The sequence below is a fragment of the Streptomyces sp. BK340 genome, assembly GCF_007827595.1.
In the GTDB taxonomy this organism is placed as follows: domain Bacteria; phylum Actinomycetota; class Actinomycetes; order Streptomycetales; family Streptomycetaceae; genus Streptomyces.
In genome coordinates, this window is record NZ_VISR01000002.1 from 449,839 (window position 1) to 507,509 (window position 57,671).

Sequence of the window (57,671 nt, forward strand, 5' to 3'; positions counted from 1 at the left end):
CAGCAGCGCGGCCAGCAGTCCGAGCGCCACATCCCGGACACTGACCAGGAGATGAGGGACCGGCTCGACCAGGACTACGACGCCTAGTCGTCACCCTCGACTTCACCCCTGAGGCGGGGTGCCCGGTGATCGCCGGGCACCCCGCTTCGTCGTTCGTCAGGGCGTCGCCCGGGGCGGCAGCTCGGGCCTCGACCGGTCCGGTACGTCGCTGTAGTCCGGGGGCACCGCCGCGGGGTTGGTTTCCAGCAGCTCCACGGCGAGCTGTACGGCGTCGTCGAGCTGGGCGTGCCGGCCCTCGGCCCAGTCGAGCGGGGTGCGCAGGATCTCCAGGTCGGGGGCGACGCCGTGGTTCTCCACGGACCAGCCGTAGGCGTCGAACCAGGCGGCGTTCATCGGGACCGTGATCACCGTGCCGTCGCCGAGGCGGTGCCGGCCGGTCATGCCGACGACTCCGCCCCAGGTGCGCTGCCCCACGACCGGACCGAGGTTCAGGAGTTTGAAGGCGGCGGTGATCATGTCGCCGTCGGAGGAGGTCGCCTCGTCCGCCAGGGCCACCACCGGGCCCCGGGGCGCGTTCGAGGTGTACGACACCGGTTGCGCGTTCCGGGTCAGGTCCCAGCCCACGATCGTCCGGCTGAGCTTCTCGATGACGAGTTCGCTGATGTGCCCGCCGGCGTTGCCGCGCACGTCCACGATCAGCGCGGGCCGGGACACCTCCATGCGCAGGTCCCGGTTGAACTGGGCCCAGCCGGAGCCGCCCATGTCCGGGATGTGCAGGTAGCCGCACTTGCCGCCGCTCAGCTCCCGGACGACCTCCCGGCGCTTGGTGACCCAGTCCTGGTAGCGCAGCGGCCGTTCGTCGACGAGCGGGACGACGGCGACCCGCCGGGGCACGCCGGTCTCGCCCTCCGCCGGTGCGAAGGTCAGCTCCACGGTCGTGCCGCCCGAGCCCGCGAGCAGCGGATACGGTCCCGCCACCGGGTCGACCGGGCGGCCGTCCACATGGGTCAGGACGGCGCCCTCCTGGATGCCGGTCCCGGCCAGCGGCGAGCGGGCCTTGGAGTCGGACGATTCGCCGGGCAGGATCCGCTTGACCGTCCAGCCGCCGTCCCGGCGTACGAAGTTGGCGCCGAGCAGGCCCTGCCAGCGCTGGTAGTGCGGCGGGCCCTCGTTGCGCCGGGCGGCGGTCACATAGGCGTGCGACGTGCCCAGCTCGCCCAGGACCTCGCGCAGCAGGTCGGCGAACTCGTCGGGGGAGGCGACCCGTTCGACGAGCGGCCGGTACTGGGCGAGCACGGCGTCCCAGTCGATGCCGCTCATGCCCGGGTCCCAGAAGTAGGAGCGGATGAGACGGCCTGCCTCCTCGTAGGACTGGCGCCATTCGGCGGCCGGGTCGACCTCGTGCAGGATGCGGCGCAGGTCGATCCACACGGTCGTGTCGCTGTCGCCGGACTCGGTCGACGGCACCGCCCGCAGATCCCCCTCGTCGACCACCACGAGCCGGGTCCCGTCCCCGCTCACCGCGAACCAGTCCAGGTGGTCGACGAGTTCGGACTTCTTCGCCTTGGTGATGTTGAAGTACTCCAGCGTCGGCCGTCCGCTGATGTCGGCCGGGTTGACGAAGGTCTCGCCGAGCGCGCCGGAGATGGGCCAGCGCAGCCAGACCAGGCCGCCGCCCGCGACCGGGTGCAGCGCCGAGTACTTGGAGGCGATGACCGGGAACGGCGTCACCCGGTTCTCCAGGCCCTCCACCTCCACGGTCACCGTGCCGGCCTCGCCGGTCTCCTCGTCCTCGACGGGGTCGAGCCCGCCCGCCGCCGGCCGGCCCTCGGGGTTCAGGGCGAACGGGGACGGGGTCGCGGAGGACAGCGGGACCAGGTACGGGCGGCAGCCCAGCGGGAAGGACAGGTCTCCGGTGTGGACGTCGTACACCGGGTCGAAGCCGCGCCAGGAGAGGAAGGCGAGGTAGCGGCCGTCGCGGGTGAAGACGGGGTTCTCGTCCTCGAAGCGGCCGTTGGTGACGTCCACGATCAGCCGGTCCTTGATGCGGGCCAGCTTGATCTGCCGCAGTGAGCGGCCGATGCCCGGCTGCGACCAGGCGAGCCAGGATCCGTCCGGGGAGAAGGCGAGGTCGCGGACGGGCCCGTTGACGGACCGGATCAGCTCGGCGACCTGCCCGTCCGAGCCCTCGGCCACATCCCCGTCGGCCGCCTCCGCCCCTGCCGGCCCCTCTGTCCCCTCCGCCACGTCGATCAGCAGCAACCGCCCGTCGTGCGACGCGATCGCCAGCCGCTCGCCCAGCGGATCGGACGCCGTCTCCAGCACCCGGCCCAGCTCGCCCGAGGCCAGTCGGCGCGGGGCGCGGTCGCCGCTGGCGCGGGGGAGGTGGGCGATCTCGATGGCGTCCTCGCCCTCGGCGTCCGTCACGTACGCCACCTGCCCGGTCGAGCCGAGCATCTCCGGCAGCCGGACCCGCACGCCGGGCGTGTCCGTGATCGTGCGCGCGGGGCCGTCCCGGTGCGTCAGCCAGTGCAGGCTGCCGCGCACGACGACGGCGCTGGCCCGTCCGGTCTCGTCCACGGAGATGCCGTCCACGTGCTGGGCGGCCGGCACCTGGTACCTGCGGCGTCCCGCGCGCGGGCCGCTCAGCCGGATGTCGAGCTTGTGCGGTACGGCGTTCGGGGCGAGGTCGTCCACCAGCCAGAGGTCGCCCGCGCACTGGTAGACCACCCGGGTGCCGTCGCTGGCGGCGTTGCGGGCGTAGAAGGCGTCGTGGTCGGTGTGGCGGCGCAGGTCGGAGCCGTCGTAGGCACAGGAGTAGAGGTTGCCGACGCCCTCGTGGTCGGAGAGGAAGGCGATCCGGCCGGCGACGAACATGGGGGAGGCCAGATGCCCGCCGATCCCCTCCAGCAGCCGCTGCCCGTGCAGCCACAGCCGGCCCATGGCGCCGCCCCGGTACCGCTTCCAGGAGGCGGGTTCGTGCGGCGGGGTGCCGGTGAGCAGCAGGCTCATGTGCACGTCGTCGATGTCGGCGACCTGGATGTCGGCGACCGGGCCCCAGGGCAGCTTGCGGCCGGGGTCGCCGTCCGTGGGCACCTTGTAGGCCCAGGTGTAGTAGGAGAAGGGCTGGCCGTGGGAGGCGACGGCGAGGATGTCGCTGTGGCCGTCCGCGTCGGGCGGTGTCCAGCCGCAGACCTGGGTGTCGACGCTGCCCCAGTAGGTCAGCTGCCGCGCGGGTCCGCCCTCGGCGGCGACGAGATGGATCTCGGGCATGAGGCTGCGCCAGCTCGTGTAGGCGATCTGGCGGCCGTCGGGGGAGAAGCGGGGATGGCCGGTCTTGGTGCGGTCGACGGTGAGCCGCCAGGCTCGGCCGGGGGAGTCGAGGGGGGCCAGCCACAGGTCGTCCTCGGCCACGAAGCACAGCAGGTCGCCGCTGAGGTGGGGAAGGCGCAGATAGCTCACCTCCCCATGCTTTTCCGGGGGCGGTGGCCCAGCAACTTATGGAAAACCGACACGCGTGACCCAGCACACGTACGAAACCGTTTCGTTTCGCTTGCTGCTGCGGTACATTCGTCACGTACGAAACCGTGTCGTTCGGAGCGGGCGACCGCGTTGGGGAAGGTGAGGAGCATGACTGAGGTCGCCGCAGCGCGTCGCAGTCGGATCACGCCCGAACGCGAGGCCGAGTTGTACGAGGCCGTGCTCGAACTGCTCCGCGAAGTCGGCTACGACGCCCTCACCATGGACGCCGTGGCCGCTCGCACCCGGTCCAGCAAGGCGACGCTCTACCGCCAGTGGGGCGGCAAGGCCGAGCTGGTGGCCAAGGCGGTGCGGCACAACAAGCCGGGCGGCTTCGGTCTCGAGGAGATCGACACCGGGTCGCTCAAGGGCGACCTGCACGCCCTGACCATGCGTTCGGACGACTGCGAGATGGAACAGAACTCCGCGCTGATGCGGGGTCTGGCCATGGCGATCCATGGCAACCCGGACCTCCTGCGGGCGTTCCGGGACCATCTGATCGAGCCGGAGATGGCCCAGTTCCGCGATGTGCTGCAGCGGGCGGTCGACCGGGGCGAGGTCCGCGCGGACAACCCGGCGATCGAGTTCGTGATGCACATGATGATCGGCGGGTTCGCAGCCCGCACGATGATCGACGAGAAGCCGCCGACCCAGGCCTTCCTCATTTCGTACATCGACGCCGTGGTCCTCCCCGCCCTCGGCGCCACCGCCGGCTGAACCCGCCGGCCGAGCCCCTCGGCCGGACCCGCCGGCTGAACCCTCTCCCCAGCATGCCCACCACCTGACGTCACCGCTCACGTCGTCGGGCTGATCGCCCCTGCCCAGATGAACCCCACGACCTGACCGGGAGTACGCCCTCGTGGCCACGTTCCTCTACAGAATCGGCCGGCTCGCCTTCAGGCGACGGCACTTCGTCGCCCTCATATGGGTCGCGCTGCTCACCCTCGCCGGGGTGGGCGCCGCCTCCGCGCCGGCCGCCGGCAACTCCTCCTTCTCGATCCCCGGTACGGAGGCTCAGAAGGCCTTCGACCTGCTGGAACAGCGCTTCCCCGGGATGAGCGCCGACGGCGCGACCGCCCGGGTCGTCTTCAAGGCGCCGCACGGCGAGAAGATGACGGACGCCGACAACAAGGCGGCCGTCAAGAAGACGGTGAAGGAGCTGCGGAGCGGCTCCGAGGTCGTCTCCGTCGCCGACCCGTACGTCGGGCACGCCGTCAGCAAGGACGGCACGATCGCCTACGCCTCGGTGAAGTACAAGGTCTCCGGCATGGAGCTGGAGGACTCCTCGCGCGACGCGCTGAAGGAGGCCGCGCAGGACGCGCGGCACGCCGGGCTCACGGTCGAGATCGGCGGTGACGCGCTGCAGACGGCGCCCGAGACCGGTTCCAGCGAGGTCATCGGCCTCGCGGTCGCCGCGGTCGTCCTCGTCATCACCTTCGGCTCGCTGCTCGCCGCCGGATTCCCGCTGCTGACCGCGGTCATCGGCGTCGGCATCGGCGTCTCCACGATCACCGCGCTGGCGAACGCCCTGGACCTGGGCACGACCACCTCCACCCTGGCGTCGATGATCGGCCTCGCCGTCGGCATCGACTACGCCCTCTTCATCGTCTCCCGCTACCGCTCCGAACTGGCCGAGGGCCGCGAGCGCGAGGAGGCGGCCGGACGGGCCGTCGGCACGGCGGGCTCGGCGGTGGTCTTCGCCGGCCTGACCGTCGTCATCGCTCTGGTGGGCCTGTCCGTGGTCAACATCCCGATGCTGACCAAGATGGGTGTCGCGGCCGCCGGCACGGTCGCGATCGCGGTCCTCATCGCCCTCACGCTGATCCCGGCGCTGCTCGGCTACGCGGGCCGCTGGATCAAGCTGGCCGGTGAGAAGAGCAAGCTGCTCGGCGGCGGCCGTCGGCCCAAGCAGGCGGACCGCCCCAACATGGGCACCCGCTGGGCGAGCTTCGTCGTACGGCGCCCGGTCGCCGTCCTGCTGCTCGGTGTGATCGGCCTCGGCGCGGCGGCGGTCCCGGCCGCCTCCCTCGAACTCGGCCTGCCGGACGACGGCTCGCAGCCGGTCTCCACCACCCAGCGCCGCGCCTACGACCTCCTGTCCGACGGCTTCGGACCCGGCTTCAACGGCCCGCTGATGGTCGTGGTCGACGCCAAGGGCAGTGACGACCCGAAGGCGGCCTTCACCAAGGTCGGCGACGAGATCAAGGGCCTGAAGGACGTCGTCACGGTCACCCCGGCAGCGCCCAACAAGGCGGGCGACACCGCGACGATCACCGTCATCCCGGACTCCAAGCCGTCCTCGACCACCACCGAGGACCTGGTGCACGCCATCCGCGGCAAGGGCGCGGACATCACCTCGGCGACCGACGCGAAGGTGCTGGTCACCGGCTCCACGGCGATGAACATCGACGTCTCGCAGCGGCTGAACGACGCCCTGCTGCCGTATCTCGCCCTCGTGGTCGGCCTGGCCTTCCTGCTGCTGATCGTGGTCTTCCGCTCGATCCTCGTCCCGCTGAAGGCGGCCCTCGGCTTCCTGCTCAGCGTGATGGCGGCCCTCGGCGCCGTGGTCGCGGTCTTCCAGTGGGGCTGGCTGTCGGGCCTGATGAACGTCGAGGAGACCGGCCCGGTCATGTCGATGATGCCGATCTTCATGGTCGGTGTGGTCTTCGGTCTCGCCATGGACTACGAGGTGTTCCTCGTGACCCGCATGCGGGAGGCGTACGTCCACGGGGAGAAGCCCGCCCAGGCCGTCGTGACCGGCTTCAAGCACGGCGCACGGGTCGTCACGGCCGCCGCGGTCATCATGATCGCCGTCTTCTCCGGCTTCATCGGCTCCAGCGAGTCGATGGTCAAGATGATCGGCTTCGGACTCGCCGTCGCCGTCTTCTTCGACGCGTTCATCGTGCGCATGGCCATCGTCCCGGCGGTGCTCGCACTGCTCGGCAGGAAGGCCTGGTGGCTGCCGAAGTGGCTGGACCGCGCGCTGCCCAACGTCGATGTCGAGGGCGAGGGCCTGCGCACGGCAGAGGAGCGCCGGGACACCGACCCCGACGGGGAACGGGAGCTGGTACGCGTCTGACGTACGGCCGATGAAGGACCGCCGGTGAGGGATCCGTGGGGACGGGGCGCCCTCACCGGCTTCTTTCTGTGACTCAGACGGGGCGCGGGGGCGGATGAGTACCCGCTGAGTACCCGCGCCCATGCCGCACCGGCGGCTCCGGGCGGAAGATCGTGGTCGTCCGCACAGGCACGAAAGGAACCGCCGGTGAATCCCCAGACGTACGCGAACCTGTACGGCCCCGCCCAGCCGGCGCCGCGGCAGCGCCGGGGCGAGACCGCGGTGGGCCTGCTGGCCGTCCTGCTCTGGGTGCTCACCCTCGCCTCGGTCGGCTGGCTGACGTTCCTCGTGGGCATGGTGGCCGTGTGGGGCCTGGCGGACGGCGCGTCCTGGGCAGAGATCCGGGGCTTCGCCCTCCCGTACGCCCTGACCGTCGTCGGCGCGGCGGCGGCCCTGCTCGCACTGGCCTTCGCCCCCGGCGTCCGCCGCCTCGCCCCGCTCACCCGACTGCTCCTGCTGGGTGCCCTCGCCTTCCCGGTGCCGACGGCCCTGGCCCTGTGGACATGGGTCCGGGCCGGCTGACACGGCCGCACGGAAAACCCCGTGAGCGCGGCTCGGGCGATGTCGTAGCGTGCCCACCATGACGACGACAGCCGCCACTGACGCCGAAGAGTCCGGAGCCCACCCCCGGTTCGCCGAAGCCCTCCGCGCGCTCGGGCTGGAGGAACTCCTCGCCCGCACCCGCCGGTTCCCGGAGGCCACCCGCACCGCCGCCGAGGCCGCCCTCGGGTGCGAGCTGAGCCGGATCTGCAAGTCGCTGGTCTTCGCGGCGGACGGGGTGCCGGTGCTGGTGCTGATGGACGGGGCCTCGCGGGTGGACGTGGAGCGGGTGCGCGAGGTGCTGGGGGCCGGGAAGGTCACCCGGGCCGGCGCCGACGTCGTACGTGAGACCACGGGCTACGCCATCGGCGGTGTACCGCCGTTCGGCCACCGCACCCGCACCCGGGTCCTCGCCGACCGCTCGCTGCTCGCGCACGACGTGGTGTGGGCGGCGGCCGGGACCCCGCACACGGTCTTCCCGATCGAGCCGAAGGCACTCGTCGCGCACGCCGGTGCCGACCTGGTGGACGTCCGCGAGCACACCGCGTGACGCCGCTGGTCACCGCGGCGGTACTGCTCGCCGCGGTCACCCACGCCAGCTGGAACGCCATCGCGCACCGCATCACCGACAAACTGGTCGGCTTCACGCTGATCTCCGGCGGCGGCATGTTCATCGGGCTCGCGGCGGCGCCGTTCGTGGCGTTTCCGGCGGGGGCGGCCTGGCCGTACCTGCTCGCCTCCTCGTGCGTGCACATCGCCTACTACGCCCTGCTGATGACCTCGTTCCGGCTGGGCGACTTCGGGCAGACGTACCCCATCGCGCGCGGCAGCGCACCGCTGGTGGTGACCGTGCTGGCGGCGTTGTTCGCACACGAGGTGCCCGGCGCGTGGGCGGCGGCCGGCATCGTCGTGTCGTGCGTCGGGCTCACCGGCGTCAGTCTGTGGGGGCTGCGCGGCCACCGGCCCAACTGGGCGGCGATCGGAGCCGCCCTCGCGACCGGTCTGACCATCGCCGTGTACACGGTGATCGACGGCCTGGGCGTACGCGCCTCGCACGCGCCGCTCGGCTACATCGCCTGGCTGATGGCCGTTCAGGGTGTCTTCGTGCCCGCGTACATGTACGCACGCGTGCGCGGTGACACGGTCCGGCAGCTACGGCCGTACGCCTTCGTCGGCCTCCTCGGCGCCGCCCTGTCCGTCGCCGCGTACGCCCTCGTCCTGTGGGCCCAGACCCGTGCCGCCCTCGCCCCCGTCGCCGCGCTGCGCGAGTCCTCGATCATCGTGGGCGCGGCCATCGGCGCCCTGTTCTTCAAGGAGCGCTTCGGCGCGCCGCGGATGGCTGCGGCGGGTCTGCTGGTCGTGGGGATCGGGTTGATGCTGCACGCGGGGTAGCGAGCGCCCCGGCAGCCGGGACCGACCTGTTCCTTTCGGTAAGGGTGTGGTTTTTGGTCCGGGATTGCCGATTTCCGGCCGGAACAAAATCCAACCCTTTACATAAGCCCTCAGTAACGATCGACAATGTCCCGGAATCGGAAGGACCGGTTCATTCCCCGGTGCGGCTGAGCACTCCGCTGACGTTCAGGACCTCGTGGCACCCCTGTGCCTGACGGCCCGTGGCCGGTGTGCCCGGCTTCGCGCACGTCACGTTGATGGTCACGCTGTCGTTCGCGGGGATCTTGATGGGGGTCACCCAGTGGTAGTCCTGGTTCCGGAAGGTCTCCAGCGCGATCGTGGTGATCTTGCGCTCGCCGAACGTGATCGTCAGCACCCCCTCGTCGCCCTGGAAGTTGGCGACGACGATGTCCGTGACCCCGAAGACACTGTCCTCGGGCACCTTGTAGGTACCGGTCCTGGTCTGCCCGCCGGACGTCTTCAGGTCGATGGTCGCCGAGCTCTGCCGGCCGGCGCCGCCGGAGGTGCCGTCGCCGCCCGAGCCGCCGTCACCCCCACCACCGGTCTTGGACGGTGCCCCCGAGGCCTTGCCGCCGGGCTTGTTGTTCCCACCGGTGCCCGGGGAGTCCCCGGAACCCTGGTCCCCGGCGGTCGTGGGGCGGGGCTGGACCGCTTCGTGGGCCGCTTCCTTGGCGGCGCTGCGCACCGCCGGACGGACCAGTGTGAACCAGGCGAGCAACAGCGCGAGCAGCGCGGCGAGCAGCGCGAGCAGCCACTTCGGGAAGACGGGTATCTGGACGAACTCCGCGTCCAGCGGCGCCCGTACGGCGGGCTCGTCCCGCCCGGACTCCGCGGCCGCCTCCTGGTCCCCGGTCTCGGCGGTGTCCACGGTGAACGGCCACACCACGGGATTGCCGAACCACACCGGCTTGGCCGTGCGGACCCGCAGCACGACCTCCGTCGACTCACCGGGCTCCAGTTTCGGCTCCGCCGGGGCGAAGGCGAACCCCAGCTCCTCGCCGGCCTGGCCGGGAGTGAAACCCACCTGCACCGGGGTGTTGCCCTGGTTGCGCACGGCCAGCCGGTAGCGGCCGCGCAGCCAGCCGCGCCGGCGGCGCGGGGCCAGCTCGGTCTGCAGCTCGTGGAACTCCCCGACATGCACGGTGGTTTCGAGGACCCGCACCGACTCGGGGTGCTCGGTCGGCAGCACCCGCACGCCGAGCGGCTTGTCGCCGGCCCGGATCTCCGGGGAGCGCGGCGGCGCCAGACGGATCGTCACCGTCTCGGACGTACCGGGGTACAGCGAGACACGCGCGGGTTCCACCGTGGTCCAGGGGGCGCAGTCCCCGACGACCTCCAGGCTGTACGCCTCGACGATGTCACTGTCGTTGCGCACGGTCAGGGTGGTGGTGGCGATGTCACCCGGCGTCACCGTCACGGCCGGGATGTCGAGGCCGGGCGCACCGGGTCCGGAAGAGGCTGCGGAAGGCGTCACGCAAGCACGCTAGGAGAGCGCTCCCGAGCGCGGCGAGGAGCGCGAGGGCAACATCCGGGCAGTCGCGGTGCCCGTGAAGTCAAATCGAACGGCTTTGTGACAGCGGGTCGTTGATGTGGCGCGCCGCCTCCCGGGCGCCGCCCTCCCGTGGTCGCCTCAAGATGCACTTCCTACCCCCCATGAACTCATGAAGCAGGTACATCATGTCCCGTGTTGAGGAGAACGGCCCTGTTATGTCCGACCCCACGTCGCATGCTGCCGCTCGGATCGACTCGACCTACCGGACCTCCCGCCCGGATCGCCCGAACCGGGTGACGGTGGCCGTCTACGCCGCCGATCCCGTCCTGCGCACCGGCATCGTCCAGCAGCTGCGCCAGCGCCCCGAGATCGACCTGGTGGACGAGGCCGCCGCGGACCGGGCCCAGGTGTCACTGGTGGTCGTGGACAGCGTCGACGACGACGTCGCCGCCCTGCTCAACCGGCTGCGGCACAACAACGCCACGCACACGGGCCTCGTGGTCGGCACCCTCGGCGCCGGCGGACTGCAACGCGTCATCGAGTGCGGCGTCGCGGCGGTGCTGCGCCGCGCCGAGGCCGATCAGGACCAGCTCCTGCGCCTGGTCCTGGCGCTGGCCAACGGCGAGGGAGTGCTGCCCGGCGACCTGCTCGGCAAGCTGCTCTCCCACGTCGGCAGCCTGCAGCGCTCGGCGCTCGACCACGGGAGCCTGTCCCTGTCCACCCTGACGACGCGCGAGGCGGACATGCTGCGCCTGGTGTCGGAGGGCCTGGACACCGCGGAGATAGCCCGCAAGACCGCGTACTCCGAACGAACCGTCAAGAACGTCCTGCACGAGATCATCACCCGGCTGCAGCTGCGCAACCGGGCCCACGCGGTCGGTTATGCGCTGCGCAACGGGCTGATCTGAACGGGCTGATCCGACGGACGGCGCCGTCGGACCGGGCCGAGGACCGGCCGGCGGCCGGCCCGGTGACGGCAGGGAAGCCGGCACTGCCCGAAAGCGCACCGCGCGCTTCCCCCGGGTACGGCCCCGCCGCCCTGCCGCGCCGCGCGCGACCGGTGCACGGTGGCGGGGGCACATCCGGATGCCGCACCACACTGCGAAGGGGACCGCGATGGAAACCGCTGGCTCCGGCGGGCGGTACCGCCTGGGGAGACTCGGCTCGGCCTTGCTGCTGCTCGTCCCGCTGCTCGGGGTGGCCGCGGCCGCCGGGCCGGGCAGCGCCGAACCCCGGGCGGGGGCGGCCGACGCCGCGGCCACCCGGGTCGCGTACGCCGGTACCCGGCACCGCAGTCTCGGCCGGGTCGCCACCACCACCTCCAGCACACCGCTGTTCGGCGCGGGGCCGGCCCACAACGACGTCCAGCCGTCCGCCCTCGGCGACCAGATGGTCTTCGCCGGCCGCCGCGACGAGAAGAACCCGCAGATCTACCTGCGGTCCGCCGACGGTTCGGTCAGCCGGCTCACCAGGGGCATGGACGCGGCACACCCCCGGCTGACGCCGGACGGCCGGGCCGTGGTGTTCGACTCTGCCCAGTCCGGCGGCCCGGACGGCCGGACGCAGCGCGACCTGTGGCTGGTGCGCACCGACGGCACCGGCCTGACCCGGCTGACCGACACACCCGCCGACGAGGACTGCCCGACGGTGTCCCCGGACGGGCAGCGCCTGGCCTACTCCAGCGACAGCGACCCGGCGGCCGGCCGGCAGATCTACGTCCGGCCCCTGAACGGCGGCACCGCCACCCGGGTCACCGACCCGGCGAACGGCACGGCCACCGAACCGGCGTGGAACCCGGTGAACGACGACGACAACCGGAACTGGATCGCGTACACCGCCACGACCACCGTCGACGGGCGGTCCGTGCCCCGGCTGAGGGTGACGAACGCGGAAGGCACCGGTGACGAGCCGCTCCTCGGGGGCGCGCGGGCACAGTGGCGTGCCCATGGGGCAGCGTGGCTGCCCGACGGGGACGGGGTGCTGTTCCTGAGCCCGGAGATCACCTGCGAGTGCGAGGGCGACTGGGACCACGTGTTCCGGGCGAACGCCCACTCCGACCAGGTCCCCAAGCTGGAGCTCAACGAGAACCGCGAGGTCCTCTCACCCACCTGGCTCGGCCCGCTCGACGGTGGCGGCGTGGTAGTGGAGCGCACCTCGGCGGCCACCCCGCACACGGTGACCCTGCAGGACATCCGGATGGACGGGGCCGACCCCCGCGACCTGGGGCTGACGATCCTCGACGAGGACCCCGCGGCCGACACCAACACCGACCCCGCCAAGGACCCGCTGTTCCAGCCCGCGGCCGGACACGACCCGTGGACCGAGCGGCAGAACTACACGCCCGACGGCCGCCGGATCGTCGTCACCCGCTTCGAGAACAACTCCGACGGCCGGCGGATCGAGCGGATCTGGATGACGGACGCCGACGGCTCCAACGCCGCCCCCCTGCCGCTGGCGGGACGCGGGGCGAACGACTGGGACACCGACCCGACGTTCTCCCCGGACGGCAAGTACCTGGCCTTCACCCGGACTTCGCCGGGAGGAGCCGGACAGGCCGCCGGACCCAGCCGCATCCTGATCGCGGAGGCCGCCACCGGCGCGATCACCGGCGAGATCACCCCGCCGGCCGGGCAGCTCCAGGGCCAGGACGCCCAGCCCACCTGGTCCTCCGACGGCACCACCCTGGCCTTCACCCGCAACATGGAGATCAACGGGGGCGGCGGCGACAAGCACATCTGGACCGTGCCCGTGAACAACCTGACCCGGCAGCGCGACCTGAGCGCCAGGATCTGCCCGGGCAGCTGCGAGGTCATCGACGACAGCCCGGCGTTCTCCCCGGACGGTCTCCGTATCGCCTTCAACCGCAAGAACGGCGCCGGCCGGATCGACGAGCAGAACGGCATCCTCCTGACGTCGCTGTCGGGCGGCGACTGCCAGGTGCTGCTGCCCACCGCCGCCCGCGGCCTGCCCGGCGCCTGCGGCCGGGAACTGCCGGAGAACACCGGCCCGTTCCAGCCGCGGGACGCCGCCTGGACGGCCGACGGCAAGGGGCTGGTGATCAGCGCCCGCCCCAGCCGTCCGGTCAACACCCCCGAGAAACTCAAGCTCCTGGACATCGCGTCCGGCAGGCTCACGAAGCTCACGACCGAGCTGCCGGGCCGGCAGAAGGAACCCAGCGTCCAGCAGTCCGTGGACCTCGCCGTCAAGGCGCCCGGCACCGTCCCGGAGGTGACCGTCGGCGACTCCACCACGGTCCGCGTCGACGTCGTGAACAACGGCCCCGCCACCTCACCCGGCACCCGGCTGACCATCGCCCCGCCGTCCGGCGTGCGCATCACCCGGATCACCTGGTCCGGGGGCACCTGCGACGCCGCCTCCCTCCAGTGCGACGTCGGCGTGGTACCGCCCGGCACGACCGTTCCGGTGGACGTCACCCTCACCGGGGTCACCGCCGGCGACGCGCCCGTCGACTGGTCGGTCACCGGCACGGTCCTGGATCCGCGGCCCAGCGACAACGCGGGCCGGACCGTGGTGCCGGTGCGTGCGGCCACGCCGCCCCCGACCCCCACGCCGACCCCGACCCCGACGCCGAAGCCGCCGCCCCCCGTGCCGCCGAAGCCGCAGGAGCCCGAGGCCGGGCCCGGGGTGCGCGTCACGGCCCAGCCGAACCCCGGCTACGTCGGCGGGCGCGTGGTCGTGACGTACACGGTGCGCAACGGCCGCAACGCGCTGGCGACCGGTCTGCGGCTGCGCATCGGCCTGCCCAAGGGCATCCCGAACAGCGGGCCACCGGAGGGCTGCGACCGCTCCTGGGTGTGCGCGCTGCCGGACCTGACGCCGGGCGCGAGCACCGTCGTACGCGTCGTGCTCAGCCCTGACAAGGCACTGACCGGCCGCGTCACCGGCGTCCTCACCACCACCGGCACGGACGCCGACAAGAGCGACAACACCGCACGGCAGCGGCTGCGCATCCTGCAGCCGCGCATCATCGCGGTGCCGGACATCGGCAGGCCCGGCTTCGTCACCTCGGTGCGCGGCAAGGACTTCCCGCCGGGCGTGCCGGTGCGGTTCACCTGGAAGCCGGGGATCACGGCTGCGGCGGCGCCGACGGTTCCGAAGCCGGACGGCACGTTCATCGGACAGTTGCTCATCCTCGCCAAGGACCAGACGGGACCGCGCGTCATCACCGCCAAGGGCCCCGGGTTCTCCCCGGTGACCACCGACTTCCTGGTGGTCAGCGGCAGCGTGCAGCCGCCGGACGAGGTGACCCGCCGGTGATCCACGAGGTCGACGAGGGGCTGCGCCGCCTGCTCGGCGAGTCGGGCCTGGAGACATCGGGCGTCGACGTGGTCTTCGACTCCCCCACCCGGGACTGGGCGGCGCGCCGCAGCGCCCCGACGGTGTGCGTCTTCCTGTACCACATCCGCGAGGACGCGACCCGGCGCGGCAGCGGCGCCGGGGAGGTGTACGACGAGGACGGGTACCTCGTGGCGCGGCGCAGCCCGCCGCGCTGGTTCGAGCTGACGTACCTGGTCACGGCGTGGGCGAACCGCCCGCAGGACGAACACCGGCTGCTCTCGCAGGTGCTCACCTGTCTGGTCGCCAACGACACGCTTCCCGCGCGGCTGCTCACCGGCACGCTCGCCGAACTCGGCCTGACCGTGGGACTGGACACCGCCGGGGCCGCGCTCGACGCACCGGCCGCCTCCGACGTGTGGTCGGCGCTGGGCGGGGAGATGAAGGCCTCGCTCGCGGTGCGGGTACGGGCACCGCTCGCCGGCGTGACCGCGGCCGCCGCGCCCCCGGTCACCGAAGGCCTGGTCATCCGTTCCGCGGCCGGGCGCGAGGGCGAGGAAGTGACGCCCGGGCGCCGGCTGCGCTACACGGAGGCGGGCGATCCGGGCCCGGAGGGCTTCACCGGCCCGCGCGAACGGCCGCCCGCCCCCGCCCGACGCCGCCGCCGAGGAGACCGTCAGCCGTGACACACACCGCCGAAGACGTCGAGGACGCCCGAGCCGAGAGCGAAGCCGAAGTGGCCGGCCTCTCCGGTGCCGAGGCCGACGCGGCTGCCCGGAGCGCTGTCCGACCCGGCGCCGAGGCCGTCCGGGACGACGTGGAGCACACCGCCGAACCTGCGACGGCCGCCCGAACCGGCGTCCGCCCCGATGCCGATGCCGAAACGGTCTCCGCCGACGTGGACCACCTGTGGACGCGGCTTCGCGTGGTCGAGGAGCGTGTGCGGCACGCGGTGGCGGTTCGCCGGGCCGGCGACCCCGACCCCGACGACCCGTACCGGGGCCAGTACCTCACGCCCGAGGCGGCTGCTCGCATCCTGGACGAGCCGGGCGGTCTCGGCGTACCCGCGTACGAGCCGGGGCAGCCGCCCGCCGGGTCCGTCCTCGACGGCCTCGCCCGGCGGTTCGGGCTGTCCCCGCTCGACCTGGACCTGCTCCTGGTCGCGCTGGCACCCGACCTCGACGCACGCTTCGAGCGGCTCTACGGCTACCTCAACGACGACCTGACACGACGACGCCCCACGGTCGGGCTCGCCCTGGAACTGTGCGGGCTCGCCGGGGCGGCGTCCGCCCGGTTCCGGCTCGCTCCGGGCGCCCCGCTGATCGCGGGCGGTCTGATGGAGGTCACCGAGCCCGAACGGCCGCCACTGTCACGAGGGCTGGCGGTCTCCGACCGGGTCACCGGGCATCTGCTGGGCAGTGCCCGGCCCGACGCCCGGCTCGCCGGGATGCTCGGCGAGGCACGCGAGGACCCGACCGCCGAGGCGGCCGACGTCCACCGCACGGCGGCCGCGGCCGGCACCGGCGTCGGTCTCGTCCATCTGCGCAGCCGCGGCGGCGATGCGGCGGGTCTCGCCGTCGCCGCCCTGCGCACGGCCGGGCTGCAACCGCTCGTCCTGGACGCGGTGGCCCTCGCCCGGCGCCCGGCCGACGTACCGGAACTCGCCCGGATCACCGCCCTCGAAGTCCGCCTCACCGGCGCCGGAGTCGTCCTCGGCCCCCTGGAGGCGCTCCCCGGGGAACCCGCCGAACGGGCCGCCGCACTAAGGGTGTTGTGCGCGACGCTGCGGGGGATCCCCCTGATCACGCACGGCACGGTCGGCTGGGCCCCGGAGTGGGCGGCCGACACCCCCGTCGCCCTGACCGTGCCGGCGCCTTCGCCCGGACGGCAGGCCGCGCGCTGGCGGCACGCCCTCGAAGGGGCGGCCGGCAACATCTCGGGTGACGACCTCGCGACCGATGACGTGGAAGCGCTCGCCGAGGCCGTCGCCGCGCACCGCCTGGACTCCGGGCAGTTGCGCCGCGCCGCCGACGTGGCGGTGCGCACGGCCGCCCTCGCGGGGCGTCCGGTCCGCCCCGACGACCTGCGCACGGCCGCACGGGCCCAGAACGGCGCGGGGCTCGAGCGGCTCGCCCGCCGGGTGGAGCCGGGCGTCGGCTGGGACGACCTGGTGCTGCCGCCGGCCACCCACCGGCGGCTGCGCGAACTCGCGCTGCGCGCCCGCCACCGCGAGCAGGTGCTCGGGCAGTGGGGGATGCGGCCCGGCGGCGGCCGGGGACGCGGAGTGATCGCGCTCTTCGCGGGGGAGTCGGGCACCGGCAAGACCATGTCCGCCGAGGTCGTCGCCGCCGACCTGGGCATGGACCTGTACGTGGTGGACCTGTCCACGGTGGTGGACAAGTACGTCGGGGAGACCGAGAAGAACCTGGAGCGGATCTTCACCGAGGCGTCGGCGGTCAACGCGGTGCTGCTCTTCGACGAGGCCGACGCCATCTTCGGCAAGCGGTCGGAGGTGAAGGATGCACACGACCGGCACGCCAACATCGAGTCGGCGTACCTGCTCCAGCGCATGGAGTCCTTCGACGGGATCGCGGTGCTGACCACCAACCTGCGGGCCAACCTCGACGAGGCGTTCACCCGCCGCCTGGACGTCGTGGCGGACTTCCCGGTGCCCGATGCCGGCCAGCGCCTCGCCCTGTGGGAGCGCTGCCTGGGCGACCGGCTGCCCCGCGCCGAGGACCTGGACCTCGCCTTCTGCGCCGACCGCTTCGAACTCGCCGGCGGCTCCATCCGGGCCTGCGCGGTGACCGCGGCCTACCTCGCGGCCGAGTCCGGCAGCCCGCTCACCATGCGGCAACTGGTGACGGCGGTCGCGCAGGAGTACCGCAAGCTGGGACGGCTGGTCCTGGAGGGCGAGTTCGGGCCTTACCTGGCGGACGCCGTCGACGCCTGAGCCGCGGACTGCCGTCGGCGCCTGAGCCGCGGGTGGCGCGGTCCGCGGGCGGCGGAACCGCTTCCCCCGGGGCTCGACACGGAAGACCTCAGTCGGAGGCCTTCTTCCACTTGTCGCCCTGCGCTTTCTTCCACCGTTCGAGAGCGGGCGGGGAGAGTATCGCGCCTCCGTACTGCGTTTCGTGAAGGCGCTGCGCCTCCCTCAGCTTGTCCGCGACGGCCTCCCAGTCGACGGTGGCAGCGTTCGCCAGGCTCAGGGCGTCCTTCAGCTCGCTCGACCGTGGCGTCATCGCGCCCGAAGGCGTGTAGTTGAAGTCGGTCCCGGATCCCGGGTCGCCTATCCTCTTGTCACTCGCCGGTCCCATTTCCAGGTTGGCCGGCATGTTGTGCAGGGCTTTTTTGTTCCCCGCGGTCGAGTCGAGCACCGTCCGTATCTCGTCCAGGAACTCGAACAGCGGTTTCGCGTTCGCCCCGTCCTTCTCGGCCGAGGCGAGTACAGCGTCCAGCTCGCTCCGGGAGATCTTGTGGTGGAGGGTCGTCTTGTCGCCCCAGAACGGATAGTCCGCCCGCATCCCCGCGTGTGCCGAAGTGACCGCGCTCGCCGCCCAGTCACTGCTGCCGCCGCCCGGACCCGAGAACCCGGACGCGTGTTTCGCGGTTTCGAGCTCCGCGAGGAGAAGGGTCAGCATCGACTCGTCTTCTTTTACCTCGTCGAGCGTGAAAAGTTCGCTTCCGGGTTCGATCCCGATCTGCTCGAGGATGTACTCCTTCTCGTTCTGCTTCTTCGCTTTGAACTCTTCGCTGAGCCCCTCGAAGTGCTCCATGATTTCCTCGAACAGGGTCTTCGAGGAAGTGGCCGCTGCTGCGGGTTGGTTGCCCCCCGCCTGATTCTTCGTCGTCTTCTTCCTCGGCATGCGCTGCACCTCGGCCGCTGCCCCGGTCGTCCGGTGCGCGGCGTCGGCGGTGTGGTCCGCGACCGACCGCTGGACGTCCGCTCCGCCCCGCATCACCTGCTCGGCCTTGCGTTCGGCCGACCTCTCGAACCGGTCGGAGGGGTCGCTGATGCTCAGGCCCCTGCCGTCGTCGGTACCGGCCACGGCACCGGCACGCTGCTGGCGGACGTGCTCCAGTTCGTGCGCGAGGGTCTTCTTGTCGATCGTGCCGCGGAACACGATGTGACGGGTGCCGGTGGTGTACGCCTCGGCCCCGACCGCCTCGGCGGACCGCCGGGCAGCGGCGCCGGTGTGGACCGCGACGTCGGAGAAGTCCTCGCCCGAGAAACGGGCTTCCATCTCCCGCTGCAGCGAGGCGGGCAGTCGGCTGCCGGCGGACCGCACCACGGAGTTCACCGCGTCGGCGGCGCTCGGCTGCGCCGCGGCTTCCCGGTCGTGTTCCGCGCCGTGCCGATGGTTCGGGTGAGAGTCCTCCTGCACCCCGGCGTCCGGCTGCTCCTGGGCGGACGCGCGCCGGGCGATCATGGCGGTGACCGCGGCGTTGCCCGAGCCGCGCTGCGCCGCCCGGAGCGCGTCGGCGGTGAGTGGCGGCGGCACGGCGGCGCCGCCCGCGGACGTCTCCCGGCGGGCGGCGGCCGCGGCCGGGCCGCGCGTGGCCTGCCGGTTCTCGGTCTGCTCCGTGTGCGCCCCGGACGTCCGCAATTCGCTGCCTCCTAGTCGGCCGCACCCCTGCTGCGGTCCACCAGTGGACCGCCCGGGCGACCGGGACGTCCAGGCCCGTACGGGCAGAACGAGGGCAAGGCGGGGCGGCGGCCGGACCGTCCGAGCGGGCAGCCGAAGGCAGCGATCTTGCCCTCGGCCAGGTCCCCGCGTTCCTGTCGCCCCGGCGGGCCTGCCGCGCAGACTCGGCCTGGACACAGCTGACAGACCCGTAGGACGCGAAGGAGCGAGCATGCCGACGTACCTCACCCCGGGCGTGTACGTGGAGGAGGTGCAGTCCGGTGCCCGCCCGATCGAAGGGGTCGGCACCGCCGTCGCCGCGTTCGTGGGGTTCGCCGAGAGCGGCCCGTTCCACGCGCCGACGCTGGTCACCGGATGGGACCAGTACACCCAGCTGTTCGGTGGCTTCACCGAGGGCGCCTACCTGCCGCACGCGGTCTACGGCTACTTCGCCAACGGCGGCGGCGCCGCCTACATCGTGCGGATCGGCGGTTCCGCCGAGGACACCTCCGCCCCGGCGGCCCAGAGCCCCAGGCGGCAGGACACCAAGGCCGTGGAACCGGCGGAGCTCGGCGGCTTCCTGGTCGCGGCCAGGCCGGGCGTCCTCGGGTTGTCGGTGGAGGTCGCCGACGCGGACGGCGAGAACCCGCCCGAGGACCGCTTCAAGATCCTGGTCCGCCAGGGCGAGCAGGTGGCGGAGACGTACGAGGCGTCCGCCCGCAAGAACGTCAAGGGGTACCTGGTCAACCAGGCGCGTGCCTCCAAGCTGATCGAGGTCACCGAGCAGCGCGGTGCCACCCAGAGCAGGCCCGCCAACCAGACCGTGGCACTGGCCGACGCCCCGGCCGCGCCGGCCGTGCCCGGCGCCGGCGCGGTGTCCCGCCTCGACCCGGCCGAGTACGTCGGTGACGCCGGGGCCCGCACCGGGTTCGGTGGCCTGGAGACCATCGACGAGATCACCATGGTCGCGGTGCCGGACCTGATGAGCGCCTACCAGCGCGGCGACATCGACGCCGAGGGCGTGCGCACCGTGCAGCTCGCCGTGATCTCGCACTGCGAGCAGATGGGCGACCGGGTCGCCGTCCTGGACGCGCCGCCCGGGCTCTCCGCCCAGCAGGTGCGCACCTGGCGCAACGACGAGGCGGGCTACGACTCCCGCTACGCCACCCTCTACTACCCGTGGGTGCGGGTCTTCGACCCGGCCGCCGGACGCAACGCCCTCGTCCCGCCGAGCGGTCACGTCGCCGGTGTGTGGGCGCGCAGCGACGTCGAGCGCGGTGTGCACAAGGCGCCGGCCAACGAAGTGATCCGCGGCGCGGTCGACCTGGAACTCCGGCTCAGCAAGGGCGAGCAGGACCTGCTGAACCCGATCGGCGTGAACTGCATCCGGGCCTTCCCCGGCCGGGGCATCCGGATCTGGGGCGCGCGCACCCTCTCCTCCGACCCGGCCTGGCGCTACCTGAACGTGCGCCGCCTGTTCAACTACCTGGAGGAGTCGATCCTCCTGGGCACCCAGTGGGTGGTCTTCGAGCCGAACGACGACCGGCTGTGGTCGAGCATCCGGCGCAACGTCACGGCGTTCCTCAGCGAGGAGTGGCGCCGGGGCGCCCTGTTCGGCCGCACCGCCGAAGAGGCCTTCTACGTGAAGTGCGACCGCGACAACAACCCGCAGGAGTCCATCGACCAGGGCCGGGTCGTCTGTGAGATCGGCGTCTCGCCGGTCAAGCCGGCCGAGTTCGTGGTCTTCCGGCTGGCCCAGTTCTCCGACAGCACCAGCCTCATCGACGAGTGACCCGCGGGTCCGCAAGGAAAAGGTGACAGACAGTCATGGCAACGGGCGATGCTCTTTCCACCCACGTCTTCGGCGTGCAGCTGGGCGGCTACCTGGTCGAGTCGATCCAGGAGATCAGCGGGCTGACCGTCGAAGAAGAGGTCGTCGAGGTCAAGCAGGTCAGCGCGGACGGCAAGCAGATCATCCGCAAGCAGCCCGGCGCCCGGCAGGCCGGCGAGATCACGATCACCCGGGGACTCGACAAGAGCAGCGAGTTCACCAAGTGGATCAAGGAGACGCTGAACAAGGGCGCCGTCAACTCCGCGCGGCAGAACCTCACCATCGAGATCAAGGACTCCGAGGGCAGCACGGTCCGCCGTATCCAGCTGCTGCAGGGCTGGGCCTCCAAGTGGGAAGGCCCCTCCCTGAAGGCGGGCGAGTCGTCCCCGGCCACCGAGTCCGTCACGATCGTGTTCGAGGAGATCGTCGTCGAATGAGGCGCCGTACGGTGACGGCGGGCAACCTGGAGGAGATACTCCAGGTCACGGCACCCGCCGCGGCTCCGGAGCAGGCGGCGGCCCCGGCCGCCGCCCCGGCGCCGCCCCGGGAGGACCACGGTCTGCGCACCGAGTTCGAGTTCGAGCTGCCGCGCGGGTACGTCGACGAGGCGGGCACGGTGCATCGGCACGGCTCGATGCGCCTGGCCACCGCCCGGGACGAGCTGCGGCCCCAGATAGATCTGCGGGTCAAGGAGAACCCGGCGTACCTGAGCGTCGTGCTGCTGAGCCAGGTGATCACCCGGCTCGGGAACATCACCGACGTGCACGCCGGGGTCGTGGAACGGATGTACGCCACCGACGTCGCCTTCCTCCAGGACTTCTACCGCCGCGTCAACAGCGAGGGCCACACCCGTGCGGCGGTGACCTGCCCGCACTGCGGCGGCGGCTTCGAGGTCGACCTCTCGGGTGGGCGCCTGGGGGAATCGTGACGTACGCCCTTCCCCGCCTCCGGGAGGAGATCGCGTACATCGCCTACCACTTCCACTGGCAACGCGAGGAGATCCTCGATCTGACCCACGGCGAACGCCGGCAGTGGGTGGCCGAGATCGCTCGTATCAACACCCGCATGAACGAAGGCGGTTGAGCACATGGCATGGCGGGACAGGCTGCGCCGCCGGGCCGCCGGAGGACCGGACACCGTGGAGCGTTTGCGGCGTGCGGGGCGCACCGGCGCCCCGGCGGCCGGTCCGTCCGGCGAGGGTCCGGACCCGAGCGCGCCCGGCGGCCCGGGTTCCGCCGCGCCGGTTCCCTCCGCCCCGGTTCCCTCCGTGCCGCACGACTGGGACGGCGGCTGGCGCCGTACCGCCGCGCCCGAACTGACCCTCTCCCGCGCCCCGCTCGGCGTCAGCGACGGCCTCACCTTCCGCGCGGGCCTCGCCGCCTGGCAGAACCCGTCGTTCGACAACGGCCTCGGGCACGCCCTGCAGCCCACGGCCCCGACCGGACTCATGCGGGGTGTCACGCGCCCGGCCACCGCGCAGCCCACCCACACCGGCGGTGGGCCGCTGCTGCTTCGGGCACTGCGCCCCGAGGGAGCGGAGGGAGCGCAGGGCGACGGGACCACGGCCGGCACGGCTCGGACACTGGACGGCCGGACACCACAGCTCCGGCGCCGGGCGCGAACGGGGACGGGGACGGGGACGCGGGCGTCAGGCCCCGCGCCGTCCGCCTCGGAGCCGCGCGTCTCGACGGAGTCCGGTCCGCTCCCGTCCGGCCCGCTGCCCTCCGCCTCCGCCTCTGCCGTACGGCCCACCGCCGGCGGCTCGGGCGGTACGGGAGGGGCGCAAGCGAGTTCGGGCCCGCAGCCCGCGTCGGCGCGTCCCGGCGGCAACAGCGGCAACAACGGCGACGGCGTGGCGGGGGAGGGGCGTTCGAGTGGTGCTCCGCGGGCCCGTGGCCTCACGTCCGGTGATTCCCCGGCCGTGCTCTCCTCGTCACCTCCCTCCGTCCAACGCGTCGCGGTGCCGGGCACGGCCCCGGCCGTGACTCCCACCGACACCGGCCGCCCGCCGGCCGCTCGGGAGATTCCGCTGGTACGACGTGTGGCGGTGCTCCCGGGCGCAGCGGCCGACGCAGGTGTGTCCCGCTCAGCGGCCGACGGGTCCGCCCCGGCGAGACGGGCCGCCGCGCCCGAGCGGGACTCCGGGAGCGCGTCCCGGCCGGCGGCAGGTTCAGGAGGCCGTACGCCCTCCGGCCCCGCCACCCGGACGACGGGTTCTCCGTCCGCTCGGGGAGCCGGACAGCCGGAGGCATCCCGCGCCTCCGCCGCCGAGGCGTCCCAACCTGCCGTCCGACTCCGGTCGGTGGGGCCCCGGCTGACCGTCGCCCGGCGCCCGGCCGGAGCCGCGCGCCGCATCTCTGCCCTGCGGCCCGCCGGCACCCCCGTGACCGCGGGCGGCACCGCTCCTGACGCGCCCGGTCCCACCTCCGCCACGACCGGACCGGCCGGTACGGGCGTGTCCTCGACCGCCCCCGTACAGCGTGCCGTCACCCGTACGGCGAGCCGCGCGCCCCTCGGTGCCCCGCTGAGCGAGTTGCCCGCCACGGCCGCACCGCCGGCGCAGGCCGTCTCCGCCGCACAGCCCCCGCCCGGCACCGGATCCGTGCCCGGTCAGGCACTTCCCGTCGTCCAGCGGCATGCCGAAGGCACAGCGGAAGGCGCAGCCGGCGCCTCGCGCCCGGCCGACGGAGGTCCGAGCGGGTCGGAGAAGGGTGCCTCGCGGCCCACTGACGGCGGCGGGAGCGGGAGCAGGAGCGGGACGAGCCAAGGCTCCCCGCGCCCGAGCGGCGCACGTGCGCGAGGTGGTCTGGGCGCGCCGCTGCCCGCGTTGCCGCCGAGCGCAGACCTGACCGGTTCACCCGCGTCCGCCGCCCGCGCCGCTCGTACGGCACCCGGCCCGGACGTCCAGCGCGCCCCGGCCCACCGGGACAGGGGTGCTCCCGCCCACCAGGACAGGGGTGCCGGAGCCGCTCCGGCGCCGTCCGCGACGGATCGCGACCGGACTCCCGGCGAGGCCGCACCCCTCGGGCGAGGAGAGGGCGGAGCGGACGCGCCGCTGCTGGGGGCCGTCGACGTCCAGCGCAGTCTCGCCGCGGACCGGCCCACCACCGCGGGCAGCACGGCACCCCGCCCCGCGAGCCATGAAGACGGGCCGGCCACACCGCTGGTGACGCCGTCTCCGGTCGCAGTGCCGGAAGGCGTTGCGGGTACGGCAGGTTCGGCAGTCCCGGCAGTCCCGGCAGTCCCGGCAGGGAATGCGCCACGCTCCGGTGCGACCTCCGGCGGACCGGTCCCGGGCGGGCAACAGCCTCAGGACCCCGGCGCCCCGGCCCCGGTCCTCGTGTCCCGGGCCCTGGCCGAAACAGGCACCGAGCGCCCCGAACGCACCGAGCACCCCGAACGCACCGAGCGCCCGGAAGGCAGCCGGACCCCTGCCGCCGGATCGCCGTCGGCACCGGCGCTGCCCCGATCCCCCCGCCCCGCGGGCGACCGGCGCCGGCCCCGCGGCGCGGCCGCCCCGCGCGCTCTCACCGTGACCGGGTCCGCAGCGCACGCCGTCCCTGCGGCGTCCCGCTCCCTCCAGTTGCTCCACGCGCGCCCGCTCACCATGAACACCCGCGCTCCGGAAGGGGTGGCACAGCCCACCGCCTCCCGCACCGACAGCCGTCCCGTGGTGGCCGCGCGCTGGCCCGGCGCGGCTGCCGCCCCGCAGGGCGAGCCCGTGCCTCCCACCGGGGCGTCCGCGCGACCGCCCCGGAACGCGAGCCCGTCCGCACGCACCCCGGCGACGCGTCAGGTGCAGGGGGCCGCGACCGTGCACGGACCGGAGAACTCGGCGGTACGAAACACCAGTTCCCCGGTGACGCCCCAGGTGCAGCGGGCCGTGACTGCGTACGGGCACGGGCCGGACAGCTCGGTGGTGCGAAGCACCGGTTCTCCGGGGAACGTCCAGCGCGTGCCGGTCGTACGGCCTGCACCGCCGGGGCCGCAGACCTCCGGGGCGCTCGCCGGGGCCACCGCCGTACCGGGGCGGCCGCTGCCGGTGACCGCCCCGCAGGCGCCTCCCCTCCCGGACCGCCCGCAGGCCATGCCGGCACCGGCATCCGCGGGGACTGTTCCCGTGGTCCGGCCGAGGAACGTCGCGTCAGGCCCCCGATCGACGGCGGGAGGCCACGGGAACAGCCCGGTGGCTCCCGCGGTCCAGCGCGAGGTCCCCGGCGCAGGGAAGAGCGTGCCCAAGGACGTACCGGCCAAGGCGGCGCCGTCGCGCGGCAAGCAGCAGCCGCCCGGCACGTCCACCACGTCCTCGACGTCCACCGCCTCCTCCAGGCGCACGCCCCACCGCGCCGGGGCACCGCAGGACCCCGGCATCGACCTGGACGACCTGGCCCGCCGTCTGCTGGACCCGATGGCCCGGCTGCTGCGCACCGAACTGCGGCGCGGCCGGGAACGCACGGGCCGCCCCTACGACGGACGCCGCTGAGGGCACGGAACGGATCGGACGGATGACGGACGAATGACGGACAACATCTTCGCGACGAGCGTGTTCTTCCGGCTCGCGATCGGCGGCAACGACCTGGGCGCCTTCCACACCTGCTCCGGCATGGGCGCAGAGGTCGAGATGGAGAGCTACGCGGAGGGCGGCAACAACGACTTCACCTGGCAGCTCCCCGGCCGCGTGACCTGGTCGAACATCACGCTCACCCGGCCGGTCACCGCCGACACGGCGAAGATCGCCCGCTGGCTCGACGAGACCCTGCGGAGGGTGGAGCCCAAGGACGGCGAGATCGTGGCGCTGCGGCCCGACCTGACCCGGATCATCAGCTGGCAGGTGTTCGGGATCGTCCCGGTGCGCTGGCAGGGCCCGTCCTTCGACCCCAACAGCTCGCAGGCCGCGGTGGAGACCCTGGAGATCGCCCACGAGGGGCTTCGCCCGTCCTGACCCGCCTCAAGCACCGCCCCGCACCTCGGTTTTCGCCCTCCGTCCCGGAAAGGAAGTCCCGGCATGTCCCCAGCGTCCCGCTCCAGTCGGGCCAGGGCCCAGCTGACGCTGAAGGAGCCCCCGGCCTCCGTCGGCGCCAAGCCCGGCGGGACGATCGCGCGGCTGAACCTGCAGTTCAACCCCTCCACCCTGGAGCTGCGCAAGACCACCGAGTGGCGGCGCTCCCCGTCCCGGATGGCGGGGCAGTCGGCGCTGCCCGAGTTCGTCGGCAGCGGCCCGCGCGAGCTCAGCCTCGAGGTGTTCCTGGACGCCACCGCCACCCACGACAACTCCGTGGAACTGGCGGTGGAGAAGCTGATGAAGGCGTGCGTGCCGACGCCGGCCAGCCTGGGCCGCAAGAAGCCGGCCAGCCCGTGGGTGCGGTTCGAGTGGGGCACCGCGCGGACGACCTCGTTCGACGGGGTGCTCTCCAGCCTGTCGGTGACATACACGCTCTTCGACGTGGACGGCAAGCCGCTGCGGGCCACCTGCGCGCTGTCGATCGAGGAGGCGAGCGTCGACCCGCCGGGCCAGAACCCGACGTCCGGCGCGCGCACCGCCCGCAGCACGCACACCGTCGTGGCGGGCGACAGCCTGGCCCTGCTGGCCTGGCGGGAGTACGGCGACGCGACGGCCTGGCGGGCCATCGCCGAGGCGAACGAGATCGACGACCCGATGGCGCTCGTACCCGGCACCGAACTGGTGGTGCCGGCGCTGCGGGACGCGGGCGCTGAGGAGGAGCGGTGAGCACATCCGGGGAACAGGGCGGCCGGTCGTTCGCGGCGGACCCGATCGTGGAGGCACCCGGCGAACTTCCGCCGATCTGGGCCGCCCAGCTGGTGAGTTGCGTGGTGGACGAGAACGTGGGCCTGCCCAACGCGGCGGTGCTCACCTTCCGCGACCCCGACCACGAGTTCCTGACGGCGACCGGCATCACCATCGGCACCCCGCTGCGCGTGTCGGTCGTGACCGTGAGCGGACAGGCACGCGAGCGGCTGTTCGACGGCGAGGTGACGGCCCTGGAGGTGGACCGGGACCGCACGGGCTCGTTCACGGTGGTGCGCGCCTACTCCAAGGCGCACCGCCTCCAGCGCGGCCGGAAGGTGGTGGCGTACCGGAACATGACCGCGGCGGCCATCGTCCGCAAGGTGGCCGCCGGGGCCGGACTGGCCTGCGGAACCGTGCAGGCCGCGCCCGTCACGTACCAGCAGCTCTCGCAGGCGAACGTGTCCGACTGGGACTTCCTGCAGTTCCTGGCGGCCGAGAGCGGCGCGCAGGTGCGCGTCGACGACAAGGGGCTGCTCCAGTTCACCAAGCCGGAGAAGGCGTCCGGCGCGCCCGCGCCGTCGACCTCGGCCACCCGGAACCCGATGGTGCTGGAGTACGGGCGGAACCTGCTGGCGCTGCGGGCCTCGCTGTCGGCCGCGGACGGCGCGCAGCAGGTGGAGGTGCGTGGCTGGGACGTCACCACGAAGCGGCCGCTGGTGTCCCGGCAGCCGTCGGTGAACAGTGACACGGTGGTGCCGGGCCTGAGCCCGGCGTTCGCCGCCCGGTTCGGCAAGTCGTCGAAGCTGACCGTCACCGACACCCCGTACCGCACCCAGGCCGAGACGACCGCGGTCGCCGACGCGGTGGCCGCCCAGGTCAGCGCGGGCTTCGGCGAGCTGGAGGTGGTGGCCGAGGGCAACCCCAAGCTGCGGGCGGGCAAGCCCGTGGCGCTCGGCAACGTCGGGAAGGCGTTCTCCGGCAAGTACACGGCGACGGCGGTGCAGCACGTCCTCGAACCGCAGGGCGGATACCGGACGACGGTGTGGGTCAGCGCGAGTCCGGACCGCTCGCTCACCGGCCTGGTGACCGGCGCCAACGCGCCGTCCCGCGGCCCGCGCATGCCGGGACTGGCGATCGGCGTCGTGACGGACGTACGCGAACCCGGCGGCTCCCAGCGCGGCGCGGTGAAACTGAAGTTCCCCTGGCTGGACGACACGTACGTCACCGACTGGGTGCGCACCGTGCAGTGGGGCGGCAAGGGCGGCGGTGGCGTGGTGAGTCCGGAGGTCAACGACGAGGTACTGGTGGGCTTCGAACAGGGCCTGCTGGACAGCCCGTACGTCATCGGGGGGCTCTACAACGGCGTGGACGAACCGTCTCCGCACGACGTCCCGCTGATCGACAGGACCAGCGGGAAGGTCAACCGCCGCTCCGTCGTGTCGCGTTCGGGACACCGGGTGGAGCTGCTGGACGCGAGGGCGCCGGGACGCTCCGGGGTGCGGCTGATGACCGGCGACGAGCGCCTCGAAGTGTTCCTCGACGACCGGCAGAACCGGATCGAGCTCACGGTGTACGCCGGGAAGGCCAGACCCGTCACCTCCGTCGTGCTCGACCGGAGCGGCATCACGCTGGACGCGAAGCAGGGCGACGTGACCGTGAAGGGCCGGCAGGTGGACATCACCGGGACGAACAAGGTGCAGATCGACGGCCGTTCGGTGGGCGTCAACGGCAAGTCGGACGTCACCGTCGACGGCGGTCTCCTCGGCGTCCTCAAGGCCAAGCTCATCCGGATCAACTGACCTCATTCCCCCGGGATCTCGAAAGGAGCGCCGCATGCCCGCCGCAGCCCGTACCGGCGACCCCACCAACCACGGCGGGGTGATCGCCACCCCGCCGCCCGGCGCCGCCACGGCGGTGGCGACGGTGCTGATCGGCGGCCGCCCCGCCGCCGTCGTGGGCAGCCTGCACGCCTGCCCGATGCCACCGCACGCCGCCCTGGGACCGGCCAACGTGGTCGTGCCCAACCCGGCCGGGCTCGTGTCGGGCGCCGTCCTCATCGGCGGCCTGCCCGCCGCCAAGGCGCGCGATCAGACGGCGTGCGGCGCCATGATCATGACCGGCGCCCCGAACGTCCTGATCGGCGGTGTGTGATGAGCGAGCGGTTCATCGGCCGCGGCTGGGCGTTCCCGCTGCGGGTCGGGCCGACCGGCGGGATCGCCATGGTCGAGAGGGAACGGGAGATCGAGGAGGCGATCCGCCTGGTGCTCGGCACCGCGCCCGGCGAGCGCCCCATGCGCCCCGAGTTCGGCTGCGGCATCCACGACTACGTCTTCGCCCCCGGCGACGGCGCCACCGCCGGCCGCATCGCGCAGCAGGTGCGCGAGGCCCTGGAGCGGTGGGAGCCGCGCATCGCGGTGGACGACGTGGTCGTCGCCTTCGACGCGGTCGAGGACGGCACCCTCTACATCGACGTGCACTACACGGTGCGTTCCACCAACGACCGGCGCAACCTGGTCTTTCCCTTCTACACGATCCCCTCCGAGGAGGGGGCCGAGGAAGCGGGCGCTCACTGATGGCCCTGCCCTCCCCGAACCTGGACGACCGGCGGTTCCAGCAACTCGTCGACGAGGCGAAGCGGTACGTGCAGCAGCGAGCCCCGGAGTGGACCGACCACAACGTCTCCGACCCGGGCGTCACCCTGATCGAGACGTTCGCCTACCTCGTGGACCAGTTGCTGTACCGGCTGAACCGGGTTCCGGACAAGAACTACTCCGCGTTCCTCGACCTGTTGGACATCCGCCTGTTCCCGCCGACCGCGGCCCGTGCCGACGTCGACTTCTGGCTCTCGGCGCCGCAGCCCGACACGGTCGCGCTTCCCGCGGGCACCGAGGTGACCACCGCGCGCGGCGAGAGCGACGAGGCCGTGGTGTTCACGACCGCGGACGAACTGCGCATCCTCCCCAGCGAGTTGATGCGCCTGGTGACCGCACCGCGGTCCGGTCAGCAGACCGACCGGACGGCCGTGCTCGCCGAGGGACACGACATCCCCTGCTTCCAGGCGGCACCGGAGCCGGGCGACGCACTGCTGTTCGGCCTGCCGACGGCGGTGCCGCGCTGCGTCGTCGCGGTGCGCCTGGACAGCCGCGTGGAGGGCGTCGGCGTGGACCCGCGCCAGCCCCCGCTCGTGTGGGAGGCCTGGGACGGTGGCGGCTGGCAGCGGTGCGAGACCGGCACCGACACCACCGGCGGGCTGAACCGGCCCGGCGAGGTCATCGTGTACGTACCGGCCGGGCACACGGCGTCGGTGATCGGCGGAACCCGGGCCGGCTGGCTGCGCTGCCGGGTCACCGAGGCGGAGCCGGGCCAGCCGTTCTACTCGGAGTCCCCGACGGTGCGCGAGGCGGCCGTGTTCACCGTGGGCGGCACCATGTCCGCCGAGCACGCGGAGACCGTGACCGATGTGCCGCTCGGCACCTCGGAAGGGGTCTCGGGGCAGACGTTCCGGCTCGCCCGCCCGCCGGTCCTCCTCGACGGCGAGCCCCCCGTGGTCGAGGTCTCCTCGGCCGAGGGGTGGCAGCGCTGGGAGGTGGTGGAGCACTTCGGCCGCTCCGGCCCCGCCGACCCGCACGTCCGCGTGGACGCCACCACCGGGGAGTTCGCCTTTCCCCCGGCGCTGCGCGAACCCGACGGCTCGCTGCGGCAGTGCGGCGCCGTACCGCCCAAGGGAGCCCGGATACGGGTGGCCCGCTACCGCACCGGCGGCGGCCCGGCGGGCAACGTCGCCCGCGGCGCGATATCCGTGCTGCGCAGCTCCGTTCCGTACGTCGCCCGGGTCACCAACCGGGAGGCGGCCCGGGGCGGCGTCGCCGGGGAGAGCGTCGCCAACGCCAAGCTGCGGGCGCCGGAGGTGCTGCGGATGCAGGAGCGCGCGGTGACCGCTGAGGACTACGAGATCATCAGCCGCCAGGCCGCGCCCTCGGTACGCCGGGTCCGCTGTCTGCCGGCCGCGGACGGTCCGGGCGCGGTACGGGTCCTGGTGGTGCCGGACGCGGTGGCCGACGAGGGCGACGACCGGCTCCGCTTCGAGCAGCTGATCCCCTCGGACCAGGTGCTCGAAGCGATCACCACGAGCCTCGACGAGCGCCGTCTGATCGGCACCCGCCTCGTGGTGGAGCCGCCGGTGTACCAGGGCGTCACCGTGGTGGCCCGGCTCGCGGCGGCGCCGGGCGACACCGACCGGGTGCGCGACGCGGCGCTCGACGCGCTGTACCGGCACCTCAGCCCGCTGAACGGCGGTCCGGACGGCACCGGTTGGCCGTTCGGGCGGCCGGTGCAGTACGGCGACGTCTTCGGAGTCCTGCAGCGCGCCACCGGCAACGCGCTGGTGGAGGAGATCCGGCTGTTCCCCGCCGACCCGATCACCGGCCGGCGCGGCGCCCCGGCGGACCGCATCGACGTGGTCCCGGGCGCACTGGTCTTCTCCTACCAGCACCAGGTGGTCGTCACGGCCGTCGATCCGGAGGCGCGGGGATGAGCCGCGCCGCCGTGCCCGGCCTGCCGAGCAGGTACCCGATCGGCGAGCAGCTGCCCGCCCTGTACGCCGACGACGACTTCGCGCAACGGTTCACCGCCGGTCTCGACACCGTCCTCGCCCCGGTGTTCGCGACCCTCGACAACCTGCCCGCCTATCTCGACCCCCGGCTGACCCCGACCGACTTCCTGGCCTGGCTGGCGTCGTGGGTGGGCGTCGAGGACGACCCGCGGTGGCCCGTGGAACTGCGCCGTGAGGCGGTCGTCCGCGCGGTGGAGCTGCACCGGTGGCGCGGCACCAGGCGTGGTCTGACCGAGGCCCTGCACCTCGCGCTCGGCGTGCACGCCGAGGTGACCGGTGACGGCGGTGCGACGTGGTCGAGCACGGCGGGTGCCGGCCTCCCGCCGGAGCCGGACGCCGAGATCCTGGTCCGGGTGTGGCCGGCCCGCGAGGCGCGGGTGGACGCGGTCAGGCTCCGCGAGATCGTCCGGGCCATGTGCCCGGTGCACACGGCCTTCCGGGTGGAGGTCCTGCCCGCCCCGCCCGCCGACGAAGGGAGGTGACGTCATGCGCGCGTGTCCCGCGTGCGGGGCGTCCAACGACCCCACGGACGACTTCTGCGGCAACTGCGGCGCGTACCTGGGCTGGTCCGACTCCAGCACCCCCACGCCCACAGCACCGGAGCCGTCCGCACCGAGCACCGCTCCGGGACCGGAGCCGTCGGACTCGGGCGCGGCTGGGGTGGCGGGGCGGTCGGCCTCGGGTACGCCCACGCCACCGGAGCCGTCTGAACCGAGCACCGCTCCGGGACCGGAGCCGTCGGACTCGGGCGCGGCTGGGGTGGCGGGGCGGTCGGCTTCGGGTACGCCCACAGCACCGGAGTCGTCTGAACCGAGCACCGCTCCGGGACCGGAGCGGTCGACCCAGGGCGTACCTGTGGCGCCGGAGCGATCGGCGCCGTCCCCGGAGTCCCCGGAGTCCCCGGAGTCCCCGGAGTCCCCGGAATTCCGGTCCGCGCCCGCCCCCACCCCGGCGCCCACCGCACGTCCGGTGGACGAGCCGGCGTCCGCCGCGCGCATCCGCACCCCGTCGTTGCGAGGGCGGCTGACCGGCCGCGGCCGCGCCGGGGCGAGGGAGCCGAGCGGCGCCCCGGACGCCGAGGGCTCCGGTGCCGCCCCCGACCGGACCGAGACCACCCCTGCGCGCCGGTCCGCCGCGGACGAACCGCGCGCAGCCCGCGGTCCCGCCGCTGCCACGACGCGCGGACCGGTGGCCGCCGACGGAGAGGACGCCCCACAGGGGCCACCCGCACCCGGCGACGAAAGCCGCACGGGTGGTGCGGGTGGGAACAGCCCGGCCGAAGGCGCAGCCGAGGCCGCCGTACCCCCCACCCCACGCGCCCCGACCATCCAGCCCCGCACGCCGCAGGCGCCCGCACCGGCCCCGGACCAGATCGGCCCCGTACGCCCCGCGAAGCCCGTGGCCCCCCGCCCCGTCGTACGACCCGTCGCGGCGCCGGACGAGGGGACGGGGCGGCCCTGCCCCGCCTGCGGGACCCTCAACCAGCCGGAACGCCGCTTCTGCCGACGCTGCGCCGCCGAACTGACACCCGCCTCGAAGCCCGCACCGCTGCCGTGGTGGCGAACGGTATGGCCGTTCCGCCGCCGCACCCGCGCGGGCTCGGGCCGGGCGTTCCGGTTCTTCGTGATCCTGGCCGTGGTGCTGGCCCTGTGTGCGGGCGCCTTCCTGCTGCTGCCGGCCGGCCGCGCCCTGTTCGAGGACACCCGGGACAAACTGGGCAAGGCCAGGCCCGTGACCCCGGCCGACGTCAGGGCGAGCGCGGAGGTGCGCGGGCATCCGGCGACGGACACCACGGACGGGCTGAGCAACCGCTACTGGGGCGCACCCGGGCCGGGCGCCTCGGTGACCTACACCTTCCGCAAGCCGTTCCGGCTGGTCGACGTGATCATCACCAACGGCGCTTCCTCGTCTCCGGAGGCGTACGCCGGCCAGGCACGCGCGCTCCAGCTGGACATGGAGGTGACGACACAGGACGGCGTGAAGCACCACAAGGAGGTCACCCTCAGCGACAAACCGGGCCCCCAGACGATCTCCACCGGGATCAGCGAAGCGAAGACGGTACGCCTGGTGCTCGGCTCGCCCGTCGGTCTGACCCGGGGCCGGCACCTGGCGCTGGCGGAGGTGGAGTTCTTCCAGCGGAGCTGACGACCACCGGGCCCGGCTCGACGGACCGGTGCGTGCCGCAGCCGGAAAGGAGCGGTCCTGAGGGTCGTCCGTACGAAGATGATCGCGGACCACGAGGGCAGGAACCGTACGACAGGGAGCCGTCAATGACCGACAAGCCGACCGTCAGTGTCCTGGGCACCGGCATCATGGGCGCCGCCATGGCCCGCAACCTCGCTCGCGCCGGATTCGAGGTCCGGGCGTGGAACCGCACCCGCGAGAAGGCCGAGCCGCTGGCCGCGAACGGGATCCGGGTCACGGAAACGCCCGCCGAGGCCGTCGAGGGCGCCGACGTCGTGCTGACCATGCTGTTCGACGGCAACGCCGCCCTGGAGACCATGGGCGAGGCCGCCCCGGCGCTCCGCCCGGGCACGGTGTGGGCGCAGTGCACCACCGTCGGGATCGAACTGATCGCCGACCTGGCCGCGTTCGCGGGCGAGCACGAGCTGGTGTTCTACGACGCCCCCGTCCTCGGCACCCGCCAGCCCGCCGAGGCCGGTCAGCTGACCGTGCTGGCCGCCGGGCCCGAGCAGGGCCGGGAGACGGTCACGCCCGTGTTCGACGCGGTCGGCGCCAGGACCGTGTGGACCGGTACGGACGGGGCGGAGGGCAGCGCCAGCCGGCTGAAGCTGGTCGCCAACAGCTGGGTCCTGACGGCCACCGCGGCGGCCGGTGAGGTGCTGGCGCTCTCCCAGGCCCTCGGTGCCGACCCGCAGGACTTCTTCGAACTGATCCGGGGCGGGCCGCTCGACATGGGGTACCTGCGGGCCAAGGCCACTCTGGTGCTCGACGGGAAGCTGACCCCGGCGTCGTTCGCCGTGAGCACCGCCGCGAAGGACGCCCGGCTCATCGTGCAGGCGGCCGAGCGGGGCGGGGTACGGCTCGACCTCGCCGCCGCGACGGCCGAACGGCTCACCCGGGCCGCCGCGCAGGGGCACGCCGACGAGGACATGGCCGCCGCCTACTTCGCCAGCTTCGACGAGAAGCCGGCCGGCTGAACCGGCCCAAAGGCCGCGACCCGGGCCTCCGCATGACGTTCCGCGCGCGCGGGAGCACCCTGGTATCAGTGGTTCTCCGGAGGTGGTCGACATGATGCACACCGCTGTGGGTTGGCACGTGGAGCTGGAATTCCGGGAGGACGACACGCACACGCGTGCCGTCGCCCTGGTGCGCTTGCCCGACGGCAGCGAGGTCCGGGCCCATGGGAGCGCGAGCCGTCACCGTATCGACTCGAACCAGCCGCGGGTCGGCGAGGAGATAGCGGGCGCTCGCGCGCTCAACGAACTGGCCATGGAGTTGCTGACCAAGGCACACGGGGAGATCGACGCGGCGTCCGGCCGGACCTCGCACCCGATCAACGTGTGACGCCCGAGGGGCGCGTGCGGCGCCGCACGCGCCCTGAGCACGCGCCCTGAGCGAGCGCCTTACGCGGGCGTCCTACGCGGGCGCCCTACGCGAGCGCCGTACGCACCGCCCGCACCAGCGCCTGCGCCCTCGGGTCCGCCGTCACGCTCTTCCTGAAGCCGTTGGTGACATAGCCGAAGGAGACGCCCGACTCCGGGTCGGCGAACGCGAGGGCGCCGCCCCGGCCCGGGTGGCCGAAGGAGCCGGCGGAGAGCAGCGGGGACGCGCTGCCGTGCAGCATGTAGCCGAGGCCGAACCGGGTGCCCACGACGAGGATCCGGTCGGGTCCGGCGGACTGTTCCGCGCGGGCCAGTTCCACGGTGCCGGGGGTGAACAGGCGGGTGCCACCGTCCACTTCACCGATGAGCGAGCCGTAGAAGCGCGCCAGGCCGTTGGCGGTCGCGATGCCGTTGGAGGCGGGCAGGGCGGCCGCGCGGTAGGCGGGCGCGTTCTCGTCCGGGAGCGGGGTGATCGCGGCGAAGGCGCGCCGGGTGAGGGAGTCCGGGTCGGCGTAGGCCTCGGACACGGACCGCTTCGGGCGGGTCTTCAGCGCGCCCGACGTCAGGGGAGCCTCCACGGGGCCGACGCGACCCACGCGCGCCCGCTCCGCCTCGGGCAGGCCGAGCCACAGGTCGGCGCCGGCCGGCGCGGCCAGCTCGTCCGCCACCCACGTGCCCACCGGCCGCCCGGTGATCCGCCGGACCAGTTCGCCGGTGAGCCAGCTGTAGGTCTGCGCGTGGTAGCCGTGGTCCGTGCCCGGCTCCCACACCGGCGCCTGCGCGGCGACGGCCGCCGCCCCGAGGTCGGGGTCGGCCGCCTCCTCGGGGGTCAGCGGGCGGTCCAGCACGGGCACGCCGGCGCGGTGTGCGAGCAGGTGCCGGACGAGTGTGCGCTCCTTGCCGGCCGCCTTGTACTCGGGCCAGTACGTGCCGACCGGGGCGTCCAGGTCCAGTTCGCCGCGCTGGTGCAGCAGCAGGAGCGCGGCCGCGGCGACACCCTTGGTCGCGGAGCGCACGATCTGTGCGGTGCCGTGCTCCCAGGGGGCCGTACCGTCCACGTCCCTGGTGCCGCCCCAGAGGTCGACGACCTTACGGCCGTCCCGGTACACGGCGACGGCCGCGCCGCGCTCCCCGAGCAGCGCGAAGTTCGCTGCGAACGCCTCCCTGACCGGCTCGAAGCCATCGGCCACCGTGCCGTTCACATCCACATCCACGCCCGGTCCCTCCACTCGCTTGCGACCATGAGTGAAACACGGGTGTGCGGCCTTGGATTCCTCGGCAGATGGTGATGTCCGCTACGGCCCGGCGCCCTCGGGCCCGTCCTCGTACCCGGCCGGGACCGCGTCCTGCGGCCCGCGCGCCGACCGGACGAGCTTCTCGAGCCCGGACGGGTTCCGTTCGTACCGGTAGACACGAGACCCGTCGAGGGTGCGCAGCTCCAGTTCCTCGCGCCAGACCCGGTACTCGAACTTGTCGCCCTCTTCCGTCCAGTACCCGTGCCTCTCGGTGGTCAGTTCGGCCCAGGTGTAGGCGCGGTAGGTCCAGAACTTCCGGAGCACGACGCCCCGGCGGAAGCGGTAGAGCGCGCCCCGGTACCAGCCGATACGGAAGCCGAAGACGATCGGCAGCAGTACGGCCAGCGTGTACAGGCCGCCCGTGACGGTGCGTTCGTCCCAGTACCCCATGCACAGGCGTACGAGCACGATGATCGGCACGACCAGCCAGAACGGACTGGTGGCCTCCAGGAAGAGCAGCACCGGCGGCGGGACGGTGCGTTCGCACTCGACGTACGCGCCCAGCTTCCGCTCCCGAGCGCGTGCGGTCACCCTGCGCGGCATCAACCAGTGCACGGCACCCCCTGCCCCGCCCGGAAGGGCGACACCGGCGTTGTACCCGGGAGGGGGCTGCGTCATCCGGCGTGGGGGCTCAGCCCAGCAGAATCGTCACGTCGATGTTCCCGCGCGTCGCGTTCGAGTACGGGCACACCTCGTGCGCCGCGTCCACCAGCTTCTCGGCGATCTCCCGGTCCAGGACCGGGAGGGAGATGCTGAGGGCGACCGCGAGGCCGTAGCCGCGGTGCTTGTTCGGGCCGATGCCGACCTTCGCGGCCACCGTGGAACCGGTCAGGTCGAAGCCCGCGCGGTTGCCGACCAGGATCAGCGCGTTGTGGAAGCAGGAGCTGTAGCCGGCCGCGAACAGCTGCTCCGGGTTGGTGCCGTTGCCGTCCCCGCCCAGCGCCGGCGGCATCGCGACCTGCAGCTCGATCTGGCCGTCCTGACTGGTGACATAGCCGTTCCGGCCGCCGTGGGCGGTTGCCTCGGCGACGTACATGATCTTCGTCGGACGGGTGTCGACAGCCGTGTCGGCGGCGACATCGGGCAAGGTGGGCCTCCCCTGGAACAAGTGGCGCACAAGTACATCGTGCACAAGGTACCGGCCGGTAGGTCGGTCTGTCCCGGCAGGGGGTGGCAACCGCGGGTAACGCGAGATCAGCGACGGTCGGCGGCCGCGCCGGCGCGCTCGGTGAGCTTCCACAGCTCCTCGCGCAACCGCTTGATCTCCTGCGTCTCCAGCCCCGTGGTCGTGAGCAGTGCGCCGGGTACGCGAGCTGCGCGCTCCTTGAGCTGCTCCCCGCGCCAGGTGCACGCGACGAGCACCGAGCGCTCGTCGTCCGCCGCGCGCTCCCGGTGCACCAGACCCGCCCCCTCCAGCCGCTTCAGCAGCGGCGAGACGGTGCCGTAGTCCAGGCGCAGGGCGCCCGCCAGCTCCTTCACGCTGGTCTCACCGCGCTCCCACAGGACCAGCAGCACGAGGTACTGCGGGTAGGTGAGCCCCAGGTCGGCGAGGAGCGGACGGTACGCCGCGGTCACGGCGCGCTGTGCGGCGTACAGCGCGAAGCACAGCTGGTCGTCCAGCAGCAGCGACCCGGCGGCCCCTTTGTCGTCTCGGTCGTCTTGACGCGTCACGCGCCCATTGTCACGGACTTCGGGTCGAAGCCGAACGGCAGCTCCAGACGGTGCGCCCGCATCAGGGCGTCGTCGGAGAGCAGCTCGCCGGTCGGGCCGTCCGCCGCGATCACGCCGTCGCTCAGGATCAGCGAGCGCGGGCACAGCTCCAGGGCGTACGGCAGGTCGTGCGTGACCATGAGGACCGTCACGTCCAGGGAGCGCAGGATGTCGGCGAGTTCACGCCGGGAGGCCGGGTCGAGGTTGGAGGACGGCTCGTCCAGGACCAGGATCTCCGGCTCCATCGCGAGCACGGTCGCGACGGCGACCCGGCGGCGCTGGCCGAAGGACAGGTGGTGCGGCGGACGGTCGGCGAAGTCCTGCATGCCGACCCGCTCCAGGGCCGTGCGCACCCGCTCCTCCAGCGCCGCCCCCTTGATCCCGGCGGCGGCCGGCCCGAACGCCACGTCCTCCCGCACGGTCGGCATGAACAGCTGGTCGTCGGGGTCCTGGAAGACGATTCCGACCTTCTGCCGGATCGCCGCCATGTGCTGCTTGCCGACGGGCAGCCCGGCCACGGTCACCGTGCCGGTGCCGCCGCCCAGGATGCCGTTCAGGTGCAGGACGAGGGTGGTCTTGCCGGCGCCGTTCGGGCCGAGCAGCGCCACCCGTTCGCCGCGCCCGATCGAGAAGTCCACGCCGAACAGGGCCTGATGGCCGTCGGGATAGGCGAACGCGAGGCCGGAGACCTCCAGGGAAGCAGTACTCACAGGACCCATCCCAGCAGACAGATGACGAGGGCGGCACAGGGGAGCGTGAAGGCGTACGACCACTGCGCCCGGGACGCGGTCACCTCGTCGATCACCGGCATCGAGCCGGCGTACCCCCGGCTCACCATGGCGAGGTGTACGCGCTCTCCCCGTTCGTAGGAGCGGATGAACAGCGCGCCGGCGGACTTGGCGAGGACGCCCCAGTGCCGTACGCCCCGCGCCTCGAAGCCGCGCGACTCGCGGGCGATCCGCATCCGGCGCATCTCGTCGGTGATGACGTCGCCGTAGCGGATCATGAACGAGGCGATCTGCACGAGCAGCGGCGGCAGCTTCAACCGCTGCAGTCCGAGCAGCAGTTCGCGCAGTTCGGTGGTGGCGGCCAGCAGCACGGAGGCGGCGACGCCGAGCGTGCCCTTGGCGAGCACGTTCCAGGCGCCCCACAGCCCGTTCACGCTGAGCGAGAGGCCCAGCACGTGCACCCGCTCGCCCTCCGCCACGAACGGCATGAGGACCGCGAACGCCACGAACGGCACCTCGATCAGCAGCCGCCCGAGCAGGAATCCGGCGGGCACGCGCGCGCGGTACGCGACGTACCCGAGCAGGACGGCGTAAGCCGCGAACGCCCACATCGCCTCGCGCGGGGTGGACACCACGACCACGACGAAGGCGAACGCGGCCGCCAGTTTGGTGTGCGGCGGCAGGGCGTGCACGGGGGAGTGCCCGTGCCGGTAGAGCCGGTGCGCGTGTCCCGCTCCCACGTCACACGCCCGTGTTCACGGGAGAGACGTCCGCGCCGCGGCGCCTGCGCACGGCCCAGAACACCGCGCTGCCCGCGACGACCGTGACGCCGACGCCGATCACGCCCGCGAGGCCGCCGGACAGCCGGGCGTCCGGGACGTCCTTGACGCCGTAGCCGGCGAGCGGGGAGTCGGCCGCCGCGTGCTGTCCGGTCTTCTTGTCGATGCCCTGGTCGTGCGCGACCTTCTCCAGGCCGTCGGGGTCGGCGGAGGCGTAGAAGCTCACGAAGCCGGCGAGCACCAGCGACGCGACCAGTCCAGAGATCCACAGGGTGCGCCGGGAGGTGCGCGCCGCGACGGGTGCCGTGGGCGACGGAGCGTCCACCAGCGCGCCGTTCACGCGGAGCTTGAGCCGCTGCTGCAGGCCGCGCGCGCCGTGCACGAGATCCGGGCGGACGGCGATGACGGCGCTCACGGTGAGCGCGGTGATCACGGCCTCGCCGATGCCGATCAGCACATGGACGCCGATCATCGCGGTCGCCACCTTGCCGATGGCGACGTCCGTGGTCCCGCCGACCGCGTACATGAGCGTGAAGGCGACGGCGGCGGCCGGCACGGAGACCAGCGCGGCGACGAAGGAGGCGATGGTGACCGAGCGCCGCTTGCGCGGCAGCACGGCGAGCAGCGCGCGGAAGACGGCGTACGACACCACGGTCGTGACGATCGCCATGTCGGTGATGTTCACGCCGAGCGCGGTCAGTCCGCCGTCGGCGAAGAGCACGCCCTGCATGAGCAGCACGACCGACACACACAGCACGCCCGTGTACGGGCCGACCAGGATCGCGGCGAGTGCCCCGCCCAGCAGATGGCCGCTGGTGCCGGCCGCCACCGGGAAGTTCAGCATCTGTACGGCGAAGATGAACGCCGCCACCAGCCCGGCCAGCGGTGCCGTCCGCTCGTCGAGTTCGCGGCGGGCACCGCGCAGGCTCACCGCGAGGGCGCCGGCGGCGACCACTCCGGTGACCGCGGAGGTGGGGGCGTTGATGAATCCGTCAGGTACGTGCACCGTACGATTTTAGAGGCTTGTTGCGAACCTTTTGCAAGAGAGACGTGGTCTCGCTTCCCATCGGGCGCGAACGGAAAAATGTGGCACATTGGATGGAAAGCGGATGCACGACTTCCGCGTAGGTCACAGAACGTGAGAGGGCGGTCCGATGTCTGTAGTCGAGCAGTACGCGCGCGCCCATATCGTCACGGACGAGGAGGACCCGGGAGCCGTACCCGTCATGCTGCGGTACGACTCCGACGCAGATCCACGATCCGTCCGGGTCGGCCTGCCCGGACCGCACGAATGGACCTTCTCCCGCGCGCTGCTCGAACAGGGGCTGCGGACGCCGGCCGAGAGCGGCGACGTACGCGTGTGGCCCTGCGGGCGCGTCCAGGCCGTGGTGGAGTTCCACTCCGCGCACGGCGTGGAGGTGGTGCAGTTCGAGTCGAAGGCGCTGCTCCGGTTCCTGCGCCGGACCTACACCGCCGAGCCCGTCGGCCGCTGACGCCTCCCGGACCGCCCTGCCGCCCTGATCAGCCGCCCATCTTCAGCAGCGCCGCGACGATCGGCCCGGCCGTGTCGCCGCCGTGGCCGCCCGCCTGGACCACGCCCGCCGCGGCGAGGTCGCCGCGGTACGCGGTGAGCCAGCCGTTCGGCTTCTTCTGGCCGTCGACCTCGGCGGAGCCCGTCTTGGCCCCGTAGTCCGGGCCGAGGCCCGACATCGCCTTGGCCGCCGTGCCGTACGCCGCCGTGTACTGCATGACGTCCTTCAGCTGGGCCTGCGTCTTCGACGACATGGTGCGCGAGGCCTTCGCCGGCGTGCGCCCGTCCACCGTCGGGGCCACCAGGTACGGCTGGCTGAAGACGCCCGACTCCACCGTCGCCGCCACCGACGCCATGTTCAGCGGGTTCATGCGCACCCCGCCCTGCCCGATCAGCGAGGCGCCCATCTGCGCGCCGCTCTGCACCGGGACGGAGCCGTCGAACGACGGGACGCCGATGGCCCAGTTGTTCAGGCCGAGGCCGTAGACCTCCTGGGCCTCCTTCGTCAGGTCGCTGTTGGACAGCTTCGGCGCGAAATTGATGAAGGCGTTGTTGCAGGAGGCCCCGAAGCTCAGCTTGAACGTGCCCTTCTTGATCTCGGAGTCGGCGTCGTTGTGGAACGTCCAGCCGGCGAGCTTGTACGTCTTGGGGCAGGGGTGCGACGCGTCGGGCGTGACGAGCTTCTTCTCGAACAGCATCGTCGACGTCACGATCTTCATCGTGGAGCCGGGCGCCAGGGAGCCCTGGAAGGCGGTGTTGAAGCCGTGCCCGTTGTTGGCGACCGCGAGGATCTCACCGGTCGACGGACGCAGGACCACCACCGAGGCCCGCGGCCGCTTGCCGACCTGGTTCTCGGCGGCGGCCTGCAGCTTCGGGCTCAGCGTCGTCTTCACCGTGCCCGGCGTGCCCTTGCTCAGCTCCACGAGCGTCTTGTCGGACAGCTTGGCCGCCTCCGACGCCTTGCCGCGCACCACGCGCAGCTCCACGCCCGCCTTGCCGCCCGCCTTCTTGCCGTACTTCTCCCGCAGCCCGTCCAGGACCGTGCCCAGCGACGGGTACTCGGCAGCCGTCAGCTCCCCGCCGTCGCGGTCCAGCGCCTTGATCGGCGGGGTGCCGGACTCGCCGGTGACGAGCTTGTCGCCGTCCTTCAGGTCCGGGTGGACCACCGAGGCGTGCCAGTCGACCAGCGGCTTTCCGTCGCTGCGCCGCCGCACCACGGTGAGCGAACTGCTGTACGCGAGCGGCTTGCTGAGGCTCTGGTACGACACCGTCGCCTTGACGGAGAACGGCACCTCGGCGCCGGTGGCGGTGCCGGCGGTGAGCGTGACGTCCTTCAGGTGGGCGTCCTTGGTGTACCCGGCGAGCAGTGCGGTGGCGGCGGACGGGTCGTCGGTGGCCGCCGCAGCCTCGGCGGGACGGCCCTGCCGCCAGGCGGTGAGGAAGCGCGTCGAGGCCGTGCGGACCTCGGCGGCGGTGAGCGGGCCGGTCTTCACGGCCTTGTGGTCGGAAGCGGACGTCCGCTCGTCGGCCGCCGCGCCGCCGTCGGTGAGCGCGTAGACGCCGAACCCGGCGCCGCCGACGACCACGGCGATCATCCCGCCGAGCACGGCGGGGTTGGTCTTCCGTCGCTCGGCGACGCGCCTTCTCTTGCCCACTTCCTCAGTTCCTCCGCGCCTTCCCCAGGGTCCCCGCAGCCCCCACACTCCCCAACGACGGCACCCACACTAAGGTCCCCGCCTTTGTGGGTGATATCAGCCCGCATTCCGTAGCACGCTTGCGACAATCGGCCCGGCCGCGTCGATGCCGTGACCGCCGTCCTGGACCATGGCCGCGGCGGCGACGTCGCCCCGGTACCCCGTGAACCAACTGTCCGACTTCGCCTGCCCGTCGGCCTCCGCCGAGCCGGTCTTCGCACCGATGTTCCCACTGAGCCCGGACATGACACCTGCTGCGGTGCCACTGGTCGCTGTGCGATTCATCATGGCGCGCAGCTGCTGGACCGTGCTCGGGGACAGCCCGCGCGCTTGTGCCGGTTCGCGGTGGTCCAGGCCCAGTGGCACGATCACGGGCTGCCGGAAGGTGCCGGTCGTCGCGGTCGCCGTCACGGAGGCCATGTTCAGCGGGCTCATCTGGACCTGGCCCTGGCCGATCAGCGCGGCGGCGGTGTCCGGGCCGCCGGCGGCGGGGACCCGGCCGTCGAAGGACGGGACGCCGATCTGCCAGTTGTTCTGCCCCAGCCCGAACCGCTCCTGGGCCTCCTTGGTGAGGGTGTCCACCTCGACCTCGTCCGCGAACTTGATGAACGCCGTGTTGCAGGAGCGCGCGAAGCTGTCGGAGAGCGTGGCGTGCTCGTCCGGGGTGAGGCCCTTGAGGTTCTGGAAGGTCTGGCTCTGCCAGACGGCGGACGGCGGGCAGGGCGCCGGTCCGTTCGCGGTGGTCAGGCCGTTGTCGATGAGGGCGGCCGCACTGATGATCTTCATGGTGGAGCCGGGCGGGCGCTCACCGAGGAGGGCCGCGTCGAAGCCGTCGTCGCGGTGGTTGGCGACGGCCAGGATCTCGCCCGTGCTGGGCTTGACGGCCACGAGGGAGGAATCGGCGTACTTCTCCACGGCGGCCTCGGCCGCCGCCTGGGCGCTCGCGCTGAGCGTCGTGTGCAGCTTGCCGGGCCGCCCCTTGGCGAGGGTCAGGAGGGTGGTGTCGGCGGCGCCACTCCCCGCTTCTCCTGATCCGTCCGTTTCCCCTGCTCCTGCGCCCCCGTGGCGTATCACCAGCTCCACACCGGCCCGGCCGCCCGTCTTGTCGCCGTACCGTTTGCGCAGCTCGTCCAGGATCGGGCCGAGGGACGGGTACTTCTGCGGCGTGAGCACCTTTCCGTCCCGGTCGACGGCCTCGATCGGCGCGGTCGAGGACTCGCCCGTCGTCAGCGTGTCCCCCTTCTGCAGCCGCGGATGCACGACGGAGGGCTGCCAGTCGACCAGCGGCCGGTACGAGGTCTTTCCGCGCACGACGTCCAGGCGGCTCTCGTAGCCGAGCGGCCGGCTCTTCCCCTCGTACGACACCGTTGCCCTGACCGTGAAAGGAACGGTCGTGCCGGTGGCCGTGCCGGGCGTGATGTGCACCTTGGTGATGTGCGCGTCGCCCCCGTATGCCGTCAGCAGCTCCCGCGCCGCCTCGGGGAAGTCGGTGTATCCCGCCGCGGTAGAGGCGTCCCCCTTCTCCCAGGCGGCGAAGAACTTCGCTGCCGTCTCCTTGACCTCCGTGCCGCTCGGCGGACCGCTCTTCACGACGGCCGGGCCGCCGCCGCCCGTGCCCCCGTCGCCGTTCAGCGCGGACACGAAGTTGTACGCGCCGTACCCGGCACCGCCCAGCACGACCGCACACACGCCGCCTATGACGGCACCCTTGACTCCCCTGCGCATTGCGCGAATCCTCCCCGTTTTCCCCGTTGAACGCGTTCAAAAACACGTCGCAGAGGAACTGTAAGCGGTTGTGGGGCGCCTGTGGCCGGAGTTGCCGATTGTTGTCCGAACAGAGACGTCGGCGAAGCGGCCGCTCGGCCGCGTGCGGTGGCGACGGGGAAATGTCGATATTCCTGGCAGCAGTGTTATCAAGGGTGTATGGAGCTATTTTCCGGGCACCCTCGGGGTCCGGAACGTCATCCGCCCGTCGGGGGCCCGCGCGCACGTCGCGCCTCCCTGCTGGACCCGCGCGCCGCGGCCGGTCAGGTGTTCCTTCTCCAGGTTCTGATCGTGGTCCTGCTGGTCGTGGCCGCGGTGGTGGCCATGGTGCTCCAGACGGCAAGTGACGCCTTGCAGCGGGGGCGCAGGGAGTCGATCATCGCGGCGCAGTCGTTCGCGAGTGCTCCCGGCGTGGCCGAGGCGCTGCGGAGCCCGGACCCGACGGCGGTGCTCCAGCCTCGGGCCGAGCAGGCGCGCAAGCGCGCGGGCGTGGACTTCGTCATCGCCATGAACACGGAGGGGATTCGTTACACGTATCCCTACCCGCGGGAGATCGGGAAGAAATTCGTCGGCACCATCGGACCGGCTCTGCAAGGCCGTACCGTCGTCGAGCAGGCCGGCGGGCCGCCGCTGCCCGCAGGCAGGGGGACGGACGTGCAGGCGGTGGTCCCGGTGACCGACTCGCACGGCAAGGTGGTCGGCCTGGTCTCCGCCGGAATCACGGTCAGGAACGTGACCGGGCTGTGGCTGCCGGAACTGCCGATCATCCTGGGCAGCGGCGTGGCCGCGCTGGCGCTGGCCGTGACCGGAACGACGCTGGTGTCCCGGCGGCTGCGGCGCCAGACGCACGGCCTGTCCCCGGTGGAGCTGGCGGAGCTGTACAGACACCACGACGCGGTCCTGCACGCGGTGCGGGAAGGAGTGCTGATCACCGACGCCGACGGACGACTGCTGCTGGCCAACGACGAGGCGGTACGGCTGCTCGGACTGCCGGCGGACGCGCGGGGGCGCCCGGCGGCGGAGCTGGGACTGCCGGAGCCGATCATGCGTCTGCTGTCGTCGCCGGATGCGGTCACCGACGAGGTCCGTCTCGCGGGGGACCGGCTGCTGGCGGTGAACAAGCGGCCGACGTACCCGGAGGCAGACCTGGACGGCAGTGTGGTGACCCTGCGGGACACCACGGAACTGGCGGCGGTCTCGGGGCGGGCCGACATCGCGCGGGAGCGGCTGCAGCTGCTGTACGAGGCCGGGGTGGGGATCGGGACCATGCTGGATGTGGAGCGTACGGCCCAGGAGCTGGCCGACGTGGCGGCGCCGCAGTTCGCCGACCTCGTGACGGTGGACCTGCTCGAAGCGGTGCTGCGCGGCTGGGAGCCCACGGCGGAGGGCTGGCGGCATCTGCGCCGGACGGCGATCGGCGGCGAGCAGCGGATGCTGCCGGTGTATCCGCTCGGCGAAGTGATCACTTTCTCGCACCGAACGCCGCAGATGCGGTCACTGCAGGAACGACGGGTCGTGCTGGAGGAGGACCTGCGGCAGGCGGACGGCTGGCGGGGACAGGATCCGGAGCGCGCCCGCAAGGCCCTGGAGTGCGGGTTGCGTTCGCTGGTGGCCGTGCCGCTACGGGCGCGGAACGTACCGCTGGGCGTGGCGAACTTCTACCGGACGGCGGATTCCCCGGCGTTCGAGCCGGAGGATCTCACCTTCGCGGAGGAACTGGCCGCCCGGGCCGCGGTGGCCATCGACAACGCCCGGAGGTTCACCCGGGAGCACGCGATGGCGGTGACGCTGCAGCGCAGCCTGCTGCCGCGGCGACAGCCGGAGCAGGACGCACTGGAGGTGGCCTGGCGCTACATGCCCGCGGAGGCGGGGGTGGGCGGGGACTGGTTCGACGTCATCCCGCTCCCGGGCGCTCGCGTGGCTGTGGTGATGGGTGATGTCGTCGGCCACGGGGTGCACGCGGCGGCGACGATGGGCCGGCTGCGCACCGCGGTGCACAACTTCTCCACCCTGGACCTGCCCGTGGACGAGGTGCTCGGGAACCTGGACGACCTGGTCGTCCGCATGGACAACGAGGAGGACCCGGGCGATGCGGCAGAAGGCCACGAGGGGGAGGGCGTGACCGGAGCGACCTGCCTCTACGCGGTCTACGACCCGGTGACGGAGGTCTGCACGATGGCCCGTGCGGGGCATCCGGAGCCTGTGGTGGTGCGCCCGGACGGGACGGTCACCTGTCCCGGCGTGCCGGCCTCGGCGCCGCTCGGCCTGGGCGGCTACCCCTTCGAGACCGTGGAGCTGTCCCTGCCGGAGGGCTCGCAACTGGTGCTGTACACCGACGGCCTCGTGGAGGACCGCACCCACGACATCGACGTCGGGATGGAGCGGCTGCGCCGGGCGCTGGGCGGGTCCGGTGGCCGCACGCCGGAGGAGACGTGTCAGGCGGTGATCGACTCCTTGAAGCCGGCACACACCTCCGACGACATCGCGCTGCTGGCGGCGCGTACCCGTAGGTTCCCGCGCTCGGACGTGGCCATGTGGGATGTGCCGCAGGACCCGGCGGTGGTGCCCTCGGTGCGGGCGCGCTGCCGCGACACGTTGCTGCAGTGGGGGCTGGAGGAGGCCGCATTCGCCACGGAGCTGATCGTCAGCGAGCTGGTCACGAACGCGATCCGGTACGGCTCGCCGCCGGTCGGCGTACGGCTGCTCCATGGACGCTGTCTGATCTGCGAGGTCTCGGACGGAAGCGGCACCTCGCCGCGCATGCGGCGGGCGGCGACCACCGACGAAGGCGGGCGGGGGCTGTTCCTGGTGGCACAGTTCGCCCAGCGATGGGGGACGCGGTACACCACCCGCGGCAAGGTCATCTGGACGGAGCAGTTCCTTCACGACGGCGCGTCCGCTGCCGCGGGCCTCGCGCCGGTCGACTTCCTTCTCGAACAGTTCGATGATCCCGGCCTCTGAGTCAGGGGCTCCCATGGGTCTGTGAGGGGCGCGCGCTCCTTGCTCCGGGACGAATCACCACGAGACAATATGAAGTGGCGAACCGTCAGTTCTGTGATGTCGGGCGCGCCGGGGTGAGGGAGGGGTGGCACATGCCGGCATCGGGTGCCAGGGGCCGGCAGGCCCTGCGGCTGGAGGTCAAGGACTGGGCGGGGCCGTCGCGGTGGCGGTGGCTGCTGTCGGGACCGGGGGGCGAGTTCCTGGCGGATCACGAGGTGGATCTGGAGGCGCCGGGAGGACGGGACGCGCCGGGGTGGGAGGGGTTCACGGACCTGGAGTGGTTCCTGCGGTGGCGGGCCGCGATCGACCGGCGGCTGGAGCACGAGGCCGAGCTGCTGACCGAGGTCGGGGAGTGGATCACGGAGTGGGCACTCGGCCGCGGCGTGGCGCAGGAGCTGGCACGGCGTCCGGGACCGGTGCACCTGGTGGTGCCGCCGGGGCCGGGGCAGATGCTGGCGTATCGGCCGTGGCAGGCCGCCCGGGTGCACGGCCGGACGCTCGCCGAGTCGAAGGTGACGTTCGTGACCGATCCGCTCGGACGGCCACCGACGGAGAAGCGCCCGGTCGGCGAGAAGCTGCGGATGCTGGCCGTGTTCAGCCTGCCCGAGGACACCACCGCGTTGAATCTGCGCCGGGAGCGGTACGCCCTGGCTCGGCTGGTCAACGACATCGCGAAGACGAATGGCCGGGCGGTGGAGTTACGGGTGCTGCAGTACGGCGCCACCCGGCGCCGGCTGGAGGCGGCCCTGCTCGAGGCGGAGGGGTGGGACGTCCTGCACATGTCCGGGCACGGCCTGCCCGCCGGACTGGTGCTCGAGGACGACACCGGCCGCCGCGATCTGATCGAGACGGACGACCTGGTCGATCTGATCGGCGCTGCGAGTGACCATCTGAAGCTGATCACGCTGTCGGCGTGCGAGTCGGCGGCGCTGACCGCTGAGGATCATCTGCGCCTCCTCGGCCTGACACCCCCTGGGGGCGGCGAGCCGGGGCGCGGCCCGGACGGGACGCCTCCGGGTGACGGTGCGGAGCGCAGTTGGGGAGTCCCCGGGCATGGCCTGACCGGTTCCACGTCACCGCCTCGTCCCACCGACGGTGCCGGGCAGAGCCCCTGGCAAGGTGACGACGCGGGGCTGTCGGTGCTGGCCACCTCGTTGGTGGACCGGGTCGATGCCGCGGTGCTGGCGATGCGTTACCCGGTCGCGGACGACTTCGCGATCGGACTGGCGGAGCGGTTCTACGACCTGGTTCTGGGCAAGGGCCAGCCGGTCGACCGGGCGCTCGGGCTGACCTTGACCCTGACCTCGACCCCGACCCGAGTGATCCCCCCGGAACCGACGTCAGGAGTGCCGGCGTTGTCGGCGGCCACTCCGGCGCTGTTCGGGAACCGCGCGCTGGGCCTGGAGCTGATCGCCCCCGAGGGCGAGCCGCTGGTGTTCCAGGCCGAGCGGGTAAAGCTGGCGCGGTTCCCGGACCAGCCGGCCCGCTTCGTGGGCCGGGTCGGGCCGATGACCCGGGCCGCCACTGCCCTGGCCCCCCGCTCGAAGGTGGCGGGGGTGCTGTTCCACGGGATGGCCGGGGCGGGCAAGACCGCCTGCGCGGTGGAACTGGCCTACGCCCACCAGGAGGCCTTCCAGCTGCTGGTCTGGCATCAGGCCCCGCAGCAGGATCAGGACATCGCGGCGGCGTTCACCACTGTGGCGGCGGACCTGGAGGCGCAGATCCCCGGCCTGCGGCTGATGCACCTGGCCGACAGCATTCCCCGGCTGACAGAGTTTCTGCCCACGCTGACCGAGTTCCTCGAACGGAACCGGGTGTTGCTGGTGCTGGACAACCTGGAGTCCCTGCTCACGAGCGACGGGAAATGGCGGGACGAGCGGTGGCGGCTGCTCATCGAGGCGGTCACGGTCCCCGACGGCCTGTCCCGGGTGATCCTCACCTCCCGGACCTGCCCCGCCGGTCTGCCGGCAGGGGTGCGGACCGAGCCGGTGCACGCGCTGGCGTTGCAGGAGTCGGTACTCCTGGCCCGCGAGTGGCCCCACCTCAAAGCCCTGATCGACACCCCCACCCGGGGCCGGCGTGACCCGCGGTCCGGGCGGGGCTTGGCCGCTCGGGTCCTGGCGGTGGTGCAGGGGCACCCGAAGCTGATCGAACTGGCCGACGGGCAGGCCGCCGACCCGGTGACGTTGGCGGCCCGGCTGGACGAGATCGACACCGCGTGGCTGACCCGCGGCATCCGGCTGCAGGACTTCCTCGACACCGGCCACCCCCAGGGCAGTGACCAGGATTACTACCAGGTGTTGTCCACCTGGACCCGGGCGGCCGCCCAGCGGTTGCCGACGGCATCGGGGGCGTTGTTCACGCTGTTGGCCGGGCTGGAGGACGACGACCGGACCCCGGTCGTCGTCGACACGGTGTGGCCGATTCTGTGGCGGGAGTTGGGGCATCCCGACCCGGCTCCCTCCATCGACGTGACGGTGGGGCCGTTGCTGGAGCAGGCCCTGGTCGCCGTCGACAACAAGCCCGGCACGAACGAGGTGGTGCGCTATCGGATCCATCCCGGGGTCGCCGAAACCGTCCGCAGCCATACCCCACCCGACACCACACGCCTGATCGACACCAACGCCGCCGGGCTCTGGCAGGTCATTCTCGCAAGTGGGTTGGAGCGGGAGCGGGAGGGGCTGGGGGAGGTCATCCTGTACGCGGCCAAGGCGGCAGCCCCGTACCTGGCTCGCAACAGTGCCTGGGGCGCTCTCGTCAACGTCCTGGACGAGGTGCTGATCCGTGACTTGTCACCGGACACCGCGGCCGCGCTGCTGCCGTTCTTGCAGGCCGCGGCCGAAGCCACCGTCGGCACCGACCCGAACCTGGAGGTCCGGTGCGGGTTCACCCACGCCCGTGCCCTGGCCCGGCTGCGGCCCATCGACGCCGAACCCGAGCTGCGTCGCCTGCACGACCTGGTCCGGCAACGCGGTGAGCACGACGCCGCTGCGGTCATCGCGGGCGAACTGGCCAACCGGTACCTGGAAATGAGCCGGTTCGAGGAGGCGCTCACCCTGCTTGATCAGATGCAGGAAGACAGCCGCGCCGCCGGATACGGACCGTGGAGTCAACTGTCGATCGAGGGTCGGCAGTTGCAGATCCGCATGCTGCAGGGGCACAGTCGGGAGGTCCTGGACGCCGTCGACGACATCCGGGCCCACATGGCCACTTTGCCCGACCCGTCCGACCAAGTCGAGACCATCCAGCCGTGGAACGTCCGCGAGGCCATCCTCGACACCGGCCGCTCCGCAGCGAGCGACCTGGAGAAGTGGCAGCTGGCCCTGGACCTCAACGCCGAACACTTACGCGTCATGAAGGAGCGGGGCGCCACCGAATGGAAGGTGGCCCAAGCCTCATTCAATGACTACGGCCCGCTACGGGCCCTCGGCCGCCTGAATGAAGCCCGTGCCCTGCTGCTGCGTTGCCGAGACATCGACGAGGCCCACCACGACATCACCGGCCTCGCCAAAGACCTCGGCGCCTTGGCCGATATCGAAGACAAACTGGGACACGGTCAAGCAGCAATCGCCCTGCAGCGCGATGCTCTACGTCTGACATACACGACCGGCGACATCACCACCATTGGGGTCGGTCACCACAACCTGGCCAACTTCCTCGACAGATACACCCACGAGACCGACCAGGCGTGGGCGCACCGACTCGCCGGCGCCGTCATCGTCTACCAGACCAACTCCGGCCTGTTGCACGGACAGCTCGCCACCATCGCGAGGTTGTTGCACCGGTCCGATGTGCCACCACTGCCTGCCTCCTTCGACCAGGTGTGCGCGATGGTGGATCAGATCGACGGGGTCCACCTTGCCGCCCTGTCGGCCCGGCTTCCCCGTCGCGCAGCAGATGAGCAGGCCGCGCTGGACGAGGTGCTGGCCCTGGCCCGCGCCATACCCTCCGAGCAAGTGCTCGACATGCCCCGGTACCTGCAGATGTGGGAGCCGGTCGTCTCCGCATTGGTCGCCACCGTCGGCACTCCCGGAAACGAGAGGGATGAATCGGGCGGCACCCAGGAGGACCAACGCGAGCAGGCCGCCGCGTTCTTGGACCGGGCCTTGGACCCCTCCGCGCAGACCCAGGACTGGGCCGCCCTGGCGGCCGTCCTGCGGCGAGTGCGAGCCGGGGACCGTGACCGGGCAGCGCTGGCCGCGGGCCTGGACAAGATCGACACCGTGATCCTGACCCGGACTCTGGCTGCGCTGGACGGCTCGGACCCGATCGCCCCCATGCTCTGGGCCATTGCCGACCATGGCGACTCCGTCGACGAGAGCGACGGCGCGGGGATGCCGGAGTTCCTGGCTACCGTGGTGGCCGCCGCCCAGGGAAGTCGGCCGGCCGCGGAGTTCGTCGGCCCGATCCTTGATCAGATGAGCGAGCATGCCGAGCTGGCGGCGTTGGCCGGTGCTCTGCGGGCGATCCTTGACGGAGACCGCAGTCCCACGCTGACCGCCGGGCTGAATCCTGAAATGCGTCCGCTGATCGACGCAGTGCTGTCGGTGTTGGCCGAATGAGCCATTGCGTTCCGTCCCCTCTCCTTGATCAGTTCCAGATGCAGGCCTGAACCCCGCCCAGGAGGACCCTCATGCACGTGTCCGAGGTTGACGCACTCACCGACGAGCAGGCGATCGCCGTGCTCGCCCTGGTCCTGGACCGCGACCGACGCCTGCCCGACCTGACCCGGGCACGGCAGCTGGACGCCCAGATCAGCGAGGCCGCCGGGCAACCCGTCGAGATCGAGGGGGCGACCGGACCGAACGTCGCCACGGCCGACGGGCCAGTGGCTCCGGGCGCGCTGGCGCGGGACACCCTGGCGTACCTGGCCGCAGAGAGGCCCGACGTGGCACCGGTGGTGGAGCGCGCGATCGCGATGACGCGGCAGGGCTTCAGCGCCCCGTCGCGGTTCGACCCGGTGACGGTCGGGGTGGGCGCGTTGGTGGTGCTGGCCCTGCAGACCGACCTGGAGCTGGAGCGCACCACCGCCGGGAAGTGGCGGTTCAAGGTCCACAAGAAGGCGCTCAGCGACAGCGTTCTGGGCAAGCTGCTGGGCAAGCTGATCGCGACGTACACCGGCGACAGTGGCCAGTAGACCTGCGGTGCGATGGAGAGCGGCGTCCGTGGAGGGCAACGGGACGGTAGGAGTACGCCAGTACCCCGCTACCCGTGCGCCCAGCCCGTCAGGCTCGGGGGCGGCGTCGGATCCCGCCGGCCTTCAGACCTGAGGTGTCTCGCCTGCCTTCCCCTGCCAGTAGGCGAGGTTGTTGCGGGTGGTCAGGGTGTCGGGGTGGTCCTCACCCAGTACCCGCAGCCGGTCGGCCAGTAGCTGCTCGTACGCGGTTGCGGCGCCGGATGCGTCTCCCGCCTTCCCACGCCAGTACGCGAGATTGTTGCGGGCGATCAGGGTGTCGGGGTGGTCGGAGCCCTGCACCCGAACCCGGTCGGCCAGCAGCTCCTCGTGCGCGGCTGCGGCGCCGGCCGCGTCTCCTGTCTCCCCCCGCCAGTAGGCGAGGTGGCCGCGGGCGGTCAGGGTGTGGGGGTGGTCCTCACCCTGCACCCGAACCTGGTCGGCCAGCAGCTCCTCGAATGCGGTTGCGGCGCCGGCCGCGTCTCCCGCCATGGCATCCCCCAGCAGGAGGGCTCAGAGGCAAACCTGCAGGTCACGGACAGTGGACTTAGCCCGCTGTACATCTGCTGGCTCATCTCGCTGGGCCGTCTCTGGGCCGTCCGAGGGCGGCCAGCGACGGCCAATGACGACCAGCATCGACCACGAGGGCACGGCCGCCGGCCGTGCCCTCGTGCAAGGTCTACACAGCTAGACCCACGTATCCAGCCACATCCGCGACCGCCACTGGTCGATCGGGATCGCCGTGCCCGTGTACAGCGGCCAGAAGTAGATGAAGTTCCAGGCGATCAGCAGGACCAGGATGCCCGCTGCCGATGCGCCGATCACGCGGCGGGTCTCGGTGGAGCCCGGTGGGCCGATGATCGCGCCGATCAGCATGGCCACGGCAAGGCACAGGAACGGCAGGAAGACGACCGCGTAGAAGAGGAAGATCGTCCGCTCCTGGTACATGAACCAGGGCAGGTAGCCGGCCGCGATCCCGCAGGCGATGGCGCCGGCCCGCCAGTCGCGGCGCAGCAGCCACCGCCACAGCACGTACAGGAGCGCGAAGCAGGCCGCCCACCACAGCAGCGGTGTGCCGATGGCCAGCACCTCCCGGGCGCACTTCTGGCCGGCGTCGGCCGGGCAGCCGTCGGCGCCGGGGGAGGGGGACTCGTAGAAGTACGACACCGGGCGGCCCAGCACGATCCAGCTCCACGGGTTGGACTGGTAGGTGTGCGGGGACGACAGCCCGATGTGGAACTTGTACACCTCGTGCTCGTAGTGCCACAGGCTGCGCAGCCAGTCCGGCAGGAAGGTCCAGTTGCCGCCCCTGCCGTCGGTCGCCGCCCAGTTGCGGAAGTAGCCGCCGGTGCCGTCGGCTGGGGAGAGGATCCAGCCGGTCCAGGAGACCAGGTAGACGGTGAGCGCCACCGGCCAGGTCGCGAGGAACGTGATGCCGGTGTCGTACTTGAGCGCCGCGAGGTAAGGGCGCCGGGCGCCGGCCGTCCTGCGGGCGCCCGCGTCCCAGAGGACCGCCATGACGCAGAACGCGGCCAGGATGTAGAGGCCGTTCCACTTCGTGCCGATGGCCAGGCCCAGCATCAGCCCGGCGCCCCAGCGCCAGGGCCGCCAGCCGAAGCGGAAGGTGTCGCCGACCTGGTCGTCGGGGCGTACCCGGCCGTCGGGTCCGGCCGGCAGCGCGGCGGCCAGTTTCTCCCGTGACCTGTCCCGGTCGACGACCAGGCAGCCGAACGCGGCCACGACGAAGAACATCAGCACGCCGTCGAGCAGCGAGGTCCGGCTCATCACGAAGTGCAGGCCGTCCACCGCCATCAGCACGCCCGCCAGACAGCCGAGGAACGTGGAGCGGAACATCCGGCGGCCGATCCGGCACAGCAGCAGGACGGAGAGCGTCCCGAGCAGCGCCGTCATGAACCGCCAGCCGAACGGGTCGAACCCGAACATCAGCTCGCCCAGGCCGATGACGTACTTGCCCACCGGCGGATGCACGACGTACGCCGCGTCCGTGGGGATCGTGAGATGGCCGTGGGTCTGCAGCACCAGGTCGTTGGCGTTCTTGTCCCAGTTGACCTCGTACCCGCGGTGGACGAGCGCCCAGGCGTCCTTGGCGTAGTACGTCTCGTCGAATATCACCGCGCGCGGGCTGCCCAGGTTCCAGAACCGCATCACGCCCGCCATCAGCGTCACCAGCAGCGGACCGATCCAGCCCGACCAGCGGGTGATCCGCTCCGCCAGGACCGGCGGGACGCCCAGCGCCTGCCACAGGCGCGGACTCGGCTCGGCGTACGGCGGCACCAGCCGGTCGCGTACATCGCCCGAGGGAGCGTCCTTGGCGGGCGCGTAGCCGAATCGGCGCAGCCGCTGCTGCCACGACGGCCGCTGGTCGTGCGGTGCCTGGCCCTGCCGGAGGTCCGTGGAGGACGCGGTACTGGTCACCGCGCCATCGTAGGGAACCGTTCTGTGTGAGTCCCGTGCATGTGAGGTACCGGTCGGGATGCGGTCGCTTTCTCCGCTCCTCGCCGGTCCTGGGAGGATGGGGGTGTGACTGGAACCCTTGTCCTGGCAGGTACCCCCATCGGTGACATCGCGGACGCGCCGCCCCGGCTGGCCGAGGAGCTGGCGGGCGCCGACGTCGTCGCCGCCGAGGACACACGGCGGCTGCGCCGGCTCACCCAGGCGCTGGGGGTGACCCCCAAGGGCCGCGTGGTGTCGTACTTCGAGGGCAACGAGGCCGCCCGGACGCCCGAGCTGGTCGAGGAGCTGCTCGGCGGCGCGCGGGTGCTGCTCGTCACGGACGCGGGGATGCCGTCGGTCTCGGACCCGGGGTACCGGCTGGTCGCGGCCGCCGTGGAGAAGGACATCCGGGTCACCGCCGTCCCCGGGCCGTCCGCCGTGCTCACCGCCCTCGCCCTGTCCGGGCTTCCCGTCGACCGGTTCTGCTTCGAGGGCTTCCTGCCGCGCAAGGCGGGGGAGCGGCTGTCCCGGCTGCGGGAGGTGGCCGGCGAGCGGCGGACGCTCGTCTACTTCGAGGCCCCGCACCGGCTCGACGACACCCTCGCCGCCATGGCCGAGGTCTTCGGCGCCGAGCGGCGGGCCGCCGTGTGCCGTGAGCTGACCAAGACGTACGAGGAGGTGCGGCGGGGGCCGCTGGACGAGCTGGCGCGGTGGGCCGCCGAGGGGGTCCGCGGGGAGATCACCGTCGTGGTGGAAGGGGCGCCCGAATCCGGCCCCGAGGAACTCGACGCGGCGGAGCTGGTGCGCCGGGTGCGGGTCCGGGAGGAGGCGGGGGAGCGGCGCAAGGAGGCGATCGCCGCGGTGGCGGTGGAGGCCGGACTGCAGAAGCGGGTCGTTTTCGACGCGGTCGTTGCTGCGAAGCGCTCCGCTGGGTGAGGCGGCTGTCCGGGGAGCGCCGTGGGGGTTCGGTCTGTGGCGGGCTGACGGTATGCCGTAGCTGGTCGCGCCCACGCGGCGGAGCCGCATACCGATGCAGCCCCGCGCCCCGTTCGGGCGCTTCCCCCGCCTGCTGAACAGGCCCTCTGAGCAGGGGCGTTCTCGGTTGAGCATGCGCCCCATGCGAGGGCAAAAGGCTGGCGCCGAAGGCAAAGACCAGACCCCCGCCCGCGGCCGATTTGGCAAGCGGCGACCAAATCGCCTCCAACACTCGACAGGCCTGATGCATTCGCTCCGGTGAAGGCGTCCACTGGTCGAAGGGACGCACCCGTCCCGTGTCCAGCGGACAAGAGGAGCTGGCATGAGTGAGATCGCAGGGCAGACCGGCCTCCGCGGTACGGCCACAGCCGTCGTTCACGAGTCGTACTCGTTCGCCTGCATGCGATGCGGGCACGGCTGGGAGCAGTCGTACGAGATAGAGCACCACACGGACGCCGACGGCCATGAGTTCGTGAGGTACGTGGCCGACAAGCAGGTCGTGCCGTCCCCGCTGAGCCGGCCGACGTGCCAGAACTGCGACGGTCACGTCGTCCGGATCATGCGGCCGGGACAGGTGTCGTCGGTGCGCAGCGCGGCGCAGCACCACCACCAGGCGCCGCGGGCCGGCGCGCCGCGGGGCGAGGCACCGCAGGCGGCGGAGACGGCCGCGCCGGCCAAGGAACACCACCACTGGCATCTGTCCGATCTCCTGCACCCGTTCCACCGCAGGGCGAGCTGAGCACATCGCCGACGTTCGAACGCATGCTCCTTTCGTAGGATCGGGGCATGCCTTCGAACGCCGACAAGAACGCGGCACCGCCGCTCCCGGAGCCCCTCCGGGTGCCCGTGGCCGACTCCCACACCCACCTCGACATGCAGTCCGGCACCGTCGAGGAGGGCCTCGCGAAGGCCGCTTCGGTGGGTGTGACGACGGTCGTCCAGGTCGGCTGCGACATCAAGGGCTCGCAGTGGGCCGCAGAGACGGCCGCGACGTACGAGAACGTCCACGCGACCGTCGCCCTGCACCCCAACGAGGCCCCGCGGATCGTCCACGGCGACCCCGACGGCTGGTCCCGGCAGGGCGCCCGGCAGCCGGGCGGTGACGCGGCGCTGGACGACGCCCTCGCCGAGATCGACCGGCTCGCCGGTCTGCCCCAGGTGAGGGGCGTCGGTGAGACGGGGCTGGACCACTTCCGCACCGGGCCCGAGGGCAAGGCCGCCCAGGAGCGGTCCTTCCGGGCCCACATCGAGATCGCCAAGCGGCACGGCAAGGCCCTCGTCATCCACGACCGCGACGCCCACGCCGACGTGCTGCGCGTCCTGAAGGAGGAGGGCGCCCCCGAGCGCACCGTCTTCCACTGCTACTCCGGCGACGCCGAGATGGCCGGGATCTGTGCCCGCGAGGGCTACTTCATGTCCTTCGCCGGCAACGTCACCTTCAAGAACGCCCAGAACCTCCGGGACGCCCTCGCCGTCGCCCCGCTGGAGCTGGTCCTCGTGGAGACCGACGCGCCCTTCCTGACCCCGGCGCCCTACCGCGGACGGCCCAACGCCCCGTATCTGGTTCCGGTCACGGTGCGCGCGATGGCCGCCGTGCACGGCATCGACGAGGACACCCTGGCGGCCGCCCTGGGAGCGAACACCGCACGCGCCTTCGACTACTGACCGCAGGTTCGGCGCGCAACAGTACGTAGTCGCGTCGCTTTGGACGGTGACATCCGCTCCGCTAGGTTCTGGGGGCCCGATCCGGACCCCTCTGGCCTTCTGGAGCGTGTCGGCGTGAGCAAGCCGCAGTACGAGACGTACG

47 protein-coding genes (2 of these 47 only partly in view) are annotated in these 57,671 nt (G+C 72.4%); 33 read left to right on the forward strand and 14 right to left on the reverse strand.

All coding sequences use genetic code 11. The features are described from left to right. On the forward strand, positions 1-87 hold the final stretch of the coding sequence (locus FB157_RS05420) for a hypothetical protein (protein ID WP_145876457.1). The gene continues 123 nt to the left of window position 1, outside the view; 87 of the gene's 210 nt are visible here — the last part of the coding sequence; the start codon falls outside the window, past its left edge; it ends in the stop codon at positions 85-87. A gap of 69 nt (positions 88-156) precedes the next feature. Here the strand turns inward: FB157_RS05420 and FB157_RS05425 are convergent, their stop codons facing one another. Further along, entirely contained in the window at positions 157-3,462 is a 3,306-nt protein-coding gene (locus FB157_RS05425; RefSeq protein ID WP_145876458.1) for a S41 family peptidase, read from the reverse strand. A gap of 168 nt (positions 3,463-3,630) precedes the next feature. Between FB157_RS05425 and FB157_RS05430 the strand changes: the two genes are divergently transcribed. The 5 genes from FB157_RS05430 (at position 3,631) to FB157_RS05450 (ending at position 8,569) form a co-directional block, all read left to right on the forward strand. After that, entirely contained in the window at positions 3,631-4,236 is a 606-nt protein-coding gene (locus FB157_RS05430; protein WP_145876460.1) for a TetR/AcrR family transcriptional regulator, read from the forward strand. Positions 4,237-4,378: 142 nt separating this feature from the next. Further along, positions 4,379-6,598, forward strand: a complete 2,220-nt coding sequence (locus FB157_RS05435; RefSeq protein ID WP_145876462.1) for an MMPL family transporter — start codon at positions 4,379-4,381, stop codon at positions 6,596-6,598. A gap of 186 nt (positions 6,599-6,784) precedes the next feature. Beyond that, positions 6,785-7,159: a hypothetical protein gene (locus tag FB157_RS05440; protein WP_186581353.1), complete on the forward strand. Its 375-nt coding sequence runs from the start codon at positions 6,785-6,787 to the stop codon at positions 7,157-7,159. 58 nt (positions 7,160-7,217) lie between these two features. Further along, positions 7,218-7,727, forward strand: a complete 510-nt coding sequence (locus tag FB157_RS05445) for a YbaK/EbsC family protein (protein ID WP_145876464.1) — start codon at positions 7,218-7,220, stop codon at positions 7,725-7,727. Beyond that, complete coding sequence (locus FB157_RS05450; protein ID WP_145876466.1) at positions 7,724-8,569, forward strand: DMT family transporter; 846 nt, start codon at positions 7,724-7,726, stop codon at positions 8,567-8,569. The genes FB157_RS05445 and FB157_RS05450 overlap by 4 nt, the downstream gene beginning before the upstream one ends. Positions 8,570-8,720: 151 nt before the next feature. Here FB157_RS05450 and FB157_RS05455 read toward each other — a convergent pair whose 3' ends face one another. Next, on the reverse strand, positions 8,721-10,064 hold the full coding sequence (locus tag FB157_RS05455) for a hydrolytic protein (protein ID WP_261386178.1): 1,344 nt from the start codon (positions 10,062-10,064) through the stop codon (positions 8,721-8,723). Positions 10,065-10,297: 233 nt separating this feature from the next. Here FB157_RS05455 and FB157_RS05460 point away from each other — a divergent pair, with 233 nt between their 5' ends. The 4 genes from FB157_RS05460 to FB157_RS05475 all read left to right on the forward strand — a co-directional run bounded on the left by FB157_RS05460 (position 10,298) and on the right by FB157_RS05475 (position 17,331). Continuing rightward, the gene (locus FB157_RS05460) at positions 10,298-10,990 is read left to right on the forward strand and encodes a LuxR C-terminal-related transcriptional regulator (protein WP_145876820.1); all 693 of its coding nucleotides are present in this window, start codon (positions 10,298-10,300) and stop codon (positions 10,988-10,990) included. 208 nt (positions 10,991-11,198) lie between these two features. Then, on the forward strand, positions 11,199-14,360 hold the full coding sequence (locus FB157_RS05465; protein WP_145876467.1) for a DUF11 domain-containing protein: 3,162 nt from the start codon (positions 11,199-11,201) through the stop codon (positions 14,358-14,360). Continuing rightward, positions 14,357-15,064, forward strand: a complete 708-nt coding sequence (locus FB157_RS05470; RefSeq protein WP_145876470.1) for a DUF4255 domain-containing protein — start codon at positions 14,357-14,359, stop codon at positions 15,062-15,064. The genes FB157_RS05465 and FB157_RS05470 overlap by 4 nt, the downstream gene beginning before the upstream one ends. Before the next feature lie 212 nt (positions 15,065-15,276). Continuing rightward, entirely contained in the window at positions 15,277-17,331 is a 2,055-nt protein-coding gene (locus FB157_RS05475; protein WP_145876822.1) for an ATP-binding protein, read from the forward strand. An 88-nt stretch (positions 17,332-17,419) separates the two neighbouring features. On the opposite strand, the gene FB157_RS05480 is transcribed toward FB157_RS05475, so the two are convergent. Beyond that, positions 17,420-18,985: a DUF4157 domain-containing protein gene (locus FB157_RS05480; RefSeq protein ID WP_186581355.1), complete on the reverse strand. Its 1,566-nt coding sequence runs from the start codon at positions 18,983-18,985 to the stop codon at positions 17,420-17,422. Between the two features lie 250 nt (positions 18,986-19,235). Here FB157_RS05480 and FB157_RS05485 point away from each other — a divergent pair, with 250 nt between their 5' ends. The 15 genes from FB157_RS05485 to FB157_RS05550 all read left to right on the forward strand — a co-directional run bounded on the left by FB157_RS05485 (position 19,236) and on the right by FB157_RS05550 (position 34,723). Further along, positions 19,236-20,795 carry a phage tail sheath family protein gene (locus FB157_RS05485; protein WP_145876473.1) on the forward strand — a complete coding sequence of 520 codons (1,560 nt, stop codon included), beginning with the start codon at positions 19,236-19,238 and terminating at the stop codon, positions 20,793-20,795. Between the two features lie 35 nt (positions 20,796-20,830). Then, positions 20,831-21,271 (forward strand): phage tail protein, encoded by a 441-nt coding sequence (locus FB157_RS05490; RefSeq protein ID WP_145876475.1) that lies wholly within the window; start codon positions 20,831-20,833, stop codon positions 21,269-21,271. Then, positions 21,268-21,762 (forward strand): zinc-ribbon domain-containing protein, encoded by a 495-nt coding sequence (locus FB157_RS05495; protein ID WP_145876477.1) that lies wholly within the window; start codon positions 21,268-21,270, stop codon positions 21,760-21,762. Before FB157_RS05490 ends, FB157_RS05495 begins: the two co-directional genes overlap by 4 nt. Continuing rightward, the gene (locus FB157_RS47135; protein WP_167444188.1) at positions 21,759-21,917 is read left to right on the forward strand and encodes a DUF6760 family protein; all 159 of its coding nucleotides are present in this window, start codon (positions 21,759-21,761) and stop codon (positions 21,915-21,917) included. Before FB157_RS05495 ends, FB157_RS47135 begins: the two co-directional genes overlap by 4 nt. Before the next feature lie 4 nt (positions 21,918-21,921). Then, the gene (locus FB157_RS05500) at positions 21,922-25,317 is read left to right on the forward strand and encodes a hypothetical protein (RefSeq protein WP_145876479.1); all 3,396 of its coding nucleotides are present in this window, start codon (positions 21,922-21,924) and stop codon (positions 25,315-25,317) included. Between the two features lie 33 nt (positions 25,318-25,350). Beyond that, positions 25,351-25,776 (forward strand): phage tail protein, encoded by a 426-nt coding sequence (locus FB157_RS05505; protein ID WP_145876481.1) that lies wholly within the window; start codon positions 25,351-25,353, stop codon positions 25,774-25,776. Between the two features lie 63 nt (positions 25,777-25,839). Beyond that, positions 25,840-26,562, forward strand: coding sequence for a LysM peptidoglycan-binding domain-containing protein (locus tag FB157_RS05510; protein ID WP_145876483.1), 723 nt, complete (start codon positions 25,840-25,842; stop codon positions 26,560-26,562). Next, positions 26,559-28,382, forward strand: coding sequence for a VgrG-related protein (locus tag FB157_RS05515; RefSeq protein ID WP_145876485.1), 1,824 nt, complete (start codon positions 26,559-26,561; stop codon positions 28,380-28,382). The genes FB157_RS05510 and FB157_RS05515 overlap by 4 nt, the downstream gene beginning before the upstream one ends. A 34-nt stretch (positions 28,383-28,416) precedes the next feature. Beyond that, complete coding sequence (locus FB157_RS05520; RefSeq protein WP_145876487.1) at positions 28,417-28,734, forward strand: PAAR domain-containing protein; 318 nt, start codon at positions 28,417-28,419, stop codon at positions 28,732-28,734. Then, positions 28,734-29,156: a GPW/gp25 family protein gene (locus FB157_RS05525; RefSeq protein ID WP_097254132.1), complete on the forward strand. Its 423-nt coding sequence runs from the start codon at positions 28,734-28,736 to the stop codon at positions 29,154-29,156. The genes FB157_RS05520 and FB157_RS05525 overlap by 1 nt, the downstream gene beginning before the upstream one ends. Further along, entirely contained in the window at positions 29,156-31,117 is a 1,962-nt protein-coding gene (locus FB157_RS05530; protein WP_145876488.1) for a putative baseplate assembly protein, read from the forward strand. The genes FB157_RS05525 and FB157_RS05530 overlap by 1 nt, the downstream gene beginning before the upstream one ends. Continuing rightward, positions 31,114-31,677, forward strand: coding sequence for a phage tail protein (locus FB157_RS05535; RefSeq protein ID WP_145876490.1), 564 nt, complete (start codon positions 31,114-31,116; stop codon positions 31,675-31,677). Before FB157_RS05530 ends, FB157_RS05535 begins: the two co-directional genes overlap by 4 nt. Positions 31,678-32,050: 373 nt before the next feature. Continuing rightward, complete coding sequence (locus FB157_RS48225) at positions 32,051-33,340, forward strand: NADase-type glycan-binding domain-containing protein (RefSeq protein WP_261386179.1); 1,290 nt, start codon at positions 32,051-32,053, stop codon at positions 33,338-33,340. 125 nt (positions 33,341-33,465) lie between these two features. After that, positions 33,466-34,356, forward strand: coding sequence for an NAD(P)-dependent oxidoreductase (locus FB157_RS05545; protein WP_145876492.1), 891 nt, complete (start codon positions 33,466-33,468; stop codon positions 34,354-34,356). A gap of 91 nt (positions 34,357-34,447) precedes the next feature. Beyond that, positions 34,448-34,723 carry a DUF1876 domain-containing protein gene (locus FB157_RS05550; RefSeq protein WP_145876494.1) on the forward strand — a complete coding sequence of 92 codons (276 nt, stop codon included), beginning with the start codon at positions 34,448-34,450 and terminating at the stop codon, positions 34,721-34,723. A gap of 85 nt (positions 34,724-34,808) precedes the next feature. On the opposite strand, the gene FB157_RS05555 is transcribed toward FB157_RS05550, so the two are convergent. The 7 genes from FB157_RS05555 to FB157_RS05585 all read right to left on the reverse strand — a co-directional run bounded on the left by FB157_RS05555 (position 34,809) and on the right by FB157_RS05585 (position 40,279). Further along, a complete protein-coding gene (locus FB157_RS05555) occupies positions 34,809-35,969 on the reverse strand; it encodes a serine hydrolase domain-containing protein (RefSeq protein WP_145876826.1) in 1,161 nt (386 codons plus the stop codon). Between the two features lie 87 nt (positions 35,970-36,056). Next, a complete protein-coding gene (locus FB157_RS05560; protein ID WP_145876496.1) occupies positions 36,057-36,587 on the reverse strand; it encodes a hypothetical protein in 531 nt (176 codons plus the stop codon). Between the two features lie 100 nt (positions 36,588-36,687). Continuing rightward, positions 36,688-37,092: an organic hydroperoxide resistance protein gene (locus FB157_RS05565; protein WP_145876828.1), complete on the reverse strand. Its 405-nt coding sequence runs from the start codon at positions 37,090-37,092 to the stop codon at positions 36,688-36,690. A 158-nt stretch (positions 37,093-37,250) separates the two neighbouring features. Next, positions 37,251-37,727 carry a MarR family winged helix-turn-helix transcriptional regulator gene (locus FB157_RS05570; RefSeq protein ID WP_145876498.1) on the reverse strand — a complete coding sequence of 159 codons (477 nt, stop codon included), beginning with the start codon at positions 37,725-37,727 and terminating at the stop codon, positions 37,251-37,253. Further along, complete coding sequence (locus tag FB157_RS05575) at positions 37,724-38,485, reverse strand: energy-coupling factor ABC transporter ATP-binding protein (RefSeq protein ID WP_145876500.1); 762 nt, start codon at positions 38,483-38,485, stop codon at positions 37,724-37,726. The genes FB157_RS05570 and FB157_RS05575 overlap by 4 nt, the downstream gene beginning before the upstream one ends. After that, positions 38,473-39,234 (reverse strand): cobalt ECF transporter T component CbiQ, encoded by a 762-nt coding sequence (gene cbiQ / locus FB157_RS05580; protein ID WP_145876502.1) that lies wholly within the window; start codon positions 39,232-39,234, stop codon positions 38,473-38,475. The genes FB157_RS05575 and cbiQ overlap by 13 nt, the downstream gene beginning before the upstream one ends. A gap of 1 nt (position 39,235) precedes the next feature. Next, on the reverse strand, positions 39,236-40,279 hold the full coding sequence (locus tag FB157_RS05585) for an energy-coupling factor ABC transporter permease (protein WP_145876505.1): 1,044 nt from the start codon (positions 40,277-40,279) through the stop codon (positions 39,236-39,238). A gap of 148 nt (positions 40,280-40,427) precedes the next feature. Between FB157_RS05585 and FB157_RS05590 the strand changes: the two genes are divergently transcribed. Next, the gene (locus tag FB157_RS05590) at positions 40,428-40,766 is read left to right on the forward strand and encodes an SsgA family sporulation/cell division regulator (RefSeq protein WP_145876507.1); all 339 of its coding nucleotides are present in this window, start codon (positions 40,428-40,430) and stop codon (positions 40,764-40,766) included. A 28-nt stretch (positions 40,767-40,794) separates the two neighbouring features. On the opposite strand, the gene FB157_RS05595 is transcribed toward FB157_RS05590, so the two are convergent. Further along, on the reverse strand, positions 40,795-42,459 hold the full coding sequence (locus tag FB157_RS05595; RefSeq protein ID WP_145876509.1) for a penicillin-binding transpeptidase domain-containing protein: 1,665 nt from the start codon (positions 42,457-42,459) through the stop codon (positions 40,795-40,797). A gap of 96 nt (positions 42,460-42,555) precedes the next feature. Next, the gene (locus tag FB157_RS05600) at positions 42,556-44,223 is read right to left on the reverse strand and encodes a penicillin-binding transpeptidase domain-containing protein (RefSeq protein ID WP_145876510.1); all 1,668 of its coding nucleotides are present in this window, start codon (positions 44,221-44,223) and stop codon (positions 42,556-42,558) included. Between the two features lie 198 nt (positions 44,224-44,421). Here FB157_RS05600 and FB157_RS05605 point away from each other — a divergent pair, with 198 nt between their 5' ends. From FB157_RS05605 to FB157_RS05615, 3 genes are all read left to right on the forward strand, one after another. After that, a complete protein-coding gene (locus tag FB157_RS05605; protein ID WP_145876512.1) occupies positions 44,422-47,223 on the forward strand; it encodes a SpoIIE family protein phosphatase in 2,802 nt (933 codons plus the stop codon). A 131-nt stretch (positions 47,224-47,354) separates the two neighbouring features. Next, a complete protein-coding gene (locus tag FB157_RS05610; RefSeq protein WP_145876514.1) occupies positions 47,355-51,824 on the forward strand; it encodes a CHAT domain-containing protein in 4,470 nt (1,489 codons plus the stop codon). Positions 51,825-51,901: 77 nt separating this feature from the next. After that, a complete protein-coding gene (locus FB157_RS05615) occupies positions 51,902-52,399 on the forward strand; it encodes a hypothetical protein (RefSeq protein WP_145876516.1) in 498 nt (165 codons plus the stop codon). Positions 52,400-52,522: 123 nt separating this feature from the next. On the opposite strand, the gene FB157_RS05620 is transcribed toward FB157_RS05615, so the two are convergent. Both FB157_RS05620 and FB157_RS05625 read right to left on the reverse strand, forming a co-directional pair. Beyond that, positions 52,523-52,927 (reverse strand): tetratricopeptide repeat protein, encoded by a 405-nt coding sequence (locus FB157_RS05620; protein ID WP_145876518.1) that lies wholly within the window; start codon positions 52,925-52,927, stop codon positions 52,523-52,525. 195 nt (positions 52,928-53,122) lie between these two features. Continuing rightward, entirely contained in the window at positions 53,123-54,871 is a 1,749-nt protein-coding gene (locus FB157_RS05625; protein ID WP_145876520.1) for a dolichyl-phosphate-mannose--protein mannosyltransferase, read from the reverse strand. Positions 54,872-54,976: 105 nt separating this feature from the next. Here FB157_RS05625 and rsmI point away from each other — a divergent pair, with 105 nt between their 5' ends. The 4 genes from rsmI to FB157_RS05645 all read left to right on the forward strand — a co-directional run. Next, the gene (gene rsmI, locus FB157_RS05630) at positions 54,977-55,825 is read left to right on the forward strand and encodes a 16S rRNA (cytidine(1402)-2'-O)-methyltransferase (protein WP_145876522.1); all 849 of its coding nucleotides are present in this window, start codon (positions 54,977-54,979) and stop codon (positions 55,823-55,825) included. Between the two features lie 361 nt (positions 55,826-56,186). Beyond that, complete coding sequence (locus FB157_RS05635) at positions 56,187-56,603, forward strand: hypothetical protein (RefSeq protein ID WP_145876523.1); 417 nt, start codon at positions 56,187-56,189, stop codon at positions 56,601-56,603. Between the two features lie 47 nt (positions 56,604-56,650). Continuing rightward, positions 56,651-57,529: a TatD family hydrolase gene (locus tag FB157_RS05640; protein ID WP_145876525.1), complete on the forward strand. Its 879-nt coding sequence runs from the start codon at positions 56,651-56,653 to the stop codon at positions 57,527-57,529. A 114-nt stretch (positions 57,530-57,643) separates the two neighbouring features. Then, positions 57,644-57,671, forward strand: partial view of a resuscitation-promoting factor gene (locus tag FB157_RS05645; RefSeq protein WP_145876526.1) — the start only. Its footprint extends 1,337 nt past the window's final position; 28 of the gene's 1,365 nt are visible here — the first part of the coding sequence; the start codon lies at positions 57,644-57,646; its stop codon lies off the right edge, out of view.

Excerpts from the sequence above, each read along its gene's own strand:
- FB157_RS05520 (WP_145876487.1), top strand. The coding sequence starts at position 28,417 with ATGCCCGCCGCAGCCCGTACCGGCGACCCCACCAACCACGGCGGGGTG.
- FB157_RS05445 (WP_145876464.1), top strand. The coding sequence starts at position 7,218 with ATGACGACGACAGCCGCCACTGACGCCGAAGAGTCCGGAGCCCACCCC.
- FB157_RS05575 (WP_145876500.1), bottom strand. The coding sequence starts at position 38,485 with ATGGGTCCTGTGAGTACTGCTTCCCTGGAGGTCTCCGGCCTCGCGTTC.
- FB157_RS05535 (WP_145876490.1), top strand. The coding sequence starts at position 31,114 with ATGAGCCGCGCCGCCGTGCCCGGCCTGCCGAGCAGGTACCCGATCGGC.
- FB157_RS05495 (WP_145876477.1), top strand. The coding sequence starts at position 21,268 with ATGAGGCGCCGTACGGTGACGGCGGGCAACCTGGAGGAGATACTCCAG.
- FB157_RS05635 (WP_145876523.1), top strand. The coding sequence starts at position 56,187 with ATGAGTGAGATCGCAGGGCAGACCGGCCTCCGCGGTACGGCCACAGCC.
- FB157_RS05530 (WP_145876488.1), top strand. The coding sequence starts at position 29,156 with ATGGCCCTGCCCTCCCCGAACCTGGACGACCGGCGGTTCCAGCAACTC.
- FB157_RS05510 (WP_145876483.1), top strand. The coding sequence starts at position 25,840 with ATGTCCCCAGCGTCCCGCTCCAGTCGGGCCAGGGCCCAGCTGACGCTG.
- FB157_RS05465 (WP_145876467.1), top strand. The coding sequence starts at position 11,199 with ATGGAAACCGCTGGCTCCGGCGGGCGGTACCGCCTGGGGAGACTCGGC.
- FB157_RS05505 (WP_145876481.1), top strand. The coding sequence starts at position 25,351 with ATGACGGACAACATCTTCGCGACGAGCGTGTTCTTCCGGCTCGCGATC.
- FB157_RS05550 (WP_145876494.1), top strand. The coding sequence starts at position 34,448 with ATGATGCACACCGCTGTGGGTTGGCACGTGGAGCTGGAATTCCGGGAG.
- FB157_RS05610 (WP_145876514.1), top strand. The coding sequence starts at position 47,355 with ATGCCGGCATCGGGTGCCAGGGGCCGGCAGGCCCTGCGGCTGGAGGTC.
- FB157_RS05430 (WP_145876460.1), top strand. The coding sequence starts at position 3,631 with ATGACTGAGGTCGCCGCAGCGCGTCGCAGTCGGATCACGCCCGAACGC.
- FB157_RS05485 (WP_145876473.1), top strand. The coding sequence starts at position 19,236 with ATGCCGACGTACCTCACCCCGGGCGTGTACGTGGAGGAGGTGCAGTCC.
- FB157_RS05500 (WP_145876479.1), top strand. The coding sequence starts at position 21,922 with ATGGCATGGCGGGACAGGCTGCGCCGCCGGGCCGCCGGAGGACCGGAC.
- FB157_RS05590 (WP_145876507.1), top strand. The coding sequence starts at position 40,428 with ATGTCTGTAGTCGAGCAGTACGCGCGCGCCCATATCGTCACGGACGAG.
- FB157_RS05565 (WP_145876828.1), bottom strand. The coding sequence starts at position 37,092 with ATGTACGTCGCCGAGGCAACCGCCCACGGCGGCCGGAACGGCTATGTC.
- FB157_RS05600 (WP_145876510.1), bottom strand. The coding sequence starts at position 44,223 with ATGCGCAGGGGAGTCAAGGGTGCCGTCATAGGCGGCGTGTGTGCGGTC.
- FB157_RS05545 (WP_145876492.1), top strand. The coding sequence starts at position 33,466 with ATGACCGACAAGCCGACCGTCAGTGTCCTGGGCACCGGCATCATGGGC.
- FB157_RS05605 (WP_145876512.1), top strand. The coding sequence starts at position 44,422 with ATGGAGCTATTTTCCGGGCACCCTCGGGGTCCGGAACGTCATCCGCCC.
- FB157_RS05525 (WP_097254132.1), top strand. The coding sequence starts at position 28,734 with ATGAGCGAGCGGTTCATCGGCCGCGGCTGGGCGTTCCCGCTGCGGGTC.
- FB157_RS05620 (WP_145876518.1), bottom strand. The coding sequence starts at position 52,927 with ATGGCGGGAGACGCGGCCGGCGCCGCAACCGCATTCGAGGAGCTGCTG.
- FB157_RS05490 (WP_145876475.1), top strand. The coding sequence starts at position 20,831 with ATGGCAACGGGCGATGCTCTTTCCACCCACGTCTTCGGCGTGCAGCTG.
- FB157_RS05640 (WP_145876525.1), top strand. The coding sequence starts at position 56,651 with ATGCCTTCGAACGCCGACAAGAACGCGGCACCGCCGCTCCCGGAGCCC.
- FB157_RS05460 (WP_145876820.1), top strand. The coding sequence starts at position 10,298 with ATGTCCGACCCCACGTCGCATGCTGCCGCTCGGATCGACTCGACCTAC.